Source organism: Enterobacter sp. 342 (genome assembly GCF_036663495.1).
GTDB lineage: Bacteria > Pseudomonadota > Gammaproteobacteria > Enterobacterales > Enterobacteriaceae > Enterobacter.
In genome coordinates this window covers 1-51,385 of sequence record NZ_JAWUEI010000035.1, presented here as the reverse complement: position 1 = coordinate 51,385, position 51,385 = coordinate 1, and the positions used below count along the sequence as shown (strand labels likewise).

Annotated in this window: 47 protein-coding genes and 2 pseudogenes; 25 read left to right on the top strand and 24 right to left on the bottom strand. The window is 53.3% G+C overall.

What is annotated here, in order from left to right; translation table 11 throughout:
* Positions 1–140 precede the first annotated feature (140 nt).
* The 3 genes and pseudogenes from V6E55_RS21300 to V6E55_RS21290 form a co-directional block, all read right to left on the bottom strand.
* Positions 141–1,547: pseudogene (locus V6E55_RS21300) on the bottom strand (NAD-dependent malic enzyme); the annotation flags it as partial.
* A 174-nt stretch (positions 1,548–1,721) separates the two neighbouring features.
* A complete protein-coding gene (sra, locus tag V6E55_RS21295; protein ID WP_008501714.1) occupies positions 1,722–1,859 on the bottom strand; it encodes a stationary-phase-induced ribosome-associated protein in 138 nt (45 codons plus the stop codon).
* Positions 1,860–1,959: 100 nt separating this feature from the next.
* Complete coding sequence (locus V6E55_RS21290; protein WP_316943865.1) at positions 1,960–2,811, bottom strand: Vmh family MBL fold metallo-hydrolase; 852 nt, start codon at positions 2,809–2,811, stop codon at positions 1,960–1,962.
* Positions 2,812–2,921: 110 nt separating this feature from the next.
* On the opposite strand from V6E55_RS21290, the gene V6E55_RS21285 reads away from it, so the two are divergent.
* Both V6E55_RS21285 and V6E55_RS21280 read left to right on the top strand, forming a co-directional pair.
* On the top strand, positions 2,922–3,797 hold the full coding sequence (locus V6E55_RS21285) for a LysR family transcriptional regulator (protein ID WP_316943861.1): 876 nt from the start codon (positions 2,922–2,924) through the stop codon (positions 3,795–3,797).
* Positions 3,798–3,912: 115 nt separating this feature from the next.
* On the top strand, positions 3,913–4,341 hold the full coding sequence (locus V6E55_RS21280) for an OsmC family protein (RefSeq protein ID WP_114977172.1): 429 nt from the start codon (positions 3,913–3,915) through the stop codon (positions 4,339–4,341).
* Positions 4,342–4,364: 23 nt separating this feature from the next.
* On the opposite strand, the gene V6E55_RS21275 is transcribed toward V6E55_RS21280, so the two are convergent.
* Complete coding sequence (locus V6E55_RS21275; RefSeq protein ID WP_316943860.1) at positions 4,365–5,270, bottom strand: LysR family transcriptional regulator; 906 nt, start codon at positions 5,268–5,270, stop codon at positions 4,365–4,367.
* Positions 5,271–5,386: 116 nt separating this feature from the next.
* Here V6E55_RS21275 and V6E55_RS21270 point away from each other — a divergent pair, with 116 nt between their 5' ends.
* Entirely contained in the window at positions 5,387–6,136 is a 750-nt protein-coding gene (locus V6E55_RS21270; protein ID WP_116339766.1) for an SDR family NAD(P)-dependent oxidoreductase, read from the top strand.
* Here V6E55_RS21270 and V6E55_RS21265 read toward each other — a convergent pair.
* The 7 genes from V6E55_RS21265 to V6E55_RS21235 are packed head-to-tail and all read right to left on the bottom strand — an operon-like array spanning position 6,133 to position 12,967.
* A complete protein-coding gene (locus V6E55_RS21265) occupies positions 6,133–7,062 on the bottom strand; it encodes an ABC transporter ATP-binding protein (RefSeq protein ID WP_316943859.1) in 930 nt (309 codons plus the stop codon). The genes V6E55_RS21270 and V6E55_RS21265 overlap by 4 nt on opposite strands.
* Positions 7,055–8,041: an ABC transporter ATP-binding protein gene (locus tag V6E55_RS21260; RefSeq protein WP_316943858.1), complete on the bottom strand. Its 987-nt coding sequence runs from the start codon at positions 8,039–8,041 to the stop codon at positions 7,055–7,057. Before V6E55_RS21260 ends, V6E55_RS21265 begins: the two co-directional genes overlap by 8 nt.
* Positions 8,038–8,934 carry a D,D-dipeptide ABC transporter permease gene (gene ddpC / locus V6E55_RS21255; RefSeq protein WP_316943857.1) on the bottom strand — a complete coding sequence of 299 codons (897 nt, stop codon included), beginning with the start codon at positions 8,932–8,934 and terminating at the stop codon, positions 8,038–8,040. The genes V6E55_RS21260 and ddpC overlap by 4 nt, the downstream gene beginning before the upstream one ends.
* Positions 8,931–9,953 carry an ABC transporter permease gene (locus tag V6E55_RS21250; RefSeq protein WP_114977177.1) on the bottom strand — a complete coding sequence of 341 codons (1,023 nt, stop codon included), beginning with the start codon at positions 9,951–9,953 and terminating at the stop codon, positions 8,931–8,933. Before V6E55_RS21250 ends, ddpC begins: the two co-directional genes overlap by 4 nt.
* A gap of 23 nt (positions 9,954–9,976) precedes the next feature.
* Positions 9,977–11,509, bottom strand: coding sequence for an ABC transporter substrate-binding protein (locus tag V6E55_RS21245; protein WP_316943856.1), 1,533 nt, complete (start codon positions 11,507–11,509; stop codon positions 9,977–9,979).
* A 15-nt stretch (positions 11,510–11,524) separates the two neighbouring features.
* A complete protein-coding gene (gene ddpX, locus V6E55_RS21240) occupies positions 11,525–12,100 on the bottom strand; it encodes a D-alanyl-D-alanine dipeptidase (protein ID WP_028018944.1) in 576 nt (191 codons plus the stop codon).
* Between the two features lie 12 nt (positions 12,101–12,112).
* Complete coding sequence (locus tag V6E55_RS21235) at positions 12,113–12,967, bottom strand: MurR/RpiR family transcriptional regulator (RefSeq protein WP_028018945.1); 855 nt, start codon at positions 12,965–12,967, stop codon at positions 12,113–12,115.
* Between the two features lie 266 nt (positions 12,968–13,233).
* On the opposite strand from V6E55_RS21235, the gene V6E55_RS21230 reads away from it, so the two are divergent.
* The 8 genes from V6E55_RS21230 (at position 13,234) to V6E55_RS21195 (ending at position 24,222) form a co-directional block, all read left to right on the top strand.
* Complete coding sequence (locus tag V6E55_RS21230) at positions 13,234–14,709, top strand: alpha/beta hydrolase (RefSeq protein WP_316943855.1); 1,476 nt, start codon at positions 13,234–13,236, stop codon at positions 14,707–14,709.
* A 102-nt stretch (positions 14,710–14,811) separates the two neighbouring features.
* A complete protein-coding gene (locus tag V6E55_RS21225; protein WP_114977181.1) occupies positions 14,812–16,023 on the top strand; it encodes a diguanylate phosphodiesterase in 1,212 nt (403 codons plus the stop codon).
* Positions 16,024–16,112: 89 nt separating this feature from the next.
* Entirely contained in the window at positions 16,113–17,003 is an 891-nt protein-coding gene (locus tag V6E55_RS21220; protein ID WP_316943854.1) for an aminoimidazole riboside kinase, read from the top strand.
* Positions 17,004–17,176: 173 nt separating this feature from the next.
* The gene (locus V6E55_RS21215; RefSeq protein ID WP_316943853.1) at positions 17,177–18,694 is read left to right on the top strand and encodes a carbohydrate porin; all 1,518 of its coding nucleotides are present in this window, start codon (positions 17,177–17,179) and stop codon (positions 18,692–18,694) included.
* 66 nt (positions 18,695–18,760) lie between these two features.
* Positions 18,761–20,131, top strand: a complete 1,371-nt coding sequence (locus V6E55_RS21210) for a sucrose-specific PTS transporter subunit IIBC (RefSeq protein ID WP_129995759.1) — start codon at positions 18,761–18,763, stop codon at positions 20,129–20,131.
* A complete protein-coding gene (locus tag V6E55_RS21205) occupies positions 20,131–21,537 on the top strand; it encodes a sucrose-6-phosphate hydrolase (protein WP_316943852.1) in 1,407 nt (468 codons plus the stop codon). The genes V6E55_RS21210 and V6E55_RS21205 overlap by 1 nt, the downstream gene beginning before the upstream one ends.
* A gap of 28 nt (positions 21,538–21,565) precedes the next feature.
* The gene (locus V6E55_RS21200; protein WP_316943851.1) at positions 21,566–22,582 is read left to right on the top strand and encodes a LacI family DNA-binding transcriptional regulator; all 1,017 of its coding nucleotides are present in this window, start codon (positions 21,566–21,568) and stop codon (positions 22,580–22,582) included.
* Positions 22,583–22,671: 89 nt separating this feature from the next.
* Positions 22,672–24,222, top strand: a complete 1,551-nt coding sequence (locus V6E55_RS21195) for a methyl-accepting chemotaxis protein (protein WP_316943850.1) — start codon at positions 22,672–22,674, stop codon at positions 24,220–24,222.
* A gap of 77 nt (positions 24,223–24,299) precedes the next feature.
* On the opposite strand, the gene V6E55_RS21190 is transcribed toward V6E55_RS21195, so the two are convergent.
* The gene (locus V6E55_RS21190) at positions 24,300–24,956 is read right to left on the bottom strand and encodes an HNH endonuclease (RefSeq protein ID WP_129995763.1); all 657 of its coding nucleotides are present in this window, start codon (positions 24,954–24,956) and stop codon (positions 24,300–24,302) included.
* Positions 24,956–26,194 (bottom strand): AAA family ATPase, encoded by a 1,239-nt coding sequence (locus tag V6E55_RS21185; protein WP_316943849.1) that lies wholly within the window; start codon positions 26,192–26,194, stop codon positions 24,956–24,958. The genes V6E55_RS21190 and V6E55_RS21185 overlap by 1 nt, the downstream gene beginning before the upstream one ends.
* 388 nt (positions 26,195–26,582) lie before the next feature.
* On the opposite strand from V6E55_RS21185, the gene V6E55_RS21180 reads away from it, so the two are divergent.
* The 6 genes from V6E55_RS21180 to dsbG all read left to right on the top strand — a co-directional run bounded on the left by V6E55_RS21180 (position 26,583) and on the right by dsbG (position 31,516).
* A complete protein-coding gene (locus V6E55_RS21180) occupies positions 26,583–27,002 on the top strand; it encodes a hypothetical protein (protein ID WP_114977188.1) in 420 nt (139 codons plus the stop codon).
* Between the two features lie 5 nt (positions 27,003–27,007).
* Positions 27,008–27,568 (top strand): RNA polymerase sigma factor, encoded by a 561-nt coding sequence (locus tag V6E55_RS21175; RefSeq protein ID WP_316943864.1) that lies wholly within the window; start codon positions 27,008–27,010, stop codon positions 27,566–27,568.
* Between the two features lie 87 nt (positions 27,569–27,655).
* Positions 27,656–28,027 carry a hypothetical protein gene (locus V6E55_RS21170; RefSeq protein WP_316943848.1) on the top strand — a complete coding sequence of 124 codons (372 nt, stop codon included), beginning with the start codon at positions 27,656–27,658 and terminating at the stop codon, positions 28,025–28,027.
* 47 nt (positions 28,028–28,074) lie between these two features.
* A complete protein-coding gene (locus V6E55_RS21165; protein ID WP_316943847.1) occupies positions 28,075–30,096 on the top strand; it encodes a protein-disulfide reductase DsbD family protein in 2,022 nt (673 codons plus the stop codon).
* Positions 30,097–30,103: 7 nt separating this feature from the next.
* Positions 30,104–30,715, top strand: coding sequence for a DsbA family protein (locus V6E55_RS21160; protein ID WP_316943846.1), 612 nt, complete (start codon positions 30,104–30,106; stop codon positions 30,713–30,715).
* A gap of 42 nt (positions 30,716–30,757) precedes the next feature.
* Entirely contained in the window at positions 30,758–31,516 is a 759-nt protein-coding gene (gene dsbG / locus V6E55_RS21155; protein WP_316943845.1) for a thiol:disulfide interchange protein DsbG, read from the top strand.
* 42 nt (positions 31,517–31,558) lie between these two features.
* Here dsbG and V6E55_RS21150 read toward each other — a convergent pair whose 3' ends face one another.
* From V6E55_RS21150 to V6E55_RS21130, 5 genes are all read right to left on the bottom strand, one after another.
* On the bottom strand, positions 31,559–32,851 hold the full coding sequence (locus V6E55_RS21150; protein ID WP_316943844.1) for a glycoside hydrolase family 10 protein: 1,293 nt from the start codon (positions 32,849–32,851) through the stop codon (positions 31,559–31,561).
* 7 nt (positions 32,852–32,858) lie between these two features.
* Positions 32,859–33,146: a VF530 family DNA-binding protein gene (locus tag V6E55_RS21145; protein ID WP_114977194.1), complete on the bottom strand. Its 288-nt coding sequence runs from the start codon at positions 33,144–33,146 to the stop codon at positions 32,859–32,861.
* A gap of 95 nt (positions 33,147–33,241) precedes the next feature.
* Positions 33,242–34,228, bottom strand: coding sequence for an MBL fold metallo-hydrolase (locus V6E55_RS21140; protein WP_316943843.1), 987 nt, complete (start codon positions 34,226–34,228; stop codon positions 33,242–33,244).
* Between the two features lie 121 nt (positions 34,229–34,349).
* Positions 34,350–35,093: a 5'-nucleotidase, lipoprotein e(P4) family gene (locus V6E55_RS21135; RefSeq protein WP_410493474.1), complete on the bottom strand. Its 744-nt coding sequence runs from the start codon at positions 35,091–35,093 to the stop codon at positions 34,350–34,352.
* Between the two features lie 94 nt (positions 35,094–35,187).
* Positions 35,188–35,733: a winged helix DNA-binding protein gene (locus tag V6E55_RS21130; RefSeq protein WP_316943841.1), complete on the bottom strand. Its 546-nt coding sequence runs from the start codon at positions 35,731–35,733 to the stop codon at positions 35,188–35,190.
* A gap of 201 nt (positions 35,734–35,934) precedes the next feature.
* Here V6E55_RS21130 and V6E55_RS21125 point away from each other — a divergent pair, with 201 nt between their 5' ends.
* Genes V6E55_RS21125 through V6E55_RS21115 form a run of 3 tightly spaced genes read left to right on the top strand, consistent with a single transcriptional unit; the run spans position 35,935 to position 38,645 of the window.
* Positions 35,935–36,657: a DUF969 domain-containing protein gene (locus V6E55_RS21125; RefSeq protein ID WP_236921350.1), complete on the top strand. Its 723-nt coding sequence runs from the start codon at positions 35,935–35,937 to the stop codon at positions 36,655–36,657.
* Positions 36,654–37,640: a DUF979 domain-containing protein gene (locus V6E55_RS21120; RefSeq protein WP_114977198.1), complete on the top strand. Its 987-nt coding sequence runs from the start codon at positions 36,654–36,656 to the stop codon at positions 37,638–37,640. Before V6E55_RS21125 ends, V6E55_RS21120 begins: the two co-directional genes overlap by 4 nt.
* Positions 37,641–37,649: 9 nt before the next feature.
* Complete coding sequence (locus V6E55_RS21115; RefSeq protein ID WP_316943840.1) at positions 37,650–38,645, top strand: DUF2891 domain-containing protein; 996 nt, start codon at positions 37,650–37,652, stop codon at positions 38,643–38,645.
* Between the two features lie 35 nt (positions 38,646–38,680).
* Here the strand turns inward: V6E55_RS21115 and V6E55_RS21110 are convergent, their stop codons facing one another.
* A complete protein-coding gene (locus tag V6E55_RS21110) occupies positions 38,681–40,096 on the bottom strand; it encodes an MFS transporter (protein WP_316943863.1) in 1,416 nt (471 codons plus the stop codon).
* 117 nt (positions 40,097–40,213) lie between these two features.
* Here V6E55_RS21110 and V6E55_RS21105 point away from each other — a divergent pair, with 117 nt between their 5' ends.
* Complete coding sequence (locus tag V6E55_RS21105) at positions 40,214–41,119, top strand: LysR family transcriptional regulator (RefSeq protein WP_316943839.1); 906 nt, start codon at positions 40,214–40,216, stop codon at positions 41,117–41,119.
* A 4-nt stretch (positions 41,120–41,123) separates the two neighbouring features.
* On the opposite strand, the gene V6E55_RS21100 is transcribed toward V6E55_RS21105, so the two are convergent.
* Together V6E55_RS21100 and V6E55_RS21095 are read right to left on the bottom strand one after the other, a co-directional pair.
* On the bottom strand, positions 41,124–42,578 hold the full coding sequence (locus tag V6E55_RS21100) for a Cu(+)/Ag(+) sensor histidine kinase (RefSeq protein ID WP_316943838.1): 1,455 nt from the start codon (positions 42,576–42,578) through the stop codon (positions 41,124–41,126).
* Complete coding sequence (locus tag V6E55_RS21095) at positions 42,568–43,251, bottom strand: copper/silver response regulator transcription factor (protein WP_028018970.1); 684 nt, start codon at positions 43,249–43,251, stop codon at positions 42,568–42,570. Before V6E55_RS21095 ends, V6E55_RS21100 begins: the two co-directional genes overlap by 11 nt.
* Before the next feature lie 162 nt (positions 43,252–43,413).
* Here V6E55_RS21095 and V6E55_RS21090 point away from each other — a divergent pair, with 162 nt between their 5' ends.
* The 4 genes from V6E55_RS21090 to silA are packed head-to-tail and all read left to right on the top strand — an operon-like array spanning position 43,414 to position 49,621.
* The gene (locus V6E55_RS21090; protein ID WP_316943837.1) at positions 43,414–44,799 is read left to right on the top strand and encodes an efflux transporter outer membrane subunit; all 1,386 of its coding nucleotides are present in this window, start codon (positions 43,414–43,416) and stop codon (positions 44,797–44,799) included.
* A gap of 28 nt (positions 44,800–44,827) precedes the next feature.
* Positions 44,828–45,169, top strand: coding sequence for a cation efflux system protein CusF (cusF, locus tag V6E55_RS21085; RefSeq protein ID WP_129995777.1), 342 nt, complete (start codon positions 44,828–44,830; stop codon positions 45,167–45,169).
* Positions 45,170–45,180: 11 nt separating this feature from the next.
* Positions 45,181–46,431 carry an efflux RND transporter periplasmic adaptor subunit gene (locus V6E55_RS21080; protein ID WP_316943836.1) on the top strand — a complete coding sequence of 417 codons (1,251 nt, stop codon included), beginning with the start codon at positions 45,181–45,183 and terminating at the stop codon, positions 46,429–46,431.
* A 10-nt stretch (positions 46,432–46,441) separates the two neighbouring features.
* Positions 46,442–49,621, top strand: coding sequence for a Cu(+)/Ag(+) efflux RND transporter permease subunit SilA (gene silA / locus V6E55_RS21075; RefSeq protein WP_316943862.1), 3,180 nt, complete (start codon positions 46,442–46,444; stop codon positions 49,619–49,621).
* A gap of 158 nt (positions 49,622–49,779) precedes the next feature.
* On the opposite strand, the gene V6E55_RS21070 is transcribed toward silA, so the two are convergent.
* From V6E55_RS21070 to V6E55_RS21060, 3 genes and pseudogenes are all read right to left on the bottom strand, one after another.
* On the bottom strand, positions 49,780–50,247 hold the full coding sequence (locus V6E55_RS21070; RefSeq protein WP_316943835.1) for a hypothetical protein: 468 nt from the start codon (positions 50,245–50,247) through the stop codon (positions 49,780–49,782).
* A gap of 96 nt (positions 50,248–50,343) precedes the next feature.
* Positions 50,344–50,499: pseudogene (locus tag V6E55_RS21065) on the bottom strand (integrase core domain-containing protein); the annotation flags it as partial.
* 26 nt (positions 50,500–50,525) lie between these two features.
* On the bottom strand, positions 50,526–51,110 hold the full coding sequence (locus tag V6E55_RS21060) for a hypothetical protein (RefSeq protein WP_316943834.1): 585 nt from the start codon (positions 51,108–51,110) through the stop codon (positions 50,526–50,528).
* Positions 51,111–51,385 lie beyond the last annotated feature (275 nt).

Genomic DNA, 51,385 nt, shown 5'->3' with positions numbered 1-51,385 from the left:
TTAGCGACTAATCAGATCGCACAAACTGGACTGAGTTCCCTTCCTCCGGTGATCTACTATTCGGAACAGCTATTTAGTCAAAGAGCTGTCACGAGAACACCGTTAGCTTAGCGTACGATTTTTTCCGAATTCTGCGGTTCCCCCGGGAAGATGTAAGAGTTGTTGCACTGGGCAATCGGATAGGTTTTATCCTTCCACACCACCGGATCAAACGGGCTACCGGTGGCAACCAGGGCGCTACCTTCAGTCCAGGCGATGATGTCCTGCGGCGTCGCTTCCACGCGGGAGGTTGGGTTAGAGAGCGGCATCACGATAGGGCGCTCGCAGTGCTTGTGCATCTCGCGAATGATCTCTTCGGTGAAGAGGCCGGTTTGCCCGGAAACTCCGATCAAAATATCCGGCTTCACGTTGCGCACCACGTCCAGCAGGGAGAGCACTTCGTTGTCGGTATCCCAGTTTTTCAGGTTTTCGCGTTTCTGCACCAGCTTGGTCTGGAACGGCAGCAGGTTTGGCATACCGTCGGTCAGCAGGCCGAAACGGTCAACCATAAAGACGCGAGAGCGCGCCAGCTCTTCGCTTAACCCTTCACGCTGCGTCTGCGCGATAATCTGCTCGGCAATACCGCAGCCGGCAGAGCCTGCGCCGAGGAAGACAATTTTCTGATAGCTCAGCTGGCTGCCTGCCGCGCGGCTCGCGGCGATCAGCGTACCCACGGTGACCGCTGCGGTGCCCTGGATGTCGTCGTTGAACGAGCAGATCTCGTCGCGATAGCGGTTCAGCAGCGGCATGGCGTTTTTCTGCGCGAAGTCTTCAAACTGCAGCAGCACGTCCGGCCAGCGGTGTTTTACGGCCTGGATGAAATCATCGACAAACTGATAGTACTCATCGTCGGTAATACGTGGATGACGCCAACCCATATAGAGCGGGTCGTTGAGCAACTGCTGGTTGTTGGTGCCGACGTCCAGCACCACCGGCAGGGTATACGCCGGGCTGATACCACCGCAGGCGGTATACAGGGAGAGTTTGCCGATGGGGATCCCCATCCCGCCAATGCCCTGGTCGCCGAGGCCGAGAATACGCTCACCGTCGGTCACCACGATCACTTTGATATTGTGGTTAGGCACGTTTTGCAGAATGTCGTCCATATTGTGACGGTTCTGATAAGAGATGAAAACGCCGCGAGAACGACGGTAGATCTCAGAGAAACGCTCGCAAGCCGCACCCACCGTCGGGGTGTAGATCACCGGCATCATCTCTTCGAGATGATTCTGCACCAGGCGATAGAAGAGGGTTTCATTGGTATCCTGAATGTTACGCAGGTAGATATGTTTGTCGATTTCAGTTTTGAAGCCCTGATACTGGATCCACGCGCGCTCTGCCTGTTCTTCAATGGTTTCAACCACTTCTGGTAACAGACCCAGCAGATTAAAGCTACTGCGCTCTTCCATGCTGAAGGCACTGCCTTTATTCAGCAAAGGAAATTCGAGTAAAACCGGCCCGGCATAAGGGATGTATAAGGAACGATGTTTTTTCAGTTTGTTGTCCATGTCACTCACTCTTTTTTGAAGATCCGTCCCTGACACTGCTGTTTGTCATCTTTCTGGCCTGTGCTACGGGATGCGGTCAGGCGGTATTATAAAGGAGCTAAATATGAATTACCGCAACACATAAACAAAAACACCATCGGAAGACCGATGGTGTTGAGGTTCTGTTTCTGGAACTTACTTGCCCGCGTGGCGTTTTCTGCCGGTGGCGTGGGTGACTTGCGTTTCATGGTCGCCTTCAATCACCACTTTACGTTGGTTAGAAAGCTTGTAGTTCAGCCCCAGAATGTGGCGTGCCTGACGGTTCGATTTCATGTTAACTCCTCAATCCTGTTGATAGTTTTAAGGACCAGTTTGCTTACGCAAACGAAATGTAACCCCTTAGGTTGCACATCCAGCATAGCAGGTTTTTACATTACCACTTCATTTCGCCGGTATTCACTTTGGCGCTCAGCTCCAGCGAACTGACTTCAGCAAGGTTCGGCCACTGTTTTTTCATCGTGTCGATTACGCTGGCTGAGTTTTTATGTTGACCCAACGCCAGTTCGAACTGCTGAAGGTACTGACGGGTAAAGTCGATAGCTCCGGTTCCGGCTGGCGGCGTACCGAGATAATGCCCCGGAATGACGCGCTCGGGCTTATGTGCGACCATATCATCCAGCGTTTCTTGCCACTGCTTACGGCTCGCTGCTGTCTGGGTGTCTGCTGTCCAGACGTGAATGCCCCAGGAAACCCCGGTACCGCCAAGAATGGTTTTCGCTGACGGGATCCAGACATAGGCCGCGTAGCTGTCTGGTTGCTCAATATCAATCTTTTCCCCGTCAACCATAAACGTGGTGGAGGTAAGCACCTGCGGCACAACCAGCTCAGTTGGCGCGCCATCTTTCATCTGTGGACCCCAGAAGGCGAGCTTGGCGTCTTTGGTGGCTTTAATATGGTCAACGACATGCTGGGTGGCCACCACTTTGGCATTCGGGAAGGCTTTCACCAGTGGCTGCAGACCGAAGTAAAAATCGGGGTCGCCAGAGGTAATCACAATCTTATTCAGCGTCTTACCGCTGTGGCGAATTTTCTCTACCAGCGCTTCGCCATCTTTCACACTGAACTGCGCGTCAAACAGAACCGCTTCTTTCGGGCCGGAGACCAGCGTTGAGGAGACCGCGAAAATACCTTTTTCTTGCGGGTTATAGGTATCAATGGTCAACGGCTCGGCAAAAGCAGCCGGAGTGAAAAGGGTGGAAAGCAAAGCAAGGTGAGTGAGTTTCATACTGTTGTCTCTGTTGTGCAGGAAAGTCTCTATTGTACGGATATTCTCATTTGCCATAATTCCTGAAACAAGACATGCTTAGTTTCATAAATCGAGCAAATGGAGCTTATATGGATCGCGTTATTGCCGCTCAGGTCTACAACCGGATATGCGAGCTGGGTAGTTTGAGTGCGGCGGCCCGCGCGCTGGGGATTTCCCGACCGATGGTGAGCCGATATCTTGAACAAATGGAGAAGTGGGCGGGAACACGGCTGGTTAACCGCTCAACACGCAAGTTAACCCTGACCGCGGCAGGGGAAAAGGTGCTGCAAAAAACGCGGACACTCTCGCAGATCTCACAGGAAATTGAAGGTCAGTCAGAGAAAGATCTTCCCTCTGGCACTTTGCGGGTGGCCTGCGCGCACTTTACCGCAATGCACCTGATTGCGCCGGTACTGCCCGGTCTGCTTTCGCGCTATCCGCAACTGCGCATAGAGCTGGATGTGAACAACCACCCGGTCAGTCTGGTGGGCGAGCGTATTGATGTCGCCGTGCGTATTACCGACAACCCGGAGCCTGGCATGATTGCCCGTCGGCTGGGAGAATGTCGCTCAGTCCTCTGTGCCTCACCCGATTATCTTGCACTGCACGGGACGCCCGTCAGCCCCGAAGAATTAGCACAGCATAACTGCCTGCACTACAGCTTTTTCGCCGGGCAGTCCTGGAACTTCCTGACGCCGGAAGGCGAAAACCTGAGCGTGGCCGTCAGCGGCAATCTGAGCGCCAGTATCTCTTCGCTGCTGATGGACGCGGCGATCAAGCACTGCGGTATTGCAATGCTGCCGGAGCGTGAAGCGTCTGCCGCGCTGGACCAGGGCTTACTGGTGCCGGTGCTGAGCTCGCTGGAGCCAAAACCGCTTGCCATCCATGGCATTTATCAGTCCCGGGAATATCAGCCAGCTGCACTGCGCGTGTTCCTCGATGCACTGGCCGGTTATCTGGTATGAATGTCGCCCCTTTTTGTTGGTACAGCAGGTATAAGACCCGGAATTGTCTGTGTTCCAGGGGGGAACAGGGGCGTAGTCTATACTTAACCCTTTGTAAGCCAAAAGGAGAGCGAGAATGACGATTCATAAGCACGGTTCGGCACACTGGTCCGGTGACATCAAGAACGGAAAAGGCACGGTATCGACTGAAAGTGGCGTCCTGAATCAACAACCTTACGGCTTTAACACCCGTTTTGAAGGTGCTAAAGGAACGAACCCGGAAGAGTTGATTGGCGCTGCGCACGCCGCCTGTTTCTCAATGGCACTTTCGCTGATGATTGGTGAAGCGGGTTACACCGCCGATTCCATTGACACTACGGCGGACGTGTCGCTGGATAAAACTGACGGCGGCTTTGCGATCACCAAAATCGCATTAACGAGTAAGGTTACCGTACCTGGCATCGACCCGCAGAAGTTCGATGGCATTATTCAGAAAGCAAAAGCGGGCTGCCCGGTGTCGCAAGTACTGAAAGCTGAGATTACGCTGGACTATAAGCTTAATTAAACCATCGCCGGGTTCGCGCCCGGCTACCCTTTCAGCGCGGCGGGGAACACCTCCGCCAGCCAGGCGATGAATACCTTGAGACGGTGCGTTAAATGCCGGTTCTGCGGGTATACCACATGAAAAGGGTACGCGGCGGGACGCCAGTCACCCAGAATTTCAGCCAGTCCTCCCCCCTGCAAATGCGCCTTTGCTGAATATTCAAACGTCTGAATGATCCCCAGCCCCGCCACGACAGCTGCCAGATGGGCATTACTTTCATTAATACCGAGGTAGTGGGGAAGGATTATTTCCAGCGTCTCACCACTCTTTGTGAAGCGAAACGGAAATGCCCGTCCGGTGACCGGGGAGAGATAACTAATGAGCTTATGGCCATTACGCAGCTCCTGCGGATAGGCCGGAATGCCATGATTTTTAAGATATTCTGGTGTCGCGCAGGTGACCATTTTTGCATCACCGAGATGACGGGCGATAAGCGTCGAATCGTCAAGTGGGCCACCGCGGATCACACAGTCGACATTACCGCTGATCAAATCAACGGGACGATCCGCCACGCCGAGATCGAGGCGAATATCCGGATAACGCTGCATAAATTGTGGGAGCAGGGGGATCAACAGGTCACGCGCAGTCGAGCCGCCAATATCTACCCGCAAATGTCCCTTTGGCGTCTCACGGGAAACGCGGAATGAGGTGTCGATATCTTCGATATCAATCAATACCCTGAGTGCTTTTTCATAGTATTCCGCCCCTTCAGGTGTGGTGACTACCCGGCGCGTTGTGCGGTGCAAAAGTCGTATTTCAAGATGCGCCTCAAGCGATTTCACCAGCTTGCTCAGGGTGGCTATCGGCATATTCAGCGAGTCGGCCGCGCGGGTAAAACTGCCGGATTCCACTACCCGGGTAAAAGCGCGCATCGCCATTAACTGGTCCATTAACCCCCCCCTGATTATTTCTGTATGTGAATAGTCATTTTCATTTTTGCCTATTTTTCACTAATCCCACAAGGGCTAAAGTTTGTCCAACGCAAACCCAAGAAAAGGTAAATGACATGAATACGACTCTCTCAGGAAAAATCGCACTGGTCACTGGCGGTAGCACCGGTATTGGTCTTGCCACGGCGCAGGAGCTGGCGGCGCAGGGCGCGAAGGTGTACATCACAGGACGTCGTCAGGCCGAGCTTGACGCGGCGGTCGCAGAAATTGCTTCAACGGCAGTGGGTATTCGCGCTGACGTGTCAAAACTGGCGGATCTGGATGAGGTCTATGCCCGGATAGCCAAAGATGAAGGCCGCCTCGATATTCTTTTCGCCAATGCGGGGGGCGGCGATATGCTGCCGCTGGGGGCAATAACAGAAGAGCAGTTCGATCGTATTTTCGGTACCAACGTACGTGGAGTGCTGTTCACGGTGCAGAAGGCGCTGCCGCTGTTATCCGCAGGATCGTCGATTATTTTGACCGGCTCGACGGTGTCCATTAAGGGGACGGCCAACTTTAGTGTATACAGCGCCAGTAAAGCCGCGGTACGAAACTTTGCGCGTTCCTGGGCGCTGGATTTACAGGGGCGGGGGATCCGCGTCAACGTGGTAAGCCCTGGCCCCATCAAAACCCCGGGTTTGGGTGACCTGGTACCAGAAGAGCACCGTCAGGGGTTGTACGACGCGCTGGCCGCTCAGGTACCGCTCGGACGCTTAGGAGCACCGGGTGAAGTGGGTAAAGCGGTGGCGTTTCTGGCTTCCGATGCGGCCAGCTTTATCAACGCCACTGAGTTATTTGTGGATGGCGGGATGGCGCAAATCTAATCCAGATTCCGCCAGCAGCGAACGTTCCGGCCCTCATGTGAGGGCTGTAACGGTTGCGGATGTTCACATCCCTCTATTGCCATCGGGCAACGGTCACGGAAAAAACAGCCAACCGGCAAATGACGGTTTCCGGGAAGTTCAGTCTTACGCAGCGCCAGCCCTTCATCCAGCGGTTGACCTGTTCTGGGAACGGAGTCAAGCAGCAGCCGGGTGTAAGGATGGCGCGGCTCCCCCAACACCTGTTCGGCACTGCCCAGTTCAACAATCTGACCCAGATACATCACCGCCACGCGGTCGCTCATGTGCCTGACCACCGAAACGTTATGGGAGATCAGAACAAAGGTCAGATTACGCTGCTGTTGCAGTTTTACCAGCAGGTTGAGGATTTGCGCCTGCACCGAGATATCCAACGCGCTGGTGGGTTCATCGAGCACTATAATATCCGGATCAGACGATAGCGCCCGGGCGATAGCAATGCGCTGACGCTGTCCACCGGAAAAGGCGTGAGGGAGTCGGTCGAGATATTCCGGGCGAATACCTACCAGCAGTGCCAGGTTTTCAGCAAGCTGGCGGCGTTCACGCTCACTGCTGCGTTTTTGCACCCAGACGGGTTCGGTGATAATGCGCCAGACCGGCAAACGCGGGTCGAGTGAGGAGAGCGGGTCCTGGAAAACCATCTGCATGCCGCCCGCGTGCTGTGTCCGCTGACAGGCACCGGTGCTGGGTTTAAGCATGCCCATCAACAGTTGTGCCAGCGTGCTTTTCCCGCAGCCGGACTCACCGACAATACCCAGCGTTTCCCCCCGACGGATCTGTAAATCAAGCCCGTTCAGGGCATGTACCTGCTCCGTTACGCGACCCAGCCAGTTTTTGCGTGCCGGAAAATTAACGTGCACGCTATCCAGTTCCAGTAGTACATCAGACATGGTGTTGCTCCTGTTGTGGATACCAGCAGGCAGCCTGTTGGCCTTCTGCGCCATTGGATTGTAAGCGCGGTGTTTCACTGCATTTCACCCCGGCGGCAAAGCAACGCTCGCGGAAAGCGCATCCTTGTGGAAGCTGGCTGAGATTGGGTACCGTGCCGGGGATCGCCGGAAGCATGTCGCGCGGCTGACCATTTTCAGGTGCACACTGCAACAGACCGATAGAATAAGGATGCACGGGATGGTGGATTAGCGTTTGCGTGGAGCCGCTTTCTATCACGCTACCCGCGTACATCACATACATGCGATCGCAGAGTTGCGACACCACAGCCATATCGTGGCTAATAAACAGCACCGAGGTGCCGCTGGCGCGTGCTTTGTGCTTCAGCAGCCGGAGCACCTGTAACTGAACGGTGACATCCAGTGCCGTGGTGGGTTCGTCGGCGATGATAAGTTCAGGCTCGCAGGAGAAGGCAAGGGCGATCATCACCCGCTGGCGCATGCCGCCTGATAGCTCGAACGGATAACGCTCCATGACCTGCTTTGCGTCCGGGATTTGCATCTCCTCCAGTAGAGTAATCGCCTTCTGCTGCGCCTCACCCCGCGAAAGCGGCTGATGCTGGCGGATCACCTCCACCATCTGTTTGCCAATCCTCCGCGTCGGGTTGAGTGCGGTCATCGGCTCCTGAAAAATCATCGCCACTTTTGCGCCTCGCCACTGGCGAAGCTGTTTTTCGGATGCCGTCAGGACATTTTCACCCAGTAACCTCACCTGACCGTGATGGATGTGGTAGCTGCCTTCCGGCAGCAGGCGCATAGCCAGCATGGCGGTAACCGATTTTCCCGAACCCGATTCACCGACTACGCCAACGATTTCACCTCGTTTGATCTCCAGCGAGACGTTGTTGAGAGCATGGACCTCACCGCGAAAAATCGGGAAACTCAGATGTAAATCTTCAATGGTTAATACTGATTCGGTCATGACTGCTTCCCTCCCGATTTCGGATCCAGCAGATCGCGGATACCGTCACCAAACAGATTAAAGCCCACAGCAGTAATCAAAATGGCCGCACCAGGAAAGGCGCAATACCACCACTGGTCGAGCACGTAGTTACGGCCAACAGCCACCATTGCGCCCCATTCGGCAGTCGGTTGCTGAGCACCCAAACCAATAAAGCCCAGTGTGGCGGCCATCAGAATGGCGCTACCGATATCCAGTGAGGCCTGCACAATCAGCGGTGGCAGGGCATTGCGCAGGATATGCCAGCGGATTAAATGCCAGCGCGATGCGCCAAACGTGCGGGCGGCCTGGACATAGGTAAACTGGCGTACCACCAGCGTTTGCCCGCGCGCCAGGCGGACGTAGAACGGAATGCGGACAATCGCAATCGCCAGCATGGCGTTAAACAGGCTCGGGCCCAACGCGGCGGCCAGCGCCATGGTGAGTACCAGGGAGGGAATAGAGAGCATAATGTCCATCACCCGCATAATAATGGCGTCGCCACGTCCACCCAGAACACCGGACAAACAGCCCAGCAGCGAGCCAATCCCTCCTGCAATGACCACAACGGCCAGCCCGGCGGTAATGGATTGCTGACTGCCTGTCAGTACGCGGCTGAACAGATCGCGTCCCACCTCGTCAGTGCCAAACCAGTGTTGTGCCGACGGTGCCTGCAGGCGGGCGGTGAGATCCAGCGCGTTTGGGTCATGCGGTACAATCCACGGTGAGGTCACCATCAGCACCAGCATCAGCAGCATAATGACGCCGCCAATCAGCGTGAGCGGGCTTTGACGCAGCATCCAGAAGAGCTTTGCCCAGTTGATGCGCTGTTTCACTGGTTTTACGGGGGCGGTCGTTTCCTGGGTTAACATCATTCGGCACCTCCGCGCCCGATTCGTGGGTCAATCCACAGGTAAAGCAGATCGACCACCAGATTAACCAGCACATACGCCAGCGAGACGACGACCGCGAAACCCATTACGGCAGGGAAATCGAGCGCCTGGATGGACGTCACCACCCAGGCCCCCATTCCCGGCCAGGCGAAGACGGTCTCGGTGAGCACGGCACCGTAAAGCAGATCGCCCAGCGCCAGCCCGAGTACGGTAATTGATGGGATCATGGCGTTAGGTAAGGCATAGCGCAGTACGATGTACCAGCCTGGCAACCCGCTGGCGCGGGCAGTACGAATGTAATCCTCGCTAAGTTGCTCCAGCATCGCTGAACGTACCTGCCGCGCCACAATGCCCAGATGCACAAACGCCAGCGTCAGTGAGGGTAAAATCAGATGCTGCAGGGTGTTCAAAAACACCTCGCCATTGCCTTCCAGCAGTGAATCGATCAGATAAAACCCGGTGACATGAGCAGGCGGGTCAAGCCAGTCGTCCAGCCGACCGCCACCGGGAAGAATTTGCAGATGGCCATAGAACAGCACAATGACGCCCAGCCCGAGCCAGAATGCTGGGGTGGAGATCCCGGTCATTGCCATCAAACGCACCAGATGATCCAGCCAGCGGTTGCGATATACCGCCGACAAAATCCCCAGCGGCACGCCAATCACCAGGGCCAGCAGCAGGGAACAAAAAGCCAGTTCCAGCGTGGCGGGGAAAAAGGCCTTTAAATCTTCCGCAACCGGACGCCCGGTGCGAATCGACGTCCCTAAATCACCGTGGGCGAGAGCCTCCACGTAGCGGCCAAACTGGATATACAGCGGTTGATCCAGCCCCAGTTGCTGGCGGATGCCCTGTACAATTTCGTCGCTGGCACGGTCACCGGCCAGCAGACGGGCCGGATCGCCGGGGATCATGTGTGAAATAATAAAAGTAATAATACAGACACCGGCCACCACCAGGAGTAACCCCCAGCAGCGCTGGCGCACAATGCTCCAGAACGTCATACATTTTCCCCCGGCGAGAACCGTTACTTACTCATGGTGGCGATGTTGAACACCTGCTCGAGCATCGGATTAAAGGTGAAGCCTTTAACGTCTTTGTTCATCGCCAGCTGGTAATTCTTCTGGAACAGATAAACGTACGCGGCTTCGTCGATCACCACTTTTTGCGCCTGCTGGTAGTTTTTGGTGCGCTCCGCCTGATCGGTAGTTTTCAGCGCCGCCTGCAGCAGCGAATCCACCTCTTTGTTCTCATAGAACGAACGGTTACCTGGCAGCCCTTTTTTGTCCGACTCGAACCAGTAGTTCATGAACATATACGGATCGGCAAAGTCCGGGCTCCAGTTGCCGATGGCAATGTCATAATCACCTTTACCGACACGGTCACGCATGGTGGCGTTTGCCAGTTTTTCCAGCTTGACGTTAATGCCGAGCTTGCCGAGGCTGGCCTGGGTGGAGAGGGCGATAGGCTCCCAGTTGGGGTCGTTGTCCGAGTAGAGGAAGGTCAGGCTGGCCGGTTTGTCTTTCACCTTTTCCAGCGCCGCTTTGGCTTTGGCCTCGTCAAAACTGTACTGCATGGCAGTCGCGTCAAAGCCCCACATACCGTCCGGGATCGGGCCACGCATCTGTTTGCCATTGCCGCTCAGAATGCCTTTCACCATTCCCTGATAATCAGTTGCCCAGGAGACAGCCCGGCGTAAATCCACCTGATTAAGCGGAGCCTTACTGTTGTTAAGATACAGGTAGGTCACACGCAAAGAAGGGTATTCTGCGACGGCCACTTTGCCTTCCTGTTTCAGGGCGGCCAGTTGATCAACCGGCAGAGAGTCAGCAATGTCCAGATCACCACGGGAAAGCTGCAGTCGGCGGGAGGCGCTCTCACCGATTATTTTCACGGACACGCGTTTAAAGTGCGGTTTATCACCCTGCCAGTGAGGGTTTGGCACCAGTACCAGTTGCTGACCTTTCTGCCAGCTTTTCAGCATGAACGGGCCTGAGCCGGCGGTGTTTTGCGCCAGAAAACCGCGCGCATCGTCCGCCGCATTCGCTTTCAACACCGCCGGGTTAATGATGGAGGCACCGTCGTTCGCCAGCGTGTAGAGGAACGGGGCGAACGGCTGGCTGAGCGTGAATTTCACCGTATGATCATCAACGGCATCAATTTTCAGGTCTTTCGGGAAGGCTTCTGACGGCCCCTGGCTGAGTTTCAGCAGGCGTTCGAACGAAAGCTTGACCGCTTCGGCGGTGACCGGCGTACCGTCGGAGAATTTCGCGTTGTCCGTCAGGGTAAAGGTCCACTCTTTCTGATCATCGGAGGCTTTCCAGCCAGTCGACAGATCGCCTTCCACCTCCGTCGAGCCCGGCTTGTACTTGACCAGACGCTGGTAGGAAGGATAGGTGACGGTCCAGTCGTTGTTATCAATCGTCACGGCAGGATCGAGTGTTTGCGGGTCAGCCGCTTTACCGATCACCAGCATGTCTTTCGGGACGGCAGCCAGTGCAAGTGGGGCGCTCAAAGCCAGCGTCGCGGCAATCAGGGTCGTGAGTAGCGTTGTTTTCATGGCAGTGCTCCAGGTTTAAAGAGGGGTGTGCGTCAGTGGAAAACAGGCAAAACGGTCATCAAGCAGCGGATAGCTGGCGGCGTTCGGCAGTTCGAAATGCCACCATTCACTGCTGATCCCCACAAAACCGCCGCCGAACATGATGGCGTTCAGCAGCAGACGGTTGCGCTGGGCGTGCGGTGGCACGGAGGGATGATACGGATGCGAACGGTCATGCATTTCGTCAAAACCGGCCCCCATATCCAGCACGGTGTTATGTTCATCCATCAGCGTGACGTCGATGGCTGTACCGCGGCTGTGATTGGAGCCAATCGCCACATCCACCACATATTCCGGGTTCGGGCAGGCATCCCACAGTTGAGCCTGCGCCTGTTGCGGTCGATAGGCGTCGTACACCACCAGTTTCAACCCGGCCAGCGTGGCAATGCCGATAGCTTTCGCCAGTGCAGTGGCAGCATCGGTATGCAGCAGGCACTGCGCCTCCTGATAGATCGGACGGCCAGTAATGTTATCGGCGGTGGCGTACTTCAGATCGATATGCAGCGTGGGAAACGCTTTCGCCACATCAATCAGTTCACTCTCTTCGGGCATAGCTCCGCTCCTTTAGCGTTCGAATTGACCAAACTCTTGTTGTAATTGTCGGTTTACGGCCAGGCGCGCCGGAAGCGCATCACCTAACGCTTCCACCACGCCCGACAGCAGCAGGTTGAACAGACAGCTGACGGGGGCAAGCGAATCCCAGAAATGGCCGGTATCGGTTTTCACTTGCAGTAAATCAATCGGATAATCGCGTGCCCACGGACACCAGATATCAGTGATCAAGGCCAGGGGGATCTGTTTCTCGCTTGCAACACGGCAGTACTGACGGGCGACAGCGGAGTAGGTGCGGGTATCTGTCAGCACCACATAGGGATGCGAAAATCCGGAGTTCAGAGATTCAACCCAGCTCCCGGATGCCCCCTCGGAATAGCTGACGCCCGGGCGGAGATACTCGAGGTGGCTGAAGAAGGCGTTGGCGATCCCGCGGGTCGACTGAATTCCCAGCACAAAAACGGCCTCTGCGTGAGCCAACTGATGCACCACCTGACGGAAGGTGTCCGTTTGCGCCAACTGATACACCTGCGTGATGGCATCCACTTCCAGCGACAACGCGTGCTGAAGGCGATTGGGCAGGGGGCGCTGCTGCTGCCAGGAGTCCAGACGCTCATTCATGCCCCAGGGCTGGTAAGGGTCGCGCAGGCTTTTTTTGGCATCTTCCAGGTTGCGATACCCAAGCTTGCGCAGGAAGCGTCCGACGGTTATGCCGCTGGTGCCAGTGGCCAGACCGACGCTCTCAGCCGTTTCAAACGGAATTTGCGCGGTGTGCGCCAGTAGCCAGCTGCCAACCCGCTTTTCACTGGGCGTCAGTTGGCTGAAGGTCGCTTCGATACGGCTCAACATCTCGGGTTTTGTCGTCATACCGCCTCGCTGTTAACAGGCTGTCAGTCGCCATAATTGTGTTACCTGATTAACAATGCATGACGCGTGCCAAAGGCACAGGGTGGTGAAAACCCGCTGTGCAGCAAACTTCATGCAATATTTAATTAACCAATGATCAACATTTGTGCAGCCTAGTTCACTTTTGGTGCACTGTCTGAGCGGGCAGGGATGAATTTGTTGAATACGTCAGCCTCTTCACATTTTTGGTAAGATATAGACACTGCGAATATGAAAGGGATACCGGCATGGCGAATTTGCCCTGGCGTGTCAGCGTGCGCCTGATGGTTCTCGCAAAGAAAATGGCGATGGTTGTGGGGATTGTCCTCGTCGTTCTGCTTGCTGTGCGGGTGTATCTCTCTCAACAGGGCCCGGAACTGCACCTCTGGCATACCTGGCGGGCAGATGAGATGTCCATCCGCGAACTGGATAAAGCGGATTTCGCCGGATATGTCGCCCGGGAAAATACCATTTTCACCGATCTTGATAACGCGGTGACGGCGAAAACAGAGGGTGAGGAACGCACGTCGTTAAACCGCTATTACCGCCAGAGCCTGGTGTGGCCCGGTCAGTTTTCACCTGATGCCAATCGCTCATTTGTGCTGATGCCTGCCGGAAAGCCGCGCGGCGCGGTGGTGCTGCTACACGGATTGACGGACTCGCCATACAGCGTCAGACACCTTGCTTTGCATTATCAGCAGCACGGCTTTGTGGCAGTTGTACCGCGTCTACCCGGACACGGCACCGCGCCCGGCGCGCTGACGGATGTTGACTGGGAGATGTGGCTGGCGGCGACGCGCCTTGCCGTACGGGAAGCCACGCGTCTGGCGGGAGAGAAAGTCCCCCTGCATCTGGTGGGGTACTCCAACGGCGGGGCGCTGGCACTGAAATATACCCTTGATGCACTTGACTCCACTGCGCTTCATCGACCACAGCAGGTGATATTGCTCTCACCGATGATTGGCGTCACGGCCTTTGCGCGGTTTGCCGGTTTTGCCGGGTTACCGGCGCTACTACCGGCGTTTGCCAAAGCGGCGTGGCTAAACATCTCACCGGAATATAATCCGTATAAATACAACTCGTTCCCGGTAAATGCCGCTCGCCAGTCGTGGCTGTTGACGAAGACTCTGCAGGAACAGCTTGGCCGTGCTGCACGGGAGCACAAACTGGGACAGTTGCCACCGGTTCTGGCATTCCAGTCGGTGATGGATTCCACGGTCAGCACCCGCGCGGTGGTCACCGGGTTATTTGATCAGCTTCCGGCAAACGGCAGTAAACTGGTGGTGTTTGATATCAACCAGGCGGCGAGTTTCCGCCCGCTATTTAAGCCATCGTCCTGGACAGCAACCTCGGCGCTGCTGCCCGTCGAACAAAGACGTTACAGTGTCACGATTATCACGAATGCTGACGCGCACAGTTTCTCGACGGTGGCGAAAACAACCCCGACAGGCAGCACGCAGGAGACGGTCGTGCCGCTTGCACAATCCTGGCCGAAGGATATCTATTCTCTGTCGCATATTGCTGTGCCGTTCCCACCGGATGACGATCTGTATGGCCGCGAACCTGGCGTGAAAAATCACTATGGCATTAGCCTGGGGACGATTGCGCTCTGGGGAGAAACCTCTGTGTTGAGCGTCGGGAAAGAGGCGCTCATGCGGGTCACCTCAAACCCGTTCTACGACTACATGCTGGAGAGGATCGACAGCCGGATCGGGGAACAATAAAAAGTAAAGAACCCTTGTGGCGTGAATATGTTAGGTCGCACTGATTAATTATGATAAACAGTAGGTTCAAGGCACCTTTCTTTCTCATTGGAACCCGCGCTTGTGCTGACAACGCTCATTTACCGAAGCCAGTTGAATTTATCCCACCCGTCCAGTGAGCTGCGGGAGCTGGTGGAGCGGGCTAAGCTCCGTAATTCAAAACTGAGTATCACCGGCGTTCTCCTCTCAAGAGGGAGTGAAATTCTGCAAATTCTTGAGGGTTCGGAAGAGAGCGTTGTTAAGTTGTTCCATAAAATCCGTGATGACAAACGGCACAGTGGCGTAGTTGAACTGATGCGGGACTATGGCCCACGCAGACGGTTCGAAAATGTCGGTATGTTGCTCTTCGACCTGCAGATCCAGTCGCCGAAAGAGGTGCTACAGTCGGTTCTGCGTTACAGCAAGCTGGACAGTTATCTCGTCTCTGATGATCGGGTATTTAAATTTATTCAGACGTTTATTACCGATCAACGTCCGTCCTCTGTTGAAGAACGTTACGACCCGACAAAATGGACGCTTACGACGGAAACGTTACCGCCAGGAGCGAGTCTGGGCCTGCTGGCTAATCAACCTTGCCAGTTTGCGCTCCAGCCCATTGTTGAACCCTCTGAAGGGAAAATCAGTTCATTTGAAGCCCTCATTCGCGGTAATGACGGTGGAAGCCCGGAGCATTTTTTCAGTTCCCTCGAGCCGGATAAAATCTATGAAATTGATCTCCAGACGAAAGCCTATGCCTTTGCGCTGGCCCAAAAGCTGGGTATTGGCAGCCATAAAATTGCGGTAAATCTGTTGCCGATGTCGCTGGTCAATGTCCCCGATGCCGTAGCGTTCCTGGTGGATCAAATTAAAAAACATGGGCTTCAGCCGGAGCAGGTCGTCATTGAAGTCACTGAAAATGAGATGATTTCCGGTTTCAACCAGTTTAATAGCGCCATTAAACAACTTCGTGCCGAAGGTATTGGCCTGGCGATTGACGATTTTGGCTCCGGTTATGCGGGGCTTTCGCTGCTGACCAGATTTCAGCCGGATAAAATTAAAATCGACCGGGAAATTGTCAGCAATATTCATCTTAGCGGCCCGAAACAGGCGATCGTGCGGTCGATTGTCAGCTGTTGCTCCGACCTCGAAATCACTCTGGTGGCTGAAGGCATCGAGAAATTAGAGGAGTGGTGCTGGCTTGAATCCGCCGGGATCCGCCGTTTTCAGGGGTTCCTGTTTGCCCGTCCCCAGCTCAATGGCACAGGCGATATTCACTGGCCACATCTGGTGCGTTAAACCAATTTTCCTCCCACATTGTTTCCCCTTTGCCTGGCCTGTGTTTAAATAGCTAAAACGGTTTAACATGGTTTAGCTAAGAGGATCACATGAAAAAAATCTGGGTACTTGGCGATGCGGTAGTGGATTTGCTGCCAGATGGAGAAGGCAGATTATTGCAGTGTCCCGGTGGCGCACCGGCAAACGTCGCGGTCGGTATTGCCCGGCTGGGCGGCCAGAGCGCCTTTATCGGCAGGGTTGGCGATGATCCTTTCGGACGTTTTATGTCTAAGACATTAGCTGACGAGCGAGTCGACGTGGAGTGGATGCACCTTGACCCGGCGCACCGCACCTCAACGGTGGTGGTCGATCTCGACGACCAGGGCGAACGCTCTTTTACTTTCATGGTGCGTCCGAGTGCCGATCTGTTTCTGGAACCCGCCGATCTGCCAACATTCAGCGCCGGGGAGTGGCTGCATGTCTGTTCTATCGCGTTAAGCGCAGAGCCGAGCCGTTCTGCGACATTTCAGGCGATGGCCGCCATCCGGGAGGCGGGCGGTTACGTCAGTTTCGATCCCAATATTCGCCCGGACCTCTGGCCGGATGAGAATGAACTGCGTCGCTACCTTGAACAGGCCCTGCAGAGCGCAGACGTGGTAAAACTCTCCGTTGAAGAGCTGGCGTTTTTAACCGGAGAAATGCAGGTAAACGTCGGTCTGGATACGCTGATGCAACGTTGCCCGGCGCACCTGGTGCTGGTCACCCAGGGTAAAGAGGGCGTCATTGCCTGGCATGAGGGTATCGTGAAACACTATCCGGCCACGCCCGTGAAATGTGTCGATACCACCGGCGCAGGCGACGCCTTCGTGGCGGGTTTGCTGTATGGGCTTGCCGCTGGTCAGGCGCTGACACCCGTTATCGCTTTAGCTCAGCGCTGTGGCGCGTTAGCCACCACGGCGAAAGGGGCAATGACTGCTCTGCCATATCAACACGCACTGTAATTTATCCCTTCACTGGCCGCCCTTGGGTGGCCTGAATTGTCGCCCCGATCACACTTACTAAAACGGTTTAGCAAAAAAGATTGCCGATCCAAAATTCGGCGGTTTAGTATCAGCAACCTAAACCGGTTTAGCAATTTAGCACTATTAATGACTTCTTTTAGGGATGCGACAAAATGTATAAAAAACGCAGACTTGCCGTGATGATAGGCATGCTGGCCGGAAGTACCTCTGTTTTTGCTCAAACGGATATGACAAGCATCGAAGCGCGACTTGCGGCGATGGAACAGCGTCTTCAGGATGCGGAGACGCGTGCGCAGGTTGCTGAGAAACGTGCGACAGATGCAGAACAAAAAACGCAGCAACTGGTCGCGGCTCAGCAGCAGGCGCAAACGACAACTCAGGAAGTGGCTCAACGCACTACCGCGCTGGAGAAGAAAGCGGACCAAAGCGGAGGGTTTGAGTTCCACGGCTATGCCCGTTCCGGCCTGCTGATGAACGATGCGGCCTCCAGCAGCAAAAGCGGCCCTTACCTGACCCCAGCCGGTGAAACCGGCGGTGCGGTAGGGCGTCTGGGTAACGAGGCTGACACCTACGTTGAGCTGAATCTGGAGCATAAACAAACCCTGGATAACGGGGCGACCACGCGCTTCAAAGCAATGCTGGCCGACGGTCAGAGAACCTATAATGACTGGTCTGCCGATACCAGCGATCTCAATATTCGTCAGGCCTTTGCGGAGCTGGGGAATCTGCCTGATTTCACCGGTGCGCTGAAGGGCAGTACCTTCTGGGCGGGTAAACGCTTTGACCGCGACAACTTTGATATTCACTGGCTGGATTCCGATGTCGTGTTCCTTGCGGGTACCGGTGGCGGTGTGTATGACGTGAAATGGAACGATTCGCTGCGCAGCAACTTCTCCATTTACGGCCGCAACTTCGGCAGCGTTGAGCAGACCGACAATAACGTTCAGAACTATATCCTTAGCATGAACCACTTCGCTGGACCGTTCCAGCTGATGGTCAGCGGTCTGCGGGCGAAAGATAACGACGACCGTAAAGACACCAACGGGGATCTCATCAAAACCGATGCCGCCAACAACGGCGTTCATGCCCTGGTTGGGTTGCATAATGAGAGTTTCTACGGCCTGCGGGAAGGGACAGCCAAAACGGCGTTGCTGTACGGTCACGGGCTGGGTGCGGAAGTGAAAAGTATCGGTTCCGATGGCGCATTGCTGTCTGAGGCGGATACCTGGCGCTTTGCAAGTTACGGTGTCACGCCAATTGGCGGGGGCTGGAGCGTTGCGCCTGCTGTCCTGGCGCAAAGCAGTAAAGATCGTTACGTCAAGGGCGATAGCTATGAGTGGGTGACGCTCAACACCCGTCTGATTAAAGAGGTGACTCAGAACTTCGCCCTGGCGTTTGAGGGAAGCTATCAGTACATGGATTTAAACCCGGAAGGCTATAAGGACCGTAACGCTGTCAACGGCAGTTTCTACAAGCTGACCTTTGCGCCAACGCTAAAAGCGAGCAAAATCGGCGATTTCTTCAGCCGTCCGGAGCTGCGCCTGTTTGCCACCTGGATGGACTGGAGCAGCAAACTGGATAACTACGCCAGCGATGATGCCTTTGGCAGCAGCGGTTTCAACGCAGGCGGGGAATGGAACTTTGGGGTCCAGATGGAAACCTGGTTTTAACCCATCACGCTCCCGCCTGGCGGGGGCGTTTCGCACATCATAAAAAGAAGTCAGGCAGAGGTATCTATGGATTTTAATCAAATCGCCCGCGAGCTTATTCCGCTGCTCGGTGGCAAGGAAAATATCGCCAGCGCGGCGCACTGCGCAACCCGTCTTCGTCTGGTGCTGGTCGATGACGCGCTTGCCGATCAGCAAGCCATCGGTAAGGTCGAGGGCGTGAAAGGCTGTTTTCGTAACGCCGGGCAGATGCAGGTGATTTTTGGCACGGGCGTGGTCAACAAGGTTTACGCCGCGTTTATTCAGGCGGCGGGGATCAGCGAATCAAGTAAATCTGAAGCCGCGGATCTGGCGGCGCGCAAGCTGAACCCGTTCCAGCGCATTGCCCGTCTGCTTTCAAACATCTTTGTTCCGATCATTCCCGCAATTGTTGCCTCTGGTTTGCTGATGGGCCTGCTCGGTATGGTGAAAACCTATGGCTGGGTCAATGCGGATAACGCCATCTACATCATACTGGATATGTGCAGCTCGGCGGCGTTTATCATTCTGCCTATTCTGATTGGTTTTACCGCCGCGCGGGAATTTGGCGGTAACCCGTATCTCGGTGCGACGTTGGGTGGCATTCTGACGCATCCGGCGCTGACCAACGCCTGGGGCGTGGCGTCCGGTTTCCACACCATGAATTTCTTCGGCCTTGAGATCGCGATGATCGGCTATCAGGGCACGGTATTCCCGGTACTGCTCGCCGTCTGGTTTATGAGCATCGTGGAGAAAAACCTGCGCCGCGTGATCCCGGATGCGGTAGACCTGATCCTGACACCGTTCCTGACGGTCGTTATCTCCGGTTTTATCGCCTTACTGATTATCGGTCCGGCTGGGCGGGCGCTGGGCGACGGCATCTCCTTTATCCTGAGCACATTAATTGAACATGCAGGCTGGCTGGCAGGGCTGCTGTTTGGCGGGCTTTACTCGGTGATTGTCATCACCGGTATTCACCACAGTTTCCACGCGATTGAAGCAGGTCTGCTGGGTAACCCGTCGATTGGTGTTAACTTCCTGCTGCCGATCTGGGCGATGGCGAACGTAGCACAGGGCGGCGCCTGTCTGGCGGTGTGGTTCAAAACCAAAGATGCGAAAATCAAAGCCATAACCTTACCGTCGGCGTTCTCTGCCATGCTTGGTATTACTGAAGCGGCTATTTTTGGTATCAACCTGCGTTTCGTAAAACCGTTTATTGCCGCATTGATTGGCGGCGCGGTGGGCGGGGCCTGGGTGGTCTCAGTGCATGTTTACATGACCGCCGTTGGGTTGACCGCAATTCCGGGTATGGCCATTGTGCAGGCAAGCTCTCTGCTCAACTATATTATCGGCATGGTGATTGCCTTCGGCGTGGCGTTTACCGTCTCGCTGCTGCTGAAATATAAAACGGATTCAGAATAATGACGTTTCCTTCACGCTGGCCTGCGATCCTGCAGGCCGTTATGAAAGGCCAGCCGTGCGCGATTGCAGACAGCCATTATCCGCAATGGCACCCAGCGCCGGCGACAGGGCTGATGAACGATCCCAACGGGTTTATCTGGTTTGCCGGGCGTTATCATCTGTTTTATCAGTGGAACCCGCTGGACTGCGAACATCGGTTTAAATGCTGGGGGCACTGGAGTTCTGCGGATCTGGTGCACTGGCAGCATGAACCGATGGCGTTAATGCCCGATGAAGAGTATGACCGCAACGGTTGTTACTCCGGTAGCGCCGTGGATAACGAGGGCGTTTTGACCCTGTGTTACACCGGCAACGTCAAATTCGATGACGGCAACCGCACCGCCTGGCAGTGTCTGGCCGTGGAACAACCGGACGGCAGCTTTAAGAAACTCGGCCCCGTGCTTGCACTACCGGAAGGGTACACCGGCCACGTGCGCGACCCGAAAGTGTGGAAACATGAAGGGCAATGGTACATGGTGCTGGGTGCGCAAGATCTGCAAAAGCGCGGCAAAGTGCTGCTGTTCAAATCCGCTGATTTGCACGCCTGGGTGTCCTGCGGCGAGATCGCCGGTCACGGCGTTAACGGCCTGACGGATGCAGGGTATATGTGGGAGTGCCCGGATCTGTTTGCGCTCGACGGGACGCATATTCTGATCTGCTGTCCGCAGGGGCTGGCGCGCGAACCGCATCGCTATCTCAACACTTACCCGGCCACATGGATGAGTGGGGCGTTTGACTATGCGCGCGCTGCGTTTGAACACGGTGAGCTGCATGAGCTGGATGCCGGGTTTGAGTTTTACGCGCCGCAAACGACGCTGGCGGAAGATGGTCGACGCATTTTGATCGGCTGGATGGGCGTGCCGGACGGAGAAGAGATGCTTCAGCCAACGCGAACGCATGGCTGGATGCACCAGATGACCTGTCCGCGCGAATTATGCTACCACGACGGCAAGCTCTGGCAGACCCCGGCTCGTGAACTGGAAGCGTTGCGTGAAGGAGAGCAACGCTGGCAGGGGATCGCCAGTGATGCGCCAGAACTGGATGCGACGCGTCTGGAGTTTGAGCTGAACACATCGCACGTGAACGTGGATTTTGGTGGAGCCTTGCGTCTCACGGTCGATGACCAGGGGCTGCGTCTGGAACGCGCCAGTCTGAAAACCGGGGAAACATTGACCCGCTACTGGCTGGGTGACGTTAGCCATTTACGCATTCTGTGCGACCGCTCAAGCGTCGAAATTTTCATCAATCACGGTGAAGGGGTGATGAGTAGCCGCTATTTTCCTGACCATCCGGCCCGGGTACGATTCGAAGGTGCGTCCGACATCACATTACGCTACTGGTCGCTGCGCGCCTGCATGATAGAATGAGGGTTTTGGCAGCCGGATCTAAGTCGTTGTGAGAAAAACAAAACGCGTCACCATAAAAGACATCGCGGAACTGGTGGGGGTGTCAAAAGCCACCGCCAGCCTGGTCCTGAACGGGCGCAGCAAAGAGCTGCGCGTAGCGGAAGAGACGCGTGAACGCGTGCTGGCGATTGCAAAAGAGCACCACTATCAGCCCAGCATTCATGCCCGGTCGCTGCGTGATAACCGTAGCCACACCATTGGCCTGGTGGTTCCTGAAATTACCAACTACGGTTTTGCCGTGTTTTCTCACGAGCTGGAGACGCTGTGTCGTGAGGCTGGCGTTCAGTTGCTGATCTCCTGTAGCGATGAAAATCCGGGGCAGGAGACGGTAGTGGTGAATAACATGGTGGCGCGTCAGGTGGACGGGCTGATTGTAGCTTCCAGCATGCTCAATGATGCGGACTACCATAAACTGAGTGAACAATTACCCGTTGTCCTTTTTGACCGCCATATCAACGACAGCGCGCTGCCGCTGGTGATCACCGATTCCATTACCCCGACGACGGAACTGGTGGCTGACATTGCGCGTCAGCATCCTGATGAGTTCTATTTCCTCGGCGGTCAACCCCGTCTTTCCCCAACTCGCGACCGCCTGGAAGGGTTTAAGCAAGGTTTGCGTGAAGCCAATGTGACGCTGCGCCCCGAGTGGATCATTCACGGCAACTATCATCCAAGTTCCGGATACGAGATGTTCGCTGAACTTTGCGCTCGCCTGGGGCGGCCGCCGAAAGCGCTTTTCACCGCCGCCTGCGGTCTGCTGGAAGGGGTGTTGCGCTATATGGGCCAACATAACCTGTTGCAAAGCGATATCAGGTTAGCCAGTTTTGACGATCACTACCTCTACGATTCGCTGACGATCCCTGTCGATACTATTCGTCAGGATAACCGCCAGCTGGCCTGGCACTGCTTTGATTTAATTAGCAAATTGATCGAAGGGGAGACACCTCAGCCCTTGCAGCGCAAGCTGGATGCCACCCTGCAACGACGCTATAAGTCAGCAGTATAGCTCTGCCCGATACATCAATAACTTTAATTAATTTAAGTTTTGGAAGCGCCGATAACCATAAGGAATAATTCTCCTTGAGGTATTGGTCTATGTCGTTGAAAAAGTCGTCCCTGATTGTCCTGTTCTCACTGCTTTTCTTCTTTGTTGTCAGCACCGTCACCAGCGTTGGCCTCATCATTAAAAGTAATAATTCCCTGGATAACGTGAACAAAGAGATCCAGGTTGTGCTGTCGATTATTGACCCCATCAACCACAGCCGTACCCTGCGTGTTCGGGTGATGGAGTATGTGAAGATGGTGGAAGCGGGCAACTCGGCAGACGAGTCTGCGAAGCTTGCCGCAGTGAAAGAGGCGCTGACCAAAGCGGATCACGCCTTTGCGGCCTTTATGGATTCGCCGCGTCTGACGGATGAAGCGCCGCTGGTGAGTGCCTATCAGGATGGCTGGCAAAACTACCGCAACCAGGGACTGGTACCGCTGATCAATGCTGCCGAAGCGCATGATGTTGCCAAATTTAATGCCCTGATCCCGGAAGTGTCCCGCCTCGACCGCCAGTACGAGATCGTTCTCGACCAGGTGCTTTCCGTCCACCAGAAATATGCCAAAAGCCTGAACGAAGATGCGAGCAGCAACTTCGTTTCAGGTCTGGTGATGATTGCCGCAATCGCCTGCCTGTTTGTGGTGGTGATTGTCGCGGTCAGCCTGCTGATGAAGCGCTTTGTGTTTGCACCGGTAAACCTGGCGCGCGAACACTGCAGCCAGATTGCGGCAGGCAAGCTGGACCTCCCGGTGCCGGTGAAGGGACGCTCCGGCAACGAAATCGATCATCTTATGAGTTCGATGGAGCAGATGCGCCAGGCACTGCTTGCGACCATCGCCCAGGTGCGCGATGCGAGCCATACCGTGACCCACGCAGCGCAAGAGATTGCCTCCGGGAATATTGACCTGGCGTCACGCACCGAGCAGCAGGCTTCCGCGTTGACTCAGACAGCGGCCAGCATGGAAGAACTGAGTGCAACCGTGGCGAACAATACCGATAACGTCTATCAGGCCGGAAAACTGGTGCAGGACGCGGTGAAAAATGCCCATACCGGTGAAGCGGTGACCCGTGAAGTCATCGAGACCATGAATACTATCGCGGCAAACTCGAAGCGTATCGAAGACATTACCAGCGTCATCAACAGCATCGCTTTCCAGACCAATATTCTGGCGCTGAACGCGGCAGTTGAAGCGGCGCGCGCCGGTACGCAGGGACGCGGTTTTGCGGTTGTGGCCAGTGAAGTACGCACCCTGGCGCAGAAAAGCGCGGTAGCGGCCAAGGACATCGAGAGCCTGATTGCGCAGTCGGTTTCCAGCGTGAAAAACGGCGCCGAACTGGTGAACCGTTCGGGCGAGGTGATCGATTCAATTATCGGTTCTGTTAATAAAGTGAATACGCTGATGGAGCAGATCTCCGTGGCATCTGAAGAACAGAGCCGTGGGATCAGCCAGGTCGGACAGGCGGTAACCGAGATGGACGGCGTGACTCAGCAGAACGCCGCGCTGGTGCAACAGTCCGCCGCGGCCGCGGCATCGCTGGAAGAGCAGGCGCAGCAGCTTTCGAGAAGTATTTCGAGTTTTAGTTTGCCGGTGCAGGCTTGATTGAATGGAAGGAGGCTCCTGATGGAGCCTCTTGAAGTGCGATTTGACCTGCAAAATTCTGCATATATGTGCGAATTTTAGAAAACATCATTCTTAAAATGGTGAAGCAGAGGAGCATCTAATATAGCCCATCTGAGAAATGCTGAAAATTCATATTCAGCACGAAGCATATTTTTGATTTTTCGACATATTATTTCTTTTTCTTCTGGGAGGGTATCATCATCGTCGTAATCAAAAACTAGGTCAAGGAATTTTCTATACTGTCTCATCAGTCGCTTTTTTAAATATATGCGCGTAAGATCTTTGTTTCCTGTATGGTCGTCATTGAAAACTTTTGAAATTAATGTGGCAGTTTCTATCGTCTTTGGGTCGTCGTTCATTGGAACTATATCAACATGCTCAGCGTAGGCCGTCGTAGGAAAAACATGCTTGATAGACCTTAATACATCAATTCTTGGGTCAGTACAATCAAGAATATTTTCAAAATGGTTTCTTTTAATATTGTTACATCGCCCGCAAGCAAAGAAAAGATTATTCCAGTCATATTTTTTATTTTCATCACCTTCGTGAGGTTTAAAATGTTCAACGTTTAGAACTAGAGGATCTTTGACCTCACATATATAGCATTTATTATGAAAGTCCTTTGATAATGTTTCTATGACATCTTTTTCAGAATAGGATGTCCTCCTTTCTAACGATATAGGAGCAACTGGATTTTTCGATACAGGAAACATTACTTATCTCCTCTTGCTTTGCATTTAAGCAAATTCATTCCTTTTATCAAGAAGATAGCTGATTCATCATCAAGTTTATCCCTATAAGGAAGAAGTTTCTGTACAATTTCATCTATGGCAGCTATGTCATAATTTTCCTCATTTATGAGTAATGAAAGGCGTTTAATATCTTTCTCCAAAGAGACTGAAACTACAGGTACTCCAAGCAAACCTTCAATGATGGTTTCATAGGAATAACTGGAGAGATCTTTGAAATGCTGTTTAGAACTCAAATCATATATAATGGAGTCTTCTAAAGAGCCGATAACAAAAGGAGAGTGTGTTGTTACAATGAACTGTATCGATGGATACGTTTTAGTCAGGAAAGGTAAAATTTTCCTTTGAAGCGATACATGCAAATGTGCATCTATCTCATCAATCATTACGATACCCTGCAGTTCGCTCGGAGAGATTTTAAAAGCCTCCGTTTTCATTATCAAATCAGAGATAATATTAAATATAGATGAATATCCTGATGACAGGGTTTGGAATGTGTAGGGTTTTTTACCTTCTTGTGTTAAAAAGAATTTGAATTCATCGGGATTGAACTTAAGTTCAAATGTGTTATCTTCCATCAGGTATGCGATGTTTTTTTCTAACTCTGAAAACCAATTCTCAATAGAATTGAATAAGGTGAGATTGTTGTCATGAGTCTTAGCAAATGATTGCCTTGTTTTTAAATTAGCGAGATGCTGTTCAAATGTACTACCTAGATTTTGGTTGCTGATTGACAAATAATTGGATTCGTCAGTGCTTATGATTTTATTGGCTCCGGTTGCAGCCTGAATTAATGCTTGTCTGTCGGCTCGAAAAAAAGCAATAATCCCTTTCCCTTCTGAAAGTAATAGAGATAAATTGTTAATATCTTCAAACTCTAATTGAATACCACCCCATACCCTTTCAAGTTCCGCCTGATAATACCGTATTTGATCGTTTGCTTGATGATATTCATGAGAGCCTTTAACTGCGTTTTCTTTTTGACTCAAAAAAAAGTTAATGTTGTTTTCAATTTGATTTTTAGGTTGGTGATTTCTCTGTATTAGGTGTGTTGATAATTTGTTGTATATATCGTTAAGTAATGTTGTTTTTCCGCAACCATTGCCGCCAGTGATGATCAGGTTTTTTTTACTAACATCAATATTATCATTTTCGCTTTTGATTTCTGATTTGCGACTTATACCGCTCAAGAATTTACTCATTATGTCCCCTTATTGTTTGTTAATTTATCGAAAATATACTAAGCCCAGTATTTTATAATCATCCCATCTCTAATGGAATACCTGTGAACACCAGTTTAACAAAAAAAATACGATGCCGATTAAAATGCAAAATCCATGTGTACACTTGCGGAAAATGGCTGGGGAAGTAAAGGCCGGTATTGTTTGCGAAACGTAGAAAGTAAATTTGTTACATAGATCTACTTTTATTCATAACTTAGTCCATAACTGCGGTTTTCACTGCACCGCCGTTAAAAGCATCAGAAACGTAGCTCTCAATATTTTCTTCATTTTCCCAGCAATATTTCCCTTGCTCATTCGTCTACCTCATCACAAGCCATAATCAGTTACTGTAAACGAGGTAAACACCATGAGAGATTTTGATATGCACGAAAGAGGTCACGGACGCGGATTCGGTCGCCACCGTATGGGCAAGGGTTTAGTCATCGGCGCAGTGATCTTCGTTGCACTCGGCCTGCTGGTAATGTCCCTGTGGAACGCCTTGCTTCCGGCGATCCTCGGTGTGAAAGCCATCGGGTTCTGGCAGGCGCTGGGCATACTGGTGCTGAGCCGCATTCTATTTGGCGGGCTGGGTTTCCGTCCCGGGATGTTTGGTGCACACCGCCGGATGCACGAGCGCTGGATGAACATGACTCCCGAACAGCGCGAGGCGTTTATTCAGCAGCGTCGTGAAGGGTTTGGTCGTCACGGGCGCGGACACTGCGGCTGGCACGGTCATCGTGACGAAAAACGCGATGACAACGCGCCAAAAACGCCGGAAGCAGAGTGAGCGAAATGAAAGCCGGGGAGGCGGGAGGATCCATGCTGATGTCGGCGCTCAATGCCTGTCGCGCCCGGCTGAAAGCCTTCATTCGCGGGCGCACGTCCGTCCGTGATGATGCCGACGACATTTTGCAGGAAGTCACGTATCAGCTGATGAAAGTGGAACAGCCAGTCGAGAACGTTGCTGCGTGGCTGTTCCGCGCGGCGCGTAATGAGATGACTGACCGGTCGCGGAAAAAACGCGAGGTTTCACTCTCCGGCTATTTTACGGGCGACGATGAAGACAGTTTTCCGGCAGACGAACTGGCAGAAACCCTGTTCGGTATACCGCAGACACCGGAAGAGGAGTATCTCAAAACGCTGTTGTGGGAAGAACTGGAACAGGCGTTGTCTGAACTTCCACCACCGCAGCGGGAGGTATTCGAAAAGACCGAGCTTCACGGCTACAGCATTAAAATGCTGGCAGAGGAGACGGGTGCCAGCGAGCAGGCGCTGTTATCCCGTAAGCACAAGGCGGTGTTGTTTCTGCGTACGCGGCTGCGGGATGTTTATGACGCGCTGACCGGTGAATAGCAGCGACAGACAAAACCTTACACTTCCGGAGCTTGTAGATTCATCACTATCGTTTATGATCGGGGCGTCTTGTTACTCTGGAATGTTATGCGCAACCGTCAGCTTCTCGGAAAATGGCTTTTGATCATCACCTGTCTCGCGATGGCACTTTGTCTCGTGCAGCGTGCGGTGTATCTCAACCATTTTTTACAGGGACTGGCTCCGCAGACGTCCCAGATGGCTGACGCCCCAGCTCAAAACAGCAACACTGAACAGCCCGGTCCGTCACCTTGTCAACTGGGCGCACACTCGCTTCTCTGCGCGCAGCCACTGTTTTTCGATGGCGCATTGCCAGCCATTATTATCTTCTTTGCCCTCCTGCAACTGTTAACGCAGGGGCGGGTATTTGTTTCCAGAGAACAACCCGTTCAGGCGCCTCCTCCCCGAATACATCTTAAAAACTGCGTTTTCCGTGAATGAAAAACATCGTCACCACACGATAATTTTCACTATTCACGGAGTAAAACATGTTTAACCTTTTCAGGGGGTTCGTCTTCCTGTGGCTGTCCTGCATCGGTATTACCCATGCGGCAGACACTGGCTGGCAGGTCTCCCCACAAAATGATCACGCCCGTATCCGCTTTCAGGCGGAAAGGGATCAAAACCGCATTCAGGGCTTGCTCACTGTCGAGCTAAAGCCCGGCTGGAAAACCTACTGGCGTTCGCCGGGCGAGGGCGGCGTTGCGCCGAAAATCAGCTGGCCGGAAGGCGTAACGGACAGCTGGTCCTGGCCGGTCCCGTCGCGCTTCGATATCTCCGGCATGACCACGCAGGGTTATCACGACAAGGTCACGATCCCGATTGTCCTCGACGGGGTGAAGGGAGACGCGCTCGACGGAACGCTGACGCTCTCCACGTGCAGTAACGTCTGCCTGCTGACGGACTACCCGCTACATCTCGATTTTAATCAACCGGTCGATGCCGGTTTTCGTGATGCCTTCGACCACGCGATGCGCTCTGTTCCCGGCTCGTCAGGCGTTTCATCTGACCTTACTGCCTGGCTGGCGGACGGCAATCTGGTCATTACAGGGACAACGGCAGGAAAGTGGGACAATCCGGGGATCTATTTTGACCCGCTGGAGGGGGATATTCTTCCGGGAGAACCCGTCATTAAACACGACGGCCATCAGCTTCGGGTGACCGTTCCTGTCACCGATGAGTGGGGAGATAAACCCACCGCGCTGGAAGGTAAAGCTCTGTCGTTTGTGTTGACCAATGGCAGTAAAGCCCAGCAAACCGTAATGACGGTTGGAGCAACGCCTGCTGCGTCCGCAGCGCCCGGCACGGGAAAAATGGTGTTCTTTGCGCTGTTGGGCGGGTTGATCCTGAACCTGATGCCCTGCGTATTGCCGGTGATGGGCATGAAGCTCAACAGTATCCTGCATGCGGGCTCAGACAGACGAACGATCAGGCTGCGTTTTCTGGCAACCAGCGCCGGGATCCTCACCTCCTTTATGCTGCTTGCCGCGATGGTGACTGCGCTTAAGCTGACCGGGGCATCGCTGGGTTGGGGCATTCAGTTCCAGAACCCGTGGTTTATTGGTCTGATGGTCGCCGTGACCTTCCTCTTCGCGCTGAACCTGTTTGGGGTGTTTGAGATGCTGCTGCCTTCTGCCGCCGCAGGACGCCTGGCCGCGACGGGCGGTACGGGGCTGGGGGGCAGTTTCTGTGAAGGGATGTTCGCCACGCTACTGGCCACGCCGTGCTCCGCACCATTCCTCGGTACTGCCGTGGCGTTTGCCCTCGGTGCACCGTTGCAGACCCTGTGGCTCATTTTCCTGATGCTCGGCGTGGGAATGAGTTTGCCGTGGCTGTTTGTTGCCCTGGTGCCAAAAACGGCCACGTTATTGCCGAAGCCCGGGCGCTGGATGAACACACTGAAGATCATCCTTGGCCTGATGATGCTGGCCTCCAGCCTGTGGCTGGCTACGCTGTTTAACCTGCATCTGGGTGAAACGGTTGGTCAGATCGTAATGCTGGTTCTGATTGTTATTGCGCTGGCGCTCTTCACAATGAAGGGGCAAACGTCCTCGCCACTGTTCTGGTTGGTAGTGATCTCCCTGTCGGTATTTGGCGGATACCAACTGCGCGGGTTGCTTAACGCACCACCTGTCCTCGCAACGCAAAATGTGCAGCAGACGATCCCGTGGCAGCCGCTCAGTGAAGAGGCTATCGAGCATGCGCTTGCGCAGGGGAAACGGGTGTTTGTAGATATCTCTGCCGACTGGTGTGTGACCTGTAAGGTTAACGAGCATCGGGTACTGAATCAGCCGGACATCATTGCCGCACTGAGTCAGCCGGACGTGGTGGCCCTGCGCGGAAACTGGAGCCAGCCTTCCGCGCTTATCGCTGCGTTTCTTGAGAAGCGAAACCGCTATGCCATTCCGTTTAATGAGGTGTATGGCCCCGGTATCCCGGACGGGGAGATCCTCTCGCCGCTGCTGGATAAGCGCACCCTTGTCGCCACCCTGAACAATGAAAAAGGCTAACTGTGTCATGAAAAAAATCTTTATTACGCTGCTGCTACTTCTGGCCTCCATTCAGGTGATGGCGGCAACACCCCTGACGCCGGACCAGGAACAACGTGCGCAGCAGATGATCTCTGATTTCCTGTTTAATGATCCGAACTCCCCGCGCATCGGCGCGAAAAACCCAAAACTGACCCTGGTGGTCTTTACGGACTACAACTGCCCGTACTGTAAGAAATTTGACCCGTACCTGGAGAGAATTGTCGAAAAATACCCGGATGTCGCAGTGGTCTTTAAGTTTTTGCCTTTCCGCTCGGAAAGTTCGCTGACCGCAGCGCGTGACGCCTTAACACTCTGGCGCGCGCATCCGGAGCAATTTATGAAATTGAACCATACCCTGATGGTCAGAAAGGGGTACCACGATGAAGCCAGTATTCAGGAGGCGCAAAAACGGGCAGGGGTGAGTGTCACGACGCCTGATGAGGAGAGCCTGATGACGATTAAGCGCAGCCTGATCGTCGCAGAAAAAATGGGGATTCAGGGAACACCCGCGACGCTTATAGGCGAAGGATTGCTTCCTGGCTGGGTCCCGTTTGAACAGTTCGATGAAATGGTCAGTGACGCACTGAAAAACCGCTAACCTGAAAGGGGACTTGATGCCCCCGATAAACCGGAGAGGGAAATGAAAAAATTACTGTTACTTTCGGCGCTGGTATCGTCAGGGCTGGCGCAGGCGACTGAAGCCATACCGGATGTGGTAAAACACTTTAGCGAGCAGCAGGACATCAAAATCATTAAGAAACTGGATGCACCTGGCGGCGTGCCAGCCTGGCTTGGACAATATCAGGATATGGGCGTGACGCTCTTTTTAACGCCGGACGGCAAGCACGTGATCTCGGGGTATCTGTACGATGACAAAGGAAAAAACCTCAGCGAAGGATATTTCCAGAAAGAGATCTATGCCCCGATGGGACGCGAAATGTGGAAAAAGCTTAACGCGGCGCATCCCCTGAAAGAAGGGGCGGAGAACGCCCCGCGTAAAGTGTTCGTCTTTGCCGATCCGTTCTGCCCGTACTGCAAACAGTTCTGGTCGGAGGCGCAACCATGGGTGAAGGCCGGTAACGTTCAGCTCAATACGCTGCTGGTGGCGTTTCTCAACCCCAACAGCGGACGTAATGCCGCCGCCATACTGAATGCGAAAGATCCGGTCTCGGCCTGGCGTGATTACGAATTATCTGGCGGCAAAAAATTGCCAAAACCGGAAGGCAGCGCATCCCGTGAAACTGTTGAAATACTGCAGAAACACCAGACATTAATGGACGCTCTGGGCGCTAACGCCACGCCAGCTATTTATTATCTGAATGCGGAGAATGAGCTTCAGCAGGTGATGGGTATGCCGGATGAAAAACAGCTTGAGGCGATGTTCGGGCCGAAGCCGTAAGCGAAAACAGGCAGAAACGGGACGTTTCTGCCTGATATTCTCTTAGCTACCCCAGCGTCCCCTGAGGTAGTTGACTGCTTGCTGGGTCTGCGGCTGGTTCAGGTAATCTTCCCTGAACAGGATCGTACCATTCACATTGGGCAGCGAATCGTTCAGATCGAGCTGTTTTTTCAGCTCCGGTACACCGCCCTGAACCATCCAGTCCGGTTCATTTTTCGACGGTTCACCCACTTTGTAGAACGCAACGCCGATATACAGGCGAGTGTGAGTCGATTTCACGACATCGGCCCACCATTTGGTTAGCACGTCGTAGCGCGCAGCATCCCGGGAGAAAGGCCAGTAAATCTGCGGGGCGATGTAGTCGAGTAAACCTTGTTGTACCCACTGACGTGTATCCGCGAAGGATTCATCATAGGCTGCAGCACCCCGTGTGTCCGAGCCTGCCGGGTCAAATGAACGGTTACGCCACACGCCAGCCGGGCTGACGCCAAACGCAACGCCGGGTTTTGTCTGTTTAACCGCGCGGGAAACCTGCACGATCAACTGCTGCGTGTTGTGCCTGCGCCAGTCGGCTTTTGAGGCAAATCCCTGGCCGTACTGCCGGTAAGTCTGCCCGTCATTGAGCGCCGAACCGGGTGATTCGGCATAAAAGTAATCATCAAACTGCACGCCGTCTATCGGGTAGTTTGCCACCACTTCGGTGACCACTCGGGTGATCCAGTCGCGCACTTCCGGAATACCCGGGTCGAGTACGAAACGATCGCCTGAAATGCGTACCCACTCCGGGTGCTGAACATAGACACTGGACGGAGTCTGGTATGACGTCCGGTTCAGGGCGGCGATGGTTGACGGCTTAGTGTTGGTCGATACGCGGTACGGGTTGAACCAGGCATGCACTTTCATGCCACGCTTGTGCGCTTCATCGAGCATGAACTGCAACGGATCGTATCCAGGGTATTCGCCGATGTTACCCGTCAGCATATCTGACCACGGTAAAATTTTTGATGACCAGAGGGCCGTGCTGTCCGGTTTCACCTGGAAAAAGACGGTGTTAATCCCGAGATGCTTAAGATTGTCGAGCTTGCTGGTCAGTGCCTGCTTTTGCATCGCGATGCGTTGGTCAGCGCTGCGGCCATTCACTGATGCGACCGGTGGCCAGTCGAGGCGGGAGACGGTCGCCAGCCAGATCCCGCGCATCGGCTCGTTGGCCTGCTGCGTCGGTGTACTGACGGTGGGAAGAGGGGTAACCAGTGATTTCGGTGGTTTTGAGGAGCAACTCACAAGTAAAAGCGCGCAGCCAGCCAGCGCACCAATCCGTTTTACATGTCGCGTCATTTGCGTATTAGCTCTTGATAATCCGACTGTTAGCCCAGGGATTAAAGGCGGGCGTTTCCTGTTCTGCGTGTCCTTCATCGTTGAGGGAGTCCAGATACAGGGCTTCGACTTCCGCGCGTGCCCAGGGGGTACGGCGCAAAAATTTCAGGCTCGATTTAACGCTGGGATCTTTTCTGAAACAGTTAATTTTGATTCGGTCGCCCAACTCGTTCCAACCATATCGTGCCACCAGGGCGTTGACCATCATCTCCAGCGTTACACCATGCAAAGGATCGTTAGAAATGTGTGCAGTCATAAGCGTCCGGATGTCTCAATTTTAATGGGGTTGGGTTAACCGGTGAAAGGGTACAAGAAAGCACGGGAAGCGGCAACGACATCCCGCGCTGATGCTTATTCCGCACTGCTGGCGTCCCGATTGGTATAGGTGACAGGCACCCACGCATAGCCGCCATGTTCACCTTTGGTGACATAGCCGATACCCGGGAACGGGAGATGGGGGGCAGCAACCAGGTCTTTATTTCTCACAAAGTCCGCAAACGCCTCTTCGCGCACGCGTGCCGCTTTGTTCTGATCTTCATCGTAGGTGATAGTCACGTCGGGCTGCGGGAACTGGACCGCCGCAGCATGAATAATATCGCCCACGAAGGTGATCTTCTCGCCTTTACTTGTCAGGGTATAGAAGGCTGATCCCGGTGTATGGCCGGGATGTACCGTGCCGGTAATGCCTGGAATAAGCTCGGAAGTGCCAGAAAAAGGCACGACTTTGCCCGCATCAAGGTAAGGTTTTAACGTTTTCTGTGCGACGTCAAAGTAGTTCTTGCCGTAGCCTGTTTTTTTCTGATTATCGTCATTAAAGAAAAAGTCGATATCCGGTTTGCCAACGAAAACGCGCGCATTGCTGAACACCGGCTTACCGTCTTTCACCAGGCCACCAGCATGATCGGAATGGGCGTGAGTGAGCAGGATTTCGGTAATGTCCTGCGGCTTAATACCTTGCGAGGCAAGGCTCTCAATCAGACGTCCGCCGTTACCTGGGCCAAAGAGTTGGCCTGAGCCGGTATCCACAAGGATTTTGTGTCCGGGCATCGCTATCAGGAAAGCGTTAATGGAAACTTCGGCCGGGTTGGTCTGGAAATTCTTCGCGAGCAAAGCATCAATTTTTTTCGGCGTTGTCCGGCGCAGTAATTTATGCAGATCCTGAGCGACGCTCCCGTCAGTAAACGAAGTGACGATAATATCGCCGACCTGTACGCGGTATCCGCCAGCGGGTTGTTCAACAACGTGCTGAGGTGTAACTGCCAATACCTGTAATGAAGGGTAGAGAAGTAATGCACTGGATATCAGCGTGGACAGAGCAAGTTTTTTCACGGTAAGCATAAGAGTCTCCTTTGAAAGCGCTCATCTTACTTCTCCGTAAAAATAGAAGAACCTACCTAATAATGACAGGAGCCAGCATAATAGCCGGGTGGTGCAGGTCCCATTCCCGGCTCGTAAGGTGTTATTTTTTCAGCGGTGCGTTCCAGATATCCGGCGTGGCTTTTGACCAGGAGCCGTAAGCGGCATTAGGCAGCACAATCCAGTCATTGCCGAAGTGTTCAGCGCTGGCCTCAACCAGCTCACGTTGCTGCTCGCTCGGTTTTTTGTTTTTAAATTGCACGGCGAAATCTGGCAGACTGTCGCCGAACAGCATCACGATCTGCTGCTTTTTGAGGATACTCTGGCGACGTTCTTCTTTGCTGACCGTATCCAGAAGTACGCTCTCATCTGAAACCTGCGGAAGTCCCAGAGATTTTAACGTATTGAGCGTGTCGGCTTTGTTTTCCTGCATACGATCCGACACATAATAAATACGGACTTTGCTTTGATTCACGTGGTCAAGAAAGGCTTTCGCGCCAGGGATCAAACCCGGTTTACCCTGTTTCTCCCAGTCACTCCAGGTGTCCCATTGGGTAAAATCGTGACACTGTTCCGTATCGCGCACCAGTAAAGGAGTGTTATCGAGGACAGTCTCATCCAGATCCATGACGATGGCGTAATTTTCCGGCGTTTTCAGATCTTTTAATTTTTCATTGAAACGTTCAGTGGCAAACCGATACGTCTGCATCTGAAGCGCCATAATCTCGGCCGATTTCTGCTGATAGCGCAGCGCCATTTCATACGCTTTGGGTTCACACAGGTCACGATTAGCCGCCATTGCCGTTGCACTGAATACGGGTAATGCCAGCAGTAATACCTTAGCCATTGAATTCACACTTCTTTCCTCAACACCTTGTTAAAATCACGAAAGCGTAATGGAGTTCAATGACAGAAAAATGAACCTTATGTGGCAACTCAACTTACAGTGAGGCCGCCGCCCGGGCCGCAGTGTCATACAGTGATGATATCGTGCGTAACAGTTGTGCGGTGTCTCCAATTGATGCTCCTGAAATACCACTCTCTGCCTGAATATTGATAAGGCACGCTTCCCGCACATCACGGTATTTCATGCATAACGCTTTACCTTCCTCTGTGGTGGAGAAGAAGAGCTCTTTACCCGCTTTCTCGCTCGTCACGTAGCCAGCTTTGACCAGCTTTTTCAGGGCATAGGTCACTACGTGGGTATCTTCCACGTTGAGGACGAAACAGATATCGGCCAGCTTTTTCTTGCGGTTGCGGTGATTCACATGATGCAGCAGTGAGACATCAAACGCCCCCATATCAGGCTCACCAGCTGCGGCCATACAGCGCACCATCCATTTGTTAAACGCATTGCTGGTCGTGATTAATGCGTACTCCAGTTCCGATAATTCTGCACAACGCGCAGACACCAGATGATGGGAGGAGACGATGCGGCCATCATTGATATCGTCATGAGGTGTTGAAGCACTCTTTTTTGTGGTCATAAGGTTCCTTAGCCAGAAATGTAAACTCGTCGATAAAATAAGAACATTTTATTGATAATTTGTTTACATGTTTTTGAGGTTCAGATATAGCTTTTTAGCGCAGGTTTTGCGAAGCCTGCCAATAAAACACAACATCGCTCGCCGCAAATTAAAAAAATAGCCGTCGGCGTGCAACGCTCACTTTCGATAGGGTAAACGTTTATGGACGGTACTACGCTGTTACCGCTGATCGGGATACCGATCGTGGTTATTGGTTTTGCACTGCGCTTCAACCCGCTACTGGTGGTCGTGGTGGCGGGGCTGGCGACGGGTCTGCTGGTCGGTATGGATTTCGGTATGCTGCTGGAAACCTTCGGCGAGAAGTTTGTGAATAGCCGATCGCTGGCGACCTTCATTCTGATCCTGCCCGTTATCGGTTTACTGGAGTACTACGGACTTAAAGAACGCGCTCAGGCCTGGGTGGCGAAGATCGCCAGCGCGACCTCGGCGCGTATTCTCATGCTTTATTTTGTCGCCCGTGAGGGTACGGCTGCTCTGGGTCTGATGTCACTGGGCGGTCATGCACAGACGGTACGTCCGCTGCTGGCACCCATGGCCGAAGGGGCGGCGCTGAACGAATACGGCGAACTGCCGCAATCTATCCGCGACAAAATAAAGGCCCATGCCGCTGCGTGCGACAACATCGCGGTCTTCTTTGGGGAAGACATCTTTATCGCCTTTGGGGCGGTGCTGCTGATTGACGCGTTCCTGAAAGAGAACGGTATTCAGGGCATTGAACCGCTCCATATTGGTCTGTGGGCCATCCCGACCGCGATTGCGGCATTGATCATTCATATGACCCGGCTGCTGCGTCTGGATGCCAGCATCCGTCGTGATGTGATGGCATGGCGTGCAGAGCAAGGTACGCAGGAGGCCGCGCAATGATGACGCTTATTACCATTAACCGCGTGTACTACCTGATTGGCTTTGTCGTGATGTTGCTGGTTGTGATGACCCTGCGCGATCGCGCCAATCCTAAACGCTTTACCACTGCGCTGTTCTGGTTTTTATTCGGCGGGATCTTCCTGTTTGGTGACCTGATGGTGCAGGAGCTCGGTAAATCGCTGGCGTACCGGATCATTGGCGGCAGTGTCATCGTTATCGCGTTGCTGGCGGGTTTTGGGCTGGTCGGGAAAGGGCACTACAAAATGGCCTCTGATGAAGAACGGGTCGCCTCGTCAAACCGGCTCAAAAACTGGCTGTTCCTGCCCGCGCTGATGATCCCGGTGGTGACGGTTCTCGGGACGTTATTCCTGAAAGGGGTTTCTGTGGGCGGTGTGTTCCTGCTCGATCAGAAACAACTCACCCTGGCGGCACTTTGCGTGGCCTGTGTCGCGGCGATCCTCACCGGCTGGTGGCTTACTAAAGGCACGCCGTTGCATGCGGTTCGTCAGTCCCGTCGTCTTGTTGATACCATCGGCTGGGCGGTGATCCTGCCGCAAATGCTGGCCATGCTCGGCGGGGTATTTGTGGCGGCAAACACGGGCGATTCAGTACAGAAAGTGGTCAGCCTTTTTGTGAACCCGGACAGCCGTTTCATGCTGGTGGTCATCTACTGCGTGGGTATGGCGCTGTTCACCATGATCATGGGTAACGCGTTTGCGGCCTTCCCGGTGCTGAGTGCCGGCATCGCCTTACCGTTCCTGATCAATGTGCATCACGGCAACCCGGCGCCGCTGCTGGCGATTGGCATGTACGCGGGCTATTGCGGCACGCTAATGACGCCGATGGCGGCGAATTTCAATATCGTTCCCGCCGCGCTGCTGGAGCTGAAAGACAAATATCAGGTGATCAAGATCCAGATCCCGACCGCGTTAACCCTGCTGGTGGTGAACGTGTTCTTAATGTATTTCCTCGTGTTTCGCTAAGGAGCTGTTATGGAATTAACGCAACATCAGGCTGACGCGTTTGCCCGCATGCCATTGACCTATTTGCGCCAGGAATATCCTAACCACATCATGCACCTGCTGAATGATGACGGTGATGTCCTGCCACCTCGCGAGCTGCATCCGATATTCTACGGCTGTTTTGACTGGCACTCGGCGGTGCACGGCTACTGGTTGTTACTGCGCTGTGTGCGTCTCTATCCAGCATTGCCGTGCAGAGAGGAGATCGTCGCGCTCATCGATGAGCACCTGACCGAAGAGAATGTGGCAAAGGAGTTGGCCTATTTCACCGCCCCGTTCCGCGCGTCGTTTGAGCGGCCGTATGGTTACGGCTGGCTGCTGGCGCTGGCCCAGGAACTGAAACAGTCGTTGTTGCCTCAGGCAGAAGGCTGGTATCAGACACTCCAACCCTTAACGCAGGACATTCGCGACAGGCTGGTAGATTACCTGAATAAGCTCACCTATCCGATCCGTGTCGGGACGCACTACAACACGGCCTTTGCGCTCGCACTGGCACTTGATTACGCCCGGGGAGTGGAAGATAGTGCGCTTGCGCAATCTATTCTGACGGCGGCGGAGCGGTTTTATCTTGCCGACACGCGTTATCCGGCTCACTACGAACCCGGTGGCGATGAGTATATTTCCGGCGCGTTGACCGAAGCGTTACTGATGAGCAAGGTGTCAGAGGACTTCCCGGCGTGGTTTGACGCGTTTCTGCCGGAGGTGGGGTCGATTGCGGCACTGATGAACCCGGCGGAAGTGAGTGACCGAACTGATCCCAAAATTGCTCATCTGGACGGATTAAACCTCAGCCGTGCCTGGTGTATGAAGCACATTGCCAAAGCATTGCCGGCAAACCATCCGGCACAGCAGGCATTGCGTGATGCCGTGTCAAAACATCTTGCTGCTAGCGTAGAGCATGTGGTGGGTAGCCACTACAGCGGCGGACACTGGCTGGCGAGCTTTGCGCTGCTCGCCCTGGAGTAAATGAAGGTGCAGCGCCGTCAGGCGCTGCACCAGCTTTAGGCTGCCGCCCGGACAGCAGGGCGAAGCCTGCTCAGGCTAAACAGGACTGAACCCGTCGAGGCAATCACGGCGATCCACAGCGCCAGATGGACTGTTTGCTCATCAAGCGTTTGATGTTCTGGTGCTGCGGCGACAGTCAGCAGAACGCCCACCACGGCAGCGCCGAGACACTGACCAAATGTCCTGACAATAGACAACACTCCGGATGCATAACTGGCATTTTCCCGCGTCACATTCGAGAGCATTTCCCGGTTATTGGGGCTCTGGAAGCAACCAAACCCCACACCGCAAACCAGGCTACGCAGGCAGATATTCCATGCGGAAGGGCTGGAAGGTAATGTCGCCAGCAGAACCAACCCGACGACAAAAATAATCAGTCCGATGGTTGAGATCAGCGGTGCTGAAAGTGTATCCGCCCAACGCCCGGCATGCGGGGCAATCAGCACGATACCGATTGGCCACGGTGTGAAAAGCAGCGCGGAGACGACCGGGCTGTAACCATAGACGCTCTGAAACAGGAACGGCAGCGCGACAAACGTGATGCCCTGACTTACAAACGAAGCCAGAGAGGTCAACGCGGCAAGTGTAAAGCGGCTATTTTTGAACATGACGGGGGGCAGTAATGGCGCCCGGCTACGGCGAATATGCCAGATAAAGGCGATGGCACTGACCATGGCGAGAAACGCCCAGTACATGGCTTCCTGATTAAAGCTTTCCCACACGTGCTGAAAACTGTTGGCCGTCATGATCATCGAACCTAACAGTGCGGCAGAGAGCACCGCCCCCATCGTATCAAAGGGGGCACTATCAACAGCCGCTTTGCGCGGTAAAGCCTTCCAGGCCAGCAGCAATGCAATGCTTCCTGGAATAATGTTAATGGCGAACAACCATTGCCAGCTCAGCGTGTCCAGTATCGTTCCGCCCAGCACGGGCGCAATCGCGGTGCTGGAGGCGATAAGCAGGGCGTGTAACCCCAGAATGCGGCCAAGTAGTCGACCGGGGAACACAGATCGCAGTATCGCCGGGGCTATACTGAGGGTGGCCGCACCGCCGATGCCTTGCAAAATACGCATTCCGATCAACATTTCGGGTATTTTCGCCAGTGTGCAACCGAGGGAGGTGAGCGTAAAGGTGGTAAGCCCAGCCAGAAAGACCTGCCGATACCCAAAGCGAGCCGCCAGTGCAGCGAAAATGGCGAGTGTCATTGCCGCCGACAACAAATAACCATTCGCAAACCAGACCGCGACATTCGCGGACACCTGCATGGCATTCGCCATGGAGGGCAGCGCTATGTTGATCATGGTGCCATCAAAGACGCCCATCAGCGTGGTGGTCATCACTGCGGCCATGACCCGGGCGCGTTCATCTCCCGGCAGCCCTTCATCGCCGGGTTGATTTGAAAATAGCATCATCATCGTAACTCCAGATAAGAATGTTGATGACGAAACTATAACCATGAGGTATACAGGGCGGAAGACGCAGCATTTGCAACTTATCGTTGCATTAAACGCCTTATATGAGGAGCCACCGTGTCCGATCCCGATTTTAATCTGCTTGTCGCACTCGACATCCTGCTGGCTGAAGCCAGTGTGGCGGGCGCGGCGCGACGTTTAAACCTGAGTACCTCCGCCATGAGCCGTACGTTGAGCAGACTTCGCGAGGTGACTGGCGATCCGATCCTGGTGCGAGCCGGGCGTCATATGGTACTGACACCCTGGGCCGAAGCCACACGGGACCGAGCCAGAAGCGCCGTGCATGAGGCAAGGGCGGTGCTACAGCCTTCAGCGGACACACTGAAGGTGGAAAATCTGGAGCGGCTGTTCACCATCAGAGCCAACGATGGTTTTGTGGTGGCGTTTGGGCCCTTGCTGATTGCCGCCGTGGCGGACGTCGCACCTGACGTGTGTATCCGTTTCACCCCGAAACCGGAGAAAACGTCGCGCTATCTTCGCGAGGGGCTGGTTGATCTGGAAATTGGCGTGCAGAGCAATATGGGGCCTGAAATCCGTCTGCAAAGGTTATTTCAGGATCGGTTTGTTGGCGTGGTGCGCAAGGGGCATCCGCTGGCGTCACTCCCGACAGTAGGCCTGAATGATTATGTCTCCTGGGGGCATGTGGTCGCCTCGCCCGACGGATCGTTACACGGTTTTGTCGATGAGGCGCTGGCGGAATTGGGGATGAAACGTAAAGTCGCCAGCGTGGTGCCGGGTTTTCCGACGGCGCTATCCGTCGCGCTGACGTCCGATCTGATCGCGATGGTGCCGGCATTGTATTTGCTGAATCAACCGATGACCGGGTATGCGCACGTCTTTGAACTGCCTTTCAGGGCCCGAACTATCACGGTCTCACAGATGTGGCACCCGCGAATGGAAAGGGACCCTGGCCATCAGTGGCTCAGAGAGAAAGTTCGCGACGTGTGTCGGGCGGTGCGCTGACGACTTATACACCTTTTCGCGGTACGGAGAGAATGAAGCGAGTCGATACCGCATCTGATTCCACACGGACTTTACCGTGATGCGCAGTGACGATGGACTTGACGATGGCAAGCCCAATGCCGCTCCCTTCACTTTTACGTTGTCTGGATGGATCAACCCGATAAAAACGATCAAACAACCTTGGCAGATGTTCTTCCGGGATGGGTGTTCCGGGGTTTTCAATCACCAGTTCAAAATCGCTTTCCTGTTCTCTTATCGAAACGGTGATTGCTTTCCCTTCCGGGGTATAGCGCAGTGCATTAGAGATCAGATTACTAATTGCTCTTCTGAACATCTGCGGATCGCCTTCTGTCAGGCAGGGCGTGCCGTTGAATTTCAGCGTGACGTTGCGTTCTTCCGCCCACGCCTCAAAGAAATCGAACACTTTTACGACCTCTGCACTCAGGTCGAACATGACCCTGTCAGGAATGAGCTGGTTATTATCCGCCTGAGCGAGGAAAAGCATATCGCTGACCATTCTGGTCATCCGGTTGTATTCTTCAAGGCTTGAGTAGAGAACATCTTCCAGCTCCTTCTGCGACCGGTTCTGGCTCAGCGCGATTTCAGTTTGCGTCACCAGATTCGTGATGGGCGTTCTGATTTCGTGCGCGATATCGGCAGAAAAGTTAGCCTGGCGGGTAAAGACATCTTCAATCTTTTCAATCATATGGTTGAATGAGATCACCAGCTGTTCCAGTTCGACAGGCACGCGGGACGGCTCCAGCCGCGCATCGAGATTTTCAGAGGTGATGTTTTTAATGGCGGTGCTGACGTTACGCAGTGGCAGGTGCCCCTGGCGAACCGCGATACGAACGATAAGAATAATCAGCAGGCTGATCACCGTGGCGATCGCGAACAGATTCTTTTTCAGCGCCTCAAGGTAGTGCAGATGGAAATTAATGGAGAGCCCGATCAGCATGACATAGCGCTGTGTTTTGCCCTGCAGTGTCGCCGTTCCTGAAGAGGCGATAATCCGGTACGTTTCCATTTTCATATCAGACCCGGCGTGCATTGACCCTGCGGGTTCCTCTACCGACCAGAGAAATACGTCCTGTGCGCGACGGTGCGTGCTAAAGTCTGCCGAGTTCATCGCCGGGCGTAATGCCGCCCCTCGTGCCGAGCTGAACAGCTCATTTCCCTGCGGATCAAGAAGCAGGACGGCAACGTTGCGGTAACTGGCAATCGACTCTTTGATTTTACTGACTTTCTTCTGATCGGGTTCTGACGGGGACTGCAATATGCGCTGCATCGCGGTGCTGATTTGCTGCAGATCGCTGATATCCTGCTCGGCAAAATGTTTTTCAACAGAATGCAGCATAAACCAGGCAAAGGCGAAAAAGGCCAGTATCGTGGACAGGCTGATAAAAAAGGTCAGCCGCAGGGCAAGAGAAAAAGGGCGCCTGAGGGCCTTACTGCGCATCCGGGACCTCCAGCATATAGCCCACGCCGCGCACCGTCTGGATAAGTTTAGGCTCATAATCGCTATCTATTTTCGCCCGCAGCCGCTTCACCGCAACGTCAATCGCGTTTGTGTCGCTGTCAAAGTTCATGTCCCAAACCTGGGAGGCTATCAGAGAGCGCGGGAGCACTTCTCCCTGATGACGCATGAAAAATTCCAGCAAGCTGAACTCTTTGCTGGTCAACAGAATGCGGTTTCCGGCACGACTCACTTTTCTCGAAACGAGATCAACCGTCAGGTCCGCCACCTGAAACTGGCTTTCTGTGATCACCGTATTTCCGCGTCTTAGCAGTGTTCTCACCCGGGCGAGAAGCTCAGCAAAAGCAAATGGCTTAATCAGATAATCATCTGCCCCCAGCTCCAGCCCTTTAACCCGGTGTTCGATGGTGCCGAGGGCAGTCAGTAACAGTATCGGCATTCCTTTTCCGGCAGAGCGAAGCATGCGCACAATATCCCAGCCGTTCACATCGGGAAGCATGATATCCAGAATCAGTAGATCATATTCGGCGGTCATGGCGAGATGGTACCCATTCAGCCCATTATCAGCGTGGTCGACAATAAACCCTGCTTCAGTAAGCCCCTTGCTGAGGTATTCACCGGTTTTAATTTCATCTTCAACGATCAATATTTTCATCTTGCTCCCCTGACTGGCTGCTGATGACATTCTAGTGAGCCTGCGACCGTTAACAATGACTTACGGTAAAAATGACAACATTGTCATTATCCTGTCACCCGTCAAACAGGATGCGTTCAGTAGAGTAGCCCTAAAAATACTCTGGACTTCATTTGAACCGTTATGTTCCTGTTAAAACGACTTAGCATCAGTACAGTATTTATCCTCGCAGGTTGCGTTTCGCTGGCACCTGACTACCAGCGACCGGTAGCGCCTGTACCTCAGCAGTTTTCGCTTTCACGCAACAGCCTCACACCCGCAGTGATGGGATACCAGGACACTGGCTGGCGTCACTTTTTTACCGACCCTCAGGTCGCCGGGTTGATTAACGAAGCCCTGGATAACAATCGCGATTTAAAAATGGCCGCGCTGAAGGTTGAGGAGGCCCGGGCACAGTTCAATGTAACGGACGCAGATCGTTATCCTCAGTTGAATGGATCATCTGGTATCACTTACAGCGGTGGTCTGAAAGGTGACAAACCTGGCACACAACAGTATGACGCAGGTATTGCGCTTAGCTACGATCTCGATTTCTTCGGCAAACTCAGAAACATGAGTGAGGCTGACCGACAAAATTATTTCGCCAGCGAAGAGGCGCGTCGTGCCGTGCATATTTTGCTCGTCTCGAATGTGTCGCAGAGCTATTTCAACCAACAACTGGCGTATAAACAACTGCGTATTGCACGGGATACGCTGAAAAATTACCAGCAGTCCCTGGCGTTCGTTGAGCAACAGCTTATGACCGGCAGCACGAACGTCCTGGCGCTTGAACAAGCCCGGGGGCAAATTGAAAGTACCCGGGCAGAAATTGCCAAAAGAGAAGGGGAACTGTCACAGGCCAACAATGCCCTGCAGCTGGTTCTCGGAACCTATCGCGCGCTTCCATCCGAAAAAGAGATGAACGCCAGCGATATCGCACCAGTAAAACTGCCGCCGCATCTTTCATCAGAAATACTGCTGCAGCGCCCGGATATTATGGAAGCGGAGTATCAACTTAAAGCGGCTGATGCCAGTATCGGCGCGGCACGTGCGGCCTTTTTCCCGTCCATATCGTTAACCAGTGGTCTTTCGACAAGCAGTACTGAATTATCCAGTCTCTTTACGCCAGGGAGTGGAATGTGGAATTTTATCCCTAAAATTGAGATCCCCATTTTTAATGCGGGCAGGAATAAAGCCAATCTGAAACTGGCTGAAATTCGCCAGCAGCAGTCTGTTGTTAATTATGAACAGAAAATTCAGTCCGCTTTCAAACAGGTTGCTGACGCGCTTGCGTTGCGAGACAGCATCAACCAGCAGCTTGATGCACAACAGCGTTATCTTAATTCTCTGCAAATAACGCTGCAGCGTGCGCGAGGGTTATATTCCAGTGGTGCGGTCAGTTATTTAAATGTGCTTGATGCGGAACGTTCGCTGTTCTCTACGCAACAAAACATCCTCGACCTTATCTATTCCCGGCAGGTTAATGAAATTAATCTATTCACCGCGTTGGGCGGCGGTTGGGTTGAGTAAACTTATTTAATTAAACAGGAAAATAAAAATGCGTAATTCTCTTAAAGTCGTTGTAATCGGTGCGATCTCTGTGATGTTCTCTGCCAGCCTTCAGGCTGAAGTTCATCAGCATGGGGAGATGAGTGTCGCCAGTGATGCCGCCGCAGAGCAAATCATCAACGCCACAGGGGTCGTGAAAGACATTGACCTCACGAATAAAAAAGTCACGATTTCTCACGAGGCTATACCTGCAATCGGCTGGCCGGCAATGACCATGCGTTTCACTTTTATCAATGCTGACGAGAGCATCAATGCCTTAAAACCAGGTAGTCACGTTGATTTTTCATTTGTTCAGCAGGGCAATATTTCTTTACTTAAGAGCATTAAATAGAGAGGAATGGCATGACCTCTTTCAAAATAAAATATGCCGCCATGATTATCAGCAGTCTCCTGGCGGGAGGACTGATATCCGTGACGGCATGGCAGGCACTTCATTCATCTGAAAAAACAGAAAATAACACGACTGAAAAAAAGGTACTTTTCTGGTATGACCCGATGAAACCAGACGTTAAATTCGATAAACCTGGTAAATCGCCGTTTATGGATATGGACCTGGTGCCGAAATATGCGGATGAAAATAACGAAAAAAGCAGTGCCGGTATACGTATTGATCCGACTCAGGTTCAGAATCTGGGGTTAAAAACACAAAAAGTCACCCGTGGAGCACTGAATTATTCCCAGACGATCCCGGCTAACGTCAGTTATAACGAATATCAATTCGTCATTGTTCAGGCACGCTCGGAAGGCTTTGTTGAGAAAGTGTACCCCCTGACAATTGGCGACCATGTGAAGAAAGGGACACCCCTTATTGATATCACCATACCGGACTGGGTAGAGGCGCAGAGTGAGTTTCTGCTGTTATCCGGTACTGGCGGTACACCCACGCAAATAAAAGGGGTTCTGGAACGGCTTCGGCTAGCCGGTATGCCGGACGATGACATTCAGAGGCTACGTACAACCCGGACTATCCAGACCCGGTTTACCATAAAAGCACCGATTGACGGGGTGATCACGGCTTTTGACCTGCGTACCGGTATGAATATTTCTAAAGAGAAAGTGGTCGCGCAAATTCAGGGAATGGATCCGGTCTGGATTAGCGCAGCAGTGCCTGAATCTATCGCTTATCTGCTGAAAAACTCGTCGCAATTTGATATTTCCGTACCCGCTTATCCGGATAAATCGTTCCCGGTCGAAAAATGGAACCTTCTGCCCAGCGTGGATCAAACGACCCGCACATTGCAGGTGCGGTTGCAGATATCAAACAAGGATGAGCTCCTGAAACCGGGTATGAATGCGTTTCTGACACTGAATACCCAAAGCCCGGAAATGCTGCTGATCCCATCCCAGGCCGTGATAGATACCGGCAAAGAACAGCGTGTGATTACCGTCGATGCAGATGGCCGTTTTGTGCCCAAAAAGATCCACGTTCTGCACGAATCTCAGCAACAGTCCGCTATTGATACTGGACTGAACGAAGGGGATTCGGTGGTGGTCAGTGGTCTGTTCCTGATTGACTCCGAGGCCAATATTACCGGTGCGCTGGAACGTATGCGCCGTGCTGAAAAAACTGACGACACACATTCAGGTCATTAAGGAGACGATGATGATTGAATGGATTATCCGGCGGTCAGTCGCCAACCGTTTCCTGGTGATGATGGGGGCGCTGTTCCTCAGCGTGTGGGGTACCTGGACCATCATCAATACCCCGGTCGACGCCTTGCCCGATCTGTCTGATGTTCAGGTGATTATTAAAACCAGCTATCCCGGGCAGGCCCCGCAAATTGTTGAAAATCAGGTCACGTATCCGCTTACAACTACCATGTTGTCGGTGCCTGGCGCAAAGACCGTGCGCGGATTTTCTCAGTTCGGTGATTCGTATGTGTATGTCATTTTTGAAGATGGCACTGATCTGTACTGGGCCCGCTCTCGCGTTCTGGAATACCTTAATCAGGTTCAGGGCAAACTGCCTGCAGGGGTGAGTTCTGAAATCGGCCCTGATGCCACGGGCGTGGGCTGGATATTTGAATATGCGCTGGTTGACCACAGTGGAAAACACGATCTTTCAGAACTGCGCTCATTGCAGGACTGGTTCCTGAAATTTGAACTCAAAACCATTCCGAACGTGGCTGAAGTCGCGTCCGTGGGCGGTGTGGTTAAACAGTATCAGATCCAGGTTAATCCGTTAAAACTGGCCCAGTACGGCGTCAGTCTGCCGGAAGTTAAGCAGGCGCTTGAATCGTCAAATCAGGAAGCAGGGGGATCATCTGTTGAAATCGCGGAGGCGGAGTATATGGTCCGCGCCAGTGGTTATCTCCAGACCATTGATGATTTCAATAACATTGTCCTGAAAACCGGTGTAAACGGGGTACCTGTTTATCTGCGTGACGTAGCCCGCGTACAAACAGGCCCGGAAATGCGGCGTGGGATAGCAGAGTTTAACGGTCAGGGAGAGGTCGCTGGTGGCGTCGTGATCCTGCGTTCAGGCAAAAATGCGCGCGACGTCATTACGGCGGTGAAAGATAAACTGGAAACGCTAAAGGCGAGTTTGCCCGAAGGGGTCGAGATCGTGACTACTTACGATCGCAGCCAGTTAATTGACCGGGCCATAGATAACCTGAGTTCTAAACTCCTCGAAGAATTTATTGTGGTCGCCATCGTCTGTGCGCTGTTTCTGTGGCATGTACGCTCTGCGCTGGTGGCGATTATCTCACTGCCGCTTGGCCTGTGTATTGCCTTTATTGTCATGCACTTCCAGGGGCTGAATGCCAATATTATGTCACTGGGAGGTATTGCCATTGCCGTTGGCGCGATGGTGGATGCGGCCATCGTGATGATTGAAAACGCACACAAACGGCTGGAGGAGTGGGATCATCAACATCCAGGGGAGCAGATTGACAACGCCACGCGCTGGAAGGTTATCACTAACGCCTCCGTCGAAGTGGGCCCTGCGCTGTTTATTAGTCTGCTGATCATCACCTTATCGTTCATTCCTATCTTTACCCTTGAAGGGCAGGAAGGGCGGCTGTTTGGTCCGCTGGCGTTTACAAAAACGTATTCCATGGCGGGTGCGGCCGCGTTGGCTATCATCGTTATTCCTATCCTGATGGGATTCTGGATACGCGGGAAGATCCCTGCTGAAACCCGTAATCCACTGAACCGGTTGTTGATTAAGGCCTATCATCCGCTATTGATTAGGGTGCTTCACTGGCCGAAAACCACTTTGCTGGTCGCGGCGTTATCCATCTTCACGGTTATCTGGCCACTGAGTCAGGTTGGTGGTGAGTTTCTGCCGAAGATCAATGAGGGCGACCTGCTGTACATGCCGTCAACCTTGCCAGGCGTTTCGCCGGCTGAAGCCGCCGCGATCCTGCAGACCACGGATAAATTAATCAAAACCGTGCCTGAAGTCGCCTCTGTTTTTGGCAAAACTGGGAAAGCCGAAACGGCAACAGATTCCGCACCGCTCGAAATGGTAGAAACCACAATTCAGTTGAAACCGGAAGACCAGTGGCGGCCCGGCATGACCATTGACAAGATCATTGATGAACTGGACAAAACGGTACGTTTGCCGGGCCTGGCTAACCTCTGGGTACCCCCCATTCGTAACCGAATTGATATGCTCTCCACCGGGATCAAAAGCCCGATAGGTATCAAAGTGTCTGGTACGGTTCTGTCTGACATTGATGCAACGGCGCAGAACATTGAGGCGGTCGCCAAAACCGTGCCGGGAGTGGTTTCGGCTCTGGCAGAACGCCTGGAAGGGGGGCGCTACATTGATGTAGACATCAACCGGGAAAAGGCCGCTCGCTACGGTATGACCGTAGGTGATGTGCAGCTGTTTGTCTCCTCAGCCATCGGCGGGGCGACGGTGGGTGAAACAGTAGAAGGTGTCGCTCGCTATCCAATAAATATCCGCTATCCCCAGGACTACCGGAACAGTCCAAGTGCGCTGAAACAGATGCCGATCCTGACGCCGATGAAGCAGCAGATCACGTTGGGTGATGTCGCGGAGGTTAATGTGGTTTCCGGCCCAACCATGCTGAAAACGGAAAATGCCCGGCCAGCCAGCTGGATTTACATCGATGCGCGGGGCAGGGATATGGTATCGGTGGTAAATGACATTAAGACGGCAATCAGTCAGAACGTGAAGCTGCGGCCAGGTACCAGCGTGTCATTCTCTGGACAGTTTGAACTGCTCGAGCACGCGAACAAGAAACTGAAGCTGATGGTACCGATGACAGTGATGATCATTTTCATTCTGTTGTATCTGGCATTCCGACGCGTTGATGAAGCCTTATTAATCCTGATGAGTCTGCCGTTTGCCCTGGTGGGCGGGATATGGTTCTTGTACTGGCAGGGCTTCCATATGTCTGTGGCTACCGGGACCGGATTTATCGCCCTGGCCGGGGTTGCCGCTGAGTTTGGCGTGGTCATGCTGATGTACCTGCGACATGCCATTGAAGCGCATCCGGAGTTATCTCATCGGGAAACATTTACCGCAGAGGGGCTCGATGAAGCGCTTTATCATGGTGCCGTGCTGCGTGTTCGACCGAAGGCGATGACCGTTGCGGTGATCATTGCAGGTTTACTGCCTATTCTCTGGGGAACCGGGGCGGGTTCAGAAGTGATGAGCCGGATAGCAGCGCCAATGATTGGGGGGATGATCACGGCTCCGCTGTTATCGCTGTTTATTATTCCTGCGGCGTATAAATTGATTTGGATGCAGAGGCACAAGACGGCAATGAACGCATTTCGTGAAGATGACAGGGGAACGGATAGCTGATAAATTAGCTATTCAATAATCTATTCACAAAGCGATTCAACAATCTTGACGAGGCGAGGTCAAGGATATCGCGTCTGGGATAATGAGATGCAATTGTTACAAAGGCCACTTCTAAAGTGGCCTTTCGTACAAAAAATCCTGCCAATTATGGTGAGGTTCTACCTGGCATCGCGTGTCTGGCTGATAAGTTTGCGCCAGGCACGATTATGCAGAGCAAACAGCAGCATCTTATAGAAGGCAGTGGAGAGAATACAGCTCCCACTAAGCAGTGACATGACGATACTCACCATCGCCGCGGTCAGACTAACGCCCGGAAAAGAGGTACCGCTCAGCGCGGCCAGCAGATAGATTACCGTTATCACCAGGCTTATTACTGCCAGTGTAAGATGTAAACGCACAGCGCGCATACTGCCTTTGCCAATCATAAACATGGTCACGCCGTTTATGCCGGCGAACAGCAGGGCGATCAGCACAACCCACATAAATACGCGTTCAGTTGGCTGGCTGAGTACGGCGAGTACGCCATACCCCAGCCATAGCTGAGGAATAGCGAAACTGACAATCACCCCGAGAGTACTGATCGCCGCCGGAATGCCCATGGTATGTAGTCCTGGGGATTCACCCATTTCTTCGGCCAGCTGCGTCTTGAGGTGCTGCAGCTGTGTCGTGGTGGCATTGTTTATGCTGGCGGCCTGACCTGCCCCCAGGATTAGATACAACCTTCAGTTAGTAATGTCGGTTGGTTTTTCTTCATATTTCCTGTTTCGCCAGTCCGTTGCGAATTCAGCTGGTGTCTGGTAATCCAGCGATGAATGGGGACGGCACTCGTTATAATCCTGTCGCCAGTCATTAATCGTTTTCCGGGCATGAAGAAAGTTCAGTGATGCGCCCTGATAAATGCGCATCAGCCGCCGGACGCTGAGCCTCGTGCCTTTCCAAAATCATCGCCACCATTCTGAAGAAGTTGGTCAACATTAATGATGGATGCGTAGAAATGTTTCTCAACTTTGGGGTCAAGGTAAGACATCAACATCAACTTTGATGATGACATTTTATGCAAAGCATTCATGAATTGACGGTGAGCATTGTCTCTTTCACCTTCATAGCCAAAACCGCCATTATTCAAAAAGTCACATGCAGTTTTATAGGTGATGTTGTGCTGATTTGCTTCAAGTGCATGCGAAAGGAACTGGGAGCAAGCATCCCTAACATTTCGGCAATACTCTTTTTTAAGTTCAACCTCAGTAGCTATTTGGGTTTGTATTTTCAAAGCCCTGGCTTGCTGACCGATGCTTTGAGAAAATTCGGCAGATTGCCTGGCTGATGTCAATTCAAATTGACGATGGGATTTGTTCATGGCTAGCCAGGCAACGCCAGCAGTAGCCGCAGCAGGAAGCGTTGCCTTCAAGAGATCAGTCAACCACGCCCATTCATCTTTATTCGCTGCAATTTGTACTAAAATCAAAATCGAAGCCAAAAAGGACGTCAAAAAACGTCTGGGCGTTTCAACGGACTACGCTGACGCCGTCATACCGCATGCACTGAAAATTAAATCAGGGAAACGGGGAAGGGGCTGAACTTGACTTTAGTCAAGGTTCTGGAAGTGAGGACCCAAAAGGCCTTGTAGAATCGTTATTTCGTGTTGCCCATCATATTTAACATAATATACATTATGCGCACTAATATGTGTCAGCACAAAGCGTTATTGTCGTCTCAGCACAATTCACACGCGTCGTGTACGCTAAGCCTTCATTTTGCTCAGCA

What these genes read in the sequence shown, in the direction of transcription:
- sra (WP_008501714.1), bottom strand. Translation starts at nt 1,859, where the DNA reads ATGAAATCGAACCGTCAGGCACGCCACATTCTGGGGCTGAACTACAAG.
- V6E55_RS21290 (WP_316943865.1), bottom strand. Translation starts at nt 2,811, where the DNA reads ATGAAACTCACTCACCTTGCTTTGCTTTCCACCCTTTTCACTCCGGCT.
- V6E55_RS21285 (WP_316943861.1), top strand. Translation starts at nt 2,922, where the DNA reads ATGGATCGCGTTATTGCCGCTCAGGTCTACAACCGGATATGCGAGCTG.
- V6E55_RS21280 (WP_114977172.1), top strand. Translation starts at nt 3,913, where the DNA reads ATGACGATTCATAAGCACGGTTCGGCACACTGGTCCGGTGACATCAAG.
- V6E55_RS21275 (WP_316943860.1), bottom strand. Translation starts at nt 5,270, where the DNA reads ATGGACCAGTTAATGGCGATGCGCGCTTTTACCCGGGTAGTGGAATCC.
- V6E55_RS21270 (WP_116339766.1), top strand. Translation starts at nt 5,387, where the DNA reads ATGAATACGACTCTCTCAGGAAAAATCGCACTGGTCACTGGCGGTAGC.
- V6E55_RS21265 (WP_316943859.1), bottom strand. Translation starts at nt 7,062, where the DNA reads ATGTCTGATGTACTACTGGAACTGGATAGCGTGCACGTTAATTTTCCG.
- V6E55_RS21260 (WP_316943858.1), bottom strand. Translation starts at nt 8,041, where the DNA reads ATGACCGAATCAGTATTAACCATTGAAGATTTACATCTGAGTTTCCCG.
- ddpC (WP_316943857.1), bottom strand. Translation starts at nt 8,934, where the DNA reads ATGATGTTAACCCAGGAAACGACCGCCCCCGTAAAACCAGTGAAACAG.
- V6E55_RS21250 (WP_114977177.1), bottom strand. Translation starts at nt 9,953, where the DNA reads ATGACGTTCTGGAGCATTGTGCGCCAGCGCTGCTGGGGGTTACTCCTG.
- V6E55_RS21245 (WP_316943856.1), bottom strand. Translation starts at nt 11,509, where the DNA reads ATGAAAACAACGCTACTCACGACCCTGATTGCCGCGACGCTGGCTTTG.
- ddpX (WP_028018944.1), bottom strand. Translation starts at nt 12,100, where the DNA reads ATGCCCGAAGAGAGTGAACTGATTGATGTGGCGAAAGCGTTTCCCACG.
- V6E55_RS21235 (WP_028018945.1), bottom strand. Translation starts at nt 12,967, where the DNA reads ATGACGACAAAACCCGAGATGTTGAGCCGTATCGAAGCGACCTTCAGC.
- V6E55_RS21230 (WP_316943855.1), top strand. Translation starts at nt 13,234, where the DNA reads ATGGCGAATTTGCCCTGGCGTGTCAGCGTGCGCCTGATGGTTCTCGCA.
- V6E55_RS21220 (WP_316943854.1), top strand. Translation starts at nt 16,113, where the DNA reads ATGAAAAAAATCTGGGTACTTGGCGATGCGGTAGTGGATTTGCTGCCA.
- V6E55_RS21215 (WP_316943853.1), top strand. Translation starts at nt 17,177, where the DNA reads ATGTATAAAAAACGCAGACTTGCCGTGATGATAGGCATGCTGGCCGGA.
- V6E55_RS21210 (WP_129995759.1), top strand. Translation starts at nt 18,761, where the DNA reads ATGGATTTTAATCAAATCGCCCGCGAGCTTATTCCGCTGCTCGGTGGC.
- V6E55_RS21205 (WP_316943852.1), top strand. Translation starts at nt 20,131, where the DNA reads ATGACGTTTCCTTCACGCTGGCCTGCGATCCTGCAGGCCGTTATGAAA.
- V6E55_RS21195 (WP_316943850.1), top strand. Translation starts at nt 22,672, where the DNA reads ATGTCGTTGAAAAAGTCGTCCCTGATTGTCCTGTTCTCACTGCTTTTC.
- V6E55_RS21190 (WP_129995763.1), bottom strand. Translation starts at nt 24,956, where the DNA reads ATGTTTCCTGTATCGAAAAATCCAGTTGCTCCTATATCGTTAGAAAGG.
- V6E55_RS21185 (WP_316943849.1), bottom strand. Translation starts at nt 26,194, where the DNA reads ATGAGTAAATTCTTGAGCGGTATAAGTCGCAAATCAGAAATCAAAAGC.
- V6E55_RS21180 (WP_114977188.1), top strand. Translation starts at nt 26,583, where the DNA reads ATGAGAGATTTTGATATGCACGAAAGAGGTCACGGACGCGGATTCGGT.
- V6E55_RS21175 (WP_316943864.1), top strand. Translation starts at nt 27,008, where the DNA reads ATGAAAGCCGGGGAGGCGGGAGGATCCATGCTGATGTCGGCGCTCAAT.
- V6E55_RS21170 (WP_316943848.1), top strand. Translation starts at nt 27,656, where the DNA reads ATGCGCAACCGTCAGCTTCTCGGAAAATGGCTTTTGATCATCACCTGT.
- V6E55_RS21165 (WP_316943847.1), top strand. Translation starts at nt 28,075, where the DNA reads ATGTTTAACCTTTTCAGGGGGTTCGTCTTCCTGTGGCTGTCCTGCATC.
- V6E55_RS21160 (WP_316943846.1), top strand. Translation starts at nt 30,104, where the DNA reads ATGAAAAAAATCTTTATTACGCTGCTGCTACTTCTGGCCTCCATTCAG.
- dsbG (WP_316943845.1), top strand. Translation starts at nt 30,758, where the DNA reads ATGAAAAAATTACTGTTACTTTCGGCGCTGGTATCGTCAGGGCTGGCG.
- V6E55_RS21150 (WP_316943844.1), bottom strand. Translation starts at nt 32,851, where the DNA reads ATGACGCGACATGTAAAACGGATTGGTGCGCTGGCTGGCTGCGCGCTT.
- V6E55_RS21145 (WP_114977194.1), bottom strand. Translation starts at nt 33,146, where the DNA reads ATGACTGCACACATTTCTAACGATCCTTTGCATGGTGTAACGCTGGAG.
- V6E55_RS21140 (WP_316943843.1), bottom strand. Translation starts at nt 34,228, where the DNA reads ATGCTTACCGTGAAAAAACTTGCTCTGTCCACGCTGATATCCAGTGCA.
- V6E55_RS21135 (WP_410493474.1), bottom strand. Translation starts at nt 35,093, where the DNA reads ATGGCTAAGGTATTACTGCTGGCATTACCCGTATTCAGTGCAACGGCA.
- V6E55_RS21130 (WP_316943841.1), bottom strand. Translation starts at nt 35,733, where the DNA reads ATGACCACAAAAAAGAGTGCTTCAACACCTCATGACGATATCAATGAT.
- V6E55_RS21125 (WP_236921350.1), top strand. Translation starts at nt 35,935, where the DNA reads ATGGACGGTACTACGCTGTTACCGCTGATCGGGATACCGATCGTGGTT.
- V6E55_RS21120 (WP_114977198.1), top strand. Translation starts at nt 36,654, where the DNA reads ATGATGACGCTTATTACCATTAACCGCGTGTACTACCTGATTGGCTTT.
- V6E55_RS21115 (WP_316943840.1), top strand. Translation starts at nt 37,650, where the DNA reads ATGGAATTAACGCAACATCAGGCTGACGCGTTTGCCCGCATGCCATTG.
- V6E55_RS21110 (WP_316943863.1), bottom strand. Translation starts at nt 40,096, where the DNA reads ATGATGCTATTTTCAAATCAACCCGGCGATGAAGGGCTGCCGGGAGAT.
- V6E55_RS21100 (WP_316943838.1), bottom strand. Translation starts at nt 42,578, where the DNA reads ATGCGCAGTAAGGCCCTCAGGCGCCCTTTTTCTCTTGCCCTGCGGCTG.
- V6E55_RS21095 (WP_028018970.1), bottom strand. Translation starts at nt 43,251, where the DNA reads ATGAAAATATTGATCGTTGAAGATGAAATTAAAACCGGTGAATACCTC.
- V6E55_RS21090 (WP_316943837.1), top strand. Translation starts at nt 43,414, where the DNA reads ATGTTCCTGTTAAAACGACTTAGCATCAGTACAGTATTTATCCTCGCA.
- cusF (WP_129995777.1), top strand. Translation starts at nt 44,828, where the DNA reads ATGCGTAATTCTCTTAAAGTCGTTGTAATCGGTGCGATCTCTGTGATG.
- V6E55_RS21080 (WP_316943836.1), top strand. Translation starts at nt 45,181, where the DNA reads ATGACCTCTTTCAAAATAAAATATGCCGCCATGATTATCAGCAGTCTC.
- silA (WP_316943862.1), top strand. Translation starts at nt 46,442, where the DNA reads ATGATTGAATGGATTATCCGGCGGTCAGTCGCCAACCGTTTCCTGGTG.
- V6E55_RS21070 (WP_316943835.1), bottom strand. Translation starts at nt 50,247, where the DNA reads ATGGGTGAATCCCCAGGACTACATACCATGGGCATTCCGGCGGCGATC.